The organism is Rhodanobacter aciditrophus (assembly GCF_042679525.1).
GTDB classification, from domain to species: Bacteria; Pseudomonadota; Gammaproteobacteria; order Pseudomonadales; family Marinomonadaceae; genus Marinomonas; species Marinomonas aciditrophus.
In genome coordinates this window covers 345,711-402,761 of the sequence record NZ_JBHTMN010000011.1, presented here as the reverse complement: position 1 = coordinate 402,761, position 57,051 = coordinate 345,711, and the positions used below count along the sequence as shown (strand labels likewise).

General features: G+C 45.3%; 55 protein-coding genes (1 of these 55 cut by a window edge). 38 read left to right on the top strand and 17 right to left on the bottom strand.

Annotated elements, in window-relative coordinates:
• Positions 1-305: 305 nt before the first annotated feature.
• Positions 306-1,433, bottom strand: a complete 1,128-nt coding sequence (locus ACFQ45_RS10885; RefSeq protein ID WP_377367563.1) for an App1 family protein — start codon at positions 1,431-1,433, stop codon at positions 306-308.
• Positions 1,434-1,636: 203 nt separating this feature from the next.
• On the opposite strand from ACFQ45_RS10885, the gene ACFQ45_RS10880 reads away from it, so the two are divergent.
• Positions 1,637-2,464: a hypothetical protein gene (locus ACFQ45_RS10880; protein ID WP_377367561.1), complete on the top strand. Its 828-nt coding sequence runs from the start codon at positions 1,637-1,639 to the stop codon at positions 2,462-2,464.
• A 100-nt stretch (positions 2,465-2,564) separates the two neighbouring features.
• Here the strand turns inward: ACFQ45_RS10880 and ACFQ45_RS10875 are convergent, their stop codons facing one another.
• Both ACFQ45_RS10875 and ACFQ45_RS10870 read right to left on the bottom strand, forming a co-directional pair.
• On the bottom strand, positions 2,565-4,523 hold the full coding sequence (locus tag ACFQ45_RS10875) for a BCCT family transporter (RefSeq protein WP_377367559.1): 1,959 nt from the start codon (positions 4,521-4,523) through the stop codon (positions 2,565-2,567).
• Between the two features lie 263 nt (positions 4,524-4,786).
• Entirely contained in the window at positions 4,787-5,986 is a 1,200-nt protein-coding gene (locus tag ACFQ45_RS10870; protein ID WP_377367557.1) for a multidrug effflux MFS transporter, read from the bottom strand.
• Positions 5,987-6,176: 190 nt separating this feature from the next.
• On the opposite strand from ACFQ45_RS10870, the gene ACFQ45_RS10865 reads away from it, so the two are divergent.
• Positions 6,177-6,557, top strand: coding sequence for an MAPEG family protein (locus ACFQ45_RS10865; protein ID WP_377367555.1), 381 nt, complete (start codon positions 6,177-6,179; stop codon positions 6,555-6,557).
• Positions 6,558-6,631: 74 nt separating this feature from the next.
• On the opposite strand, the gene ACFQ45_RS10860 is transcribed toward ACFQ45_RS10865, so the two are convergent.
• The 3 genes from ACFQ45_RS10860 to gvpU all read right to left on the bottom strand — a co-directional run bounded on the left by ACFQ45_RS10860 (position 6,632) and on the right by gvpU (position 9,766).
• Positions 6,632-7,558: a porin gene (locus ACFQ45_RS10860; RefSeq protein WP_377367553.1), complete on the bottom strand. Its 927-nt coding sequence runs from the start codon at positions 7,556-7,558 to the stop codon at positions 6,632-6,634.
• 116 nt (positions 7,559-7,674) lie between these two features.
• Positions 7,675-9,198, bottom strand: a complete 1,524-nt coding sequence (locus tag ACFQ45_RS10855; RefSeq protein WP_377367551.1) for a histidine-type phosphatase — start codon at positions 9,196-9,198, stop codon at positions 7,675-7,677.
• Between the two features lie 136 nt (positions 9,199-9,334).
• A complete protein-coding gene (gene gvpU / locus ACFQ45_RS10850; protein ID WP_377367549.1) occupies positions 9,335-9,766 on the bottom strand; it encodes a gas vesicle accessory protein GvpU in 432 nt (143 codons plus the stop codon).
• A 95-nt stretch (positions 9,767-9,861) separates the two neighbouring features.
• Between gvpU and ACFQ45_RS10845 the strand changes: the two genes are divergently transcribed.
• Both ACFQ45_RS10845 and ACFQ45_RS10840 read left to right on the top strand, forming a co-directional pair.
• Positions 9,862-10,398, top strand: coding sequence for a DUF924 family protein (locus ACFQ45_RS10845; RefSeq protein ID WP_377367547.1), 537 nt, complete (start codon positions 9,862-9,864; stop codon positions 10,396-10,398).
• A gap of 31 nt (positions 10,399-10,429) precedes the next feature.
• Positions 10,430-10,675 (top strand): hypothetical protein, encoded by a 246-nt coding sequence (locus ACFQ45_RS10840; protein WP_377367545.1) that lies wholly within the window; start codon positions 10,430-10,432, stop codon positions 10,673-10,675.
• A 10-nt stretch (positions 10,676-10,685) separates the two neighbouring features.
• Here the strand turns inward: ACFQ45_RS10840 and ACFQ45_RS10835 are convergent, their stop codons facing one another.
• The gene (locus ACFQ45_RS10835; RefSeq protein WP_377367543.1) at positions 10,686-11,558 is read right to left on the bottom strand and encodes a LysR family transcriptional regulator; all 873 of its coding nucleotides are present in this window, start codon (positions 11,556-11,558) and stop codon (positions 10,686-10,688) included.
• A gap of 92 nt (positions 11,559-11,650) precedes the next feature.
• Between ACFQ45_RS10835 and ACFQ45_RS10830 the strand changes: the two genes are divergently transcribed.
• Both ACFQ45_RS10830 and ACFQ45_RS10825 read left to right on the top strand, forming a co-directional pair.
• Complete coding sequence (locus ACFQ45_RS10830; protein ID WP_377367541.1) at positions 11,651-12,166, top strand: lactoylglutathione lyase family protein; 516 nt, start codon at positions 11,651-11,653, stop codon at positions 12,164-12,166.
• A 108-nt stretch (positions 12,167-12,274) separates the two neighbouring features.
• Positions 12,275-12,559 carry a putative quinol monooxygenase gene (locus tag ACFQ45_RS10825; protein ID WP_377367539.1) on the top strand — a complete coding sequence of 95 codons (285 nt, stop codon included), beginning with the start codon at positions 12,275-12,277 and terminating at the stop codon, positions 12,557-12,559.
• Positions 12,560-12,619: 60 nt separating this feature from the next.
• Here the strand turns inward: ACFQ45_RS10825 and ACFQ45_RS10820 are convergent, their stop codons facing one another.
• Positions 12,620-13,372, bottom strand: a complete 753-nt coding sequence (locus ACFQ45_RS10820; protein ID WP_377367537.1) for a sulfite exporter TauE/SafE family protein — start codon at positions 13,370-13,372, stop codon at positions 12,620-12,622.
• 495 nt (positions 13,373-13,867) lie between these two features.
• Here ACFQ45_RS10820 and ACFQ45_RS10815 point away from each other — a divergent pair, with 495 nt between their 5' ends.
• From ACFQ45_RS10815 to ACFQ45_RS10735, 17 genes are all read left to right on the top strand, one after another.
• Entirely contained in the window at positions 13,868-14,836 is a 969-nt protein-coding gene (locus tag ACFQ45_RS10815; protein WP_377367535.1) for a calcium/sodium antiporter, read from the top strand.
• 12 nt (positions 14,837-14,848) lie between these two features.
• Entirely contained in the window at positions 14,849-15,685 is an 837-nt protein-coding gene (locus ACFQ45_RS10810) for a mechanosensitive ion channel family protein (RefSeq protein ID WP_377367533.1), read from the top strand.
• Positions 15,686-15,961: 276 nt separating this feature from the next.
• Positions 15,962-16,492 carry a YqaA family protein gene (locus ACFQ45_RS10805; protein ID WP_377367531.1) on the top strand — a complete coding sequence of 177 codons (531 nt, stop codon included), beginning with the start codon at positions 15,962-15,964 and terminating at the stop codon, positions 16,490-16,492.
• Positions 16,493-16,653: 161 nt separating this feature from the next.
• Positions 16,654-17,154: a GNAT family N-acetyltransferase gene (locus ACFQ45_RS10800; RefSeq protein WP_377367530.1), complete on the top strand. Its 501-nt coding sequence runs from the start codon at positions 16,654-16,656 to the stop codon at positions 17,152-17,154.
• A gap of 23 nt (positions 17,155-17,177) precedes the next feature.
• Positions 17,178-17,537 carry a hypothetical protein gene (locus ACFQ45_RS10795; RefSeq protein ID WP_377367528.1) on the top strand — a complete coding sequence of 120 codons (360 nt, stop codon included), beginning with the start codon at positions 17,178-17,180 and terminating at the stop codon, positions 17,535-17,537.
• A gap of 42 nt (positions 17,538-17,579) precedes the next feature.
• Positions 17,580-18,083, top strand: a complete 504-nt coding sequence (locus tag ACFQ45_RS10790; protein WP_377367526.1) for a DUF411 domain-containing protein — start codon at positions 17,580-17,582, stop codon at positions 18,081-18,083.
• A gap of 84 nt (positions 18,084-18,167) precedes the next feature.
• Positions 18,168-18,566, top strand: coding sequence for a fosfomycin resistance glutathione transferase (gene fos / locus ACFQ45_RS10785; RefSeq protein WP_377367524.1), 399 nt, complete (start codon positions 18,168-18,170; stop codon positions 18,564-18,566).
• Positions 18,567-18,600: 34 nt separating this feature from the next.
• On the top strand, positions 18,601-18,951 hold the full coding sequence (locus ACFQ45_RS10780; RefSeq protein WP_377367522.1) for a hypothetical protein: 351 nt from the start codon (positions 18,601-18,603) through the stop codon (positions 18,949-18,951).
• A gap of 202 nt (positions 18,952-19,153) precedes the next feature.
• A complete protein-coding gene (gene hpf / locus ACFQ45_RS10775; protein WP_377367521.1) occupies positions 19,154-19,549 on the top strand; it encodes a ribosome hibernation-promoting factor, HPF/YfiA family in 396 nt (131 codons plus the stop codon).
• 403 nt (positions 19,550-19,952) lie between these two features.
• The gene (locus ACFQ45_RS10770; RefSeq protein ID WP_377367519.1) at positions 19,953-21,359 is read left to right on the top strand and encodes a CmpA/NrtA family ABC transporter substrate-binding protein; all 1,407 of its coding nucleotides are present in this window, start codon (positions 19,953-19,955) and stop codon (positions 21,357-21,359) included.
• Between the two features lie 67 nt (positions 21,360-21,426).
• Positions 21,427-22,398 carry an ABC transporter permease gene (locus ACFQ45_RS10765; RefSeq protein ID WP_377367517.1) on the top strand — a complete coding sequence of 324 codons (972 nt, stop codon included), beginning with the start codon at positions 21,427-21,429 and terminating at the stop codon, positions 22,396-22,398.
• 27 nt (positions 22,399-22,425) lie between these two features.
• Positions 22,426-23,268 carry an ABC transporter ATP-binding protein gene (locus tag ACFQ45_RS10760; RefSeq protein ID WP_377367515.1) on the top strand — a complete coding sequence of 281 codons (843 nt, stop codon included), beginning with the start codon at positions 22,426-22,428 and terminating at the stop codon, positions 23,266-23,268.
• Entirely contained in the window at positions 23,261-24,496 is a 1,236-nt protein-coding gene (locus tag ACFQ45_RS10755; protein ID WP_377367513.1) for an NAD(P)/FAD-dependent oxidoreductase, read from the top strand. The genes ACFQ45_RS10760 and ACFQ45_RS10755 overlap by 8 nt, the downstream gene beginning before the upstream one ends.
• A 58-nt stretch (positions 24,497-24,554) precedes the next feature.
• A complete protein-coding gene (gene nirB, locus ACFQ45_RS10750) occupies positions 24,555-27,101 on the top strand; it encodes a nitrite reductase large subunit NirB (protein WP_377367511.1) in 2,547 nt (848 codons plus the stop codon).
• Positions 27,102-27,112: 11 nt separating this feature from the next.
• The gene (gene nirD, locus ACFQ45_RS10745) at positions 27,113-27,442 is read left to right on the top strand and encodes a nitrite reductase small subunit NirD (protein ID WP_377367509.1); all 330 of its coding nucleotides are present in this window, start codon (positions 27,113-27,115) and stop codon (positions 27,440-27,442) included.
• Between the two features lie 298 nt (positions 27,443-27,740).
• Positions 27,741-30,413 (top strand): nitrate reductase, encoded by a 2,673-nt coding sequence (locus ACFQ45_RS10740; RefSeq protein WP_377367507.1) that lies wholly within the window; start codon positions 27,741-27,743, stop codon positions 30,411-30,413.
• Entirely contained in the window at positions 30,410-31,393 is a 984-nt protein-coding gene (locus tag ACFQ45_RS10735; protein WP_377367505.1) for a glycosyl transferase family protein, read from the top strand. Before ACFQ45_RS10740 ends, ACFQ45_RS10735 begins: the two co-directional genes overlap by 4 nt.
• 69 nt (positions 31,394-31,462) lie before the next feature.
• Here the strand turns inward: ACFQ45_RS10735 and acnB are convergent, their stop codons facing one another.
• Both acnB and ACFQ45_RS10725 read right to left on the bottom strand, forming a co-directional pair.
• Positions 31,463-34,063 carry a bifunctional aconitate hydratase 2/2-methylisocitrate dehydratase gene (acnB, locus tag ACFQ45_RS10730; protein WP_377367503.1) on the bottom strand — a complete coding sequence of 867 codons (2,601 nt, stop codon included), beginning with the start codon at positions 34,061-34,063 and terminating at the stop codon, positions 31,463-31,465.
• A 229-nt stretch (positions 34,064-34,292) separates the two neighbouring features.
• Complete coding sequence (locus ACFQ45_RS10725) at positions 34,293-36,029, bottom strand: SUMF1/EgtB/PvdO family nonheme iron enzyme (protein ID WP_377367500.1); 1,737 nt, start codon at positions 36,027-36,029, stop codon at positions 34,293-34,295.
• A gap of 95 nt (positions 36,030-36,124) precedes the next feature.
• On the opposite strand from ACFQ45_RS10725, the gene miaE reads away from it, so the two are divergent.
• Complete coding sequence (miaE, locus tag ACFQ45_RS10720) at positions 36,125-36,736, top strand: tRNA-(ms[2]io[6]A)-hydroxylase (protein ID WP_377367498.1); 612 nt, start codon at positions 36,125-36,127, stop codon at positions 36,734-36,736.
• Between the two features lie 118 nt (positions 36,737-36,854).
• Positions 36,855-37,166, top strand: coding sequence for a hypothetical protein (locus ACFQ45_RS10715; protein ID WP_377367497.1), 312 nt, complete (start codon positions 36,855-36,857; stop codon positions 37,164-37,166).
• Positions 37,167-37,213: 47 nt separating this feature from the next.
• Here ACFQ45_RS10715 and ACFQ45_RS10710 read toward each other — a convergent pair whose 3' ends face one another.
• The 4 genes from ACFQ45_RS10710 to queC form a co-directional block, all read right to left on the bottom strand.
• A complete protein-coding gene (locus ACFQ45_RS10710) occupies positions 37,214-37,993 on the bottom strand; it encodes a UDP-2,3-diacylglucosamine diphosphatase (RefSeq protein WP_377367495.1) in 780 nt (259 codons plus the stop codon).
• A gap of 3 nt (positions 37,994-37,996) precedes the next feature.
• A complete protein-coding gene (locus tag ACFQ45_RS10705; protein ID WP_377367493.1) occupies positions 37,997-38,494 on the bottom strand; it encodes a peptidylprolyl isomerase in 498 nt (165 codons plus the stop codon).
• Between the two features lie 37 nt (positions 38,495-38,531).
• Entirely contained in the window at positions 38,532-39,182 is a 651-nt protein-coding gene (queE, locus tag ACFQ45_RS10700; RefSeq protein ID WP_377367491.1) for a 7-carboxy-7-deazaguanine synthase, read from the bottom strand.
• Between the two features lie 101 nt (positions 39,183-39,283).
• The gene (gene queC / locus ACFQ45_RS10695; protein ID WP_377367489.1) at positions 39,284-39,949 is read right to left on the bottom strand and encodes a 7-cyano-7-deazaguanine synthase QueC; all 666 of its coding nucleotides are present in this window, start codon (positions 39,947-39,949) and stop codon (positions 39,284-39,286) included.
• Positions 39,950-40,095: 146 nt separating this feature from the next.
• On the opposite strand from queC, the gene ACFQ45_RS10690 reads away from it, so the two are divergent.
• The 5 genes from ACFQ45_RS10690 (at position 40,096) to cysS (ending at position 45,239) form a co-directional block, all read left to right on the top strand.
• On the top strand, positions 40,096-41,043 hold the full coding sequence (locus ACFQ45_RS10690; protein ID WP_377367487.1) for a GNAT family N-acetyltransferase: 948 nt from the start codon (positions 40,096-40,098) through the stop codon (positions 41,041-41,043).
• On the top strand, positions 41,040-41,759 hold the full coding sequence (locus tag ACFQ45_RS10685) for an AzlC family ABC transporter permease (RefSeq protein ID WP_377367485.1): 720 nt from the start codon (positions 41,040-41,042) through the stop codon (positions 41,757-41,759). Before ACFQ45_RS10690 ends, ACFQ45_RS10685 begins: the two co-directional genes overlap by 4 nt.
• Entirely contained in the window at positions 41,746-42,075 is a 330-nt protein-coding gene (locus tag ACFQ45_RS10680; protein WP_377367484.1) for an AzlD domain-containing protein, read from the top strand. The genes ACFQ45_RS10685 and ACFQ45_RS10680 overlap by 14 nt, the downstream gene beginning before the upstream one ends.
• A gap of 101 nt (positions 42,076-42,176) precedes the next feature.
• Positions 42,177-43,847, top strand: a complete 1,671-nt coding sequence (locus ACFQ45_RS10675; protein ID WP_377367482.1) for a glutamine--tRNA ligase/YqeY domain fusion protein — start codon at positions 42,177-42,179, stop codon at positions 43,845-43,847.
• Between the two features lie 9 nt (positions 43,848-43,856).
• Positions 43,857-45,239 carry a cysteine--tRNA ligase gene (gene cysS, locus ACFQ45_RS10670; RefSeq protein WP_377367480.1) on the top strand — a complete coding sequence of 461 codons (1,383 nt, stop codon included), beginning with the start codon at positions 43,857-43,859 and terminating at the stop codon, positions 45,237-45,239.
• Between the two features lie 55 nt (positions 45,240-45,294).
• On the opposite strand, the gene ACFQ45_RS10665 is transcribed toward cysS, so the two are convergent.
• Positions 45,295-45,741, bottom strand: a complete 447-nt coding sequence (locus ACFQ45_RS10665; protein WP_377367478.1) for a universal stress protein — start codon at positions 45,739-45,741, stop codon at positions 45,295-45,297.
• 57 nt (positions 45,742-45,798) lie between these two features.
• On the opposite strand from ACFQ45_RS10665, the gene ACFQ45_RS10660 reads away from it, so the two are divergent.
• A complete protein-coding gene (locus tag ACFQ45_RS10660; RefSeq protein ID WP_377367476.1) occupies positions 45,799-46,272 on the top strand; it encodes a hypothetical protein in 474 nt (157 codons plus the stop codon).
• Here ACFQ45_RS10660 and ACFQ45_RS10655 read toward each other — a convergent pair.
• The gene (locus ACFQ45_RS10655) at positions 46,244-47,032 is read right to left on the bottom strand and encodes a hypothetical protein (protein WP_377367474.1); all 789 of its coding nucleotides are present in this window, start codon (positions 47,030-47,032) and stop codon (positions 46,244-46,246) included. The two genes, ACFQ45_RS10660 and ACFQ45_RS10655, sit on opposite strands and share 29 nt — an antisense overlap.
• A 184-nt stretch (positions 47,033-47,216) precedes the next feature.
• Between ACFQ45_RS10655 and topA the strand changes: the two genes are divergently transcribed.
• The 3 genes from topA to ACFQ45_RS10640 are packed head-to-tail and all read left to right on the top strand — an operon-like array spanning position 47,217 to position 50,583.
• The gene (gene topA, locus ACFQ45_RS10650; protein WP_377367472.1) at positions 47,217-49,844 is read left to right on the top strand and encodes a type I DNA topoisomerase; all 2,628 of its coding nucleotides are present in this window, start codon (positions 47,217-47,219) and stop codon (positions 49,842-49,844) included.
• Positions 49,841-50,317 (top strand): DUF6586 family protein, encoded by a 477-nt coding sequence (locus tag ACFQ45_RS10645; protein ID WP_377367470.1) that lies wholly within the window; start codon positions 49,841-49,843, stop codon positions 50,315-50,317. Before topA ends, ACFQ45_RS10645 begins: the two co-directional genes overlap by 4 nt.
• A 2-nt stretch (positions 50,318-50,319) precedes the next feature.
• On the top strand, positions 50,320-50,583 hold the full coding sequence (locus ACFQ45_RS10640) for a hypothetical protein (protein ID WP_377367468.1): 264 nt from the start codon (positions 50,320-50,322) through the stop codon (positions 50,581-50,583).
• Between the two features lie 68 nt (positions 50,584-50,651).
• Here ACFQ45_RS10640 and lexA read toward each other — a convergent pair whose 3' ends face one another.
• Positions 50,652-51,275 carry a transcriptional repressor LexA gene (gene lexA, locus ACFQ45_RS10635; RefSeq protein WP_377367466.1) on the bottom strand — a complete coding sequence of 208 codons (624 nt, stop codon included), beginning with the start codon at positions 51,273-51,275 and terminating at the stop codon, positions 50,652-50,654.
• Between the two features lie 69 nt (positions 51,276-51,344).
• Between lexA and dinG the strand changes: the two genes are divergently transcribed.
• From dinG to ACFQ45_RS10615, 4 genes are all read left to right on the top strand, one after another.
• Positions 51,345-53,468 carry an ATP-dependent DNA helicase DinG gene (dinG, locus tag ACFQ45_RS10630; RefSeq protein ID WP_377367464.1) on the top strand — a complete coding sequence of 708 codons (2,124 nt, stop codon included), beginning with the start codon at positions 51,345-51,347 and terminating at the stop codon, positions 53,466-53,468.
• A gap of 88 nt (positions 53,469-53,556) precedes the next feature.
• Complete coding sequence (locus ACFQ45_RS10625) at positions 53,557-54,888, top strand: DEAD/DEAH box helicase (RefSeq protein WP_377367462.1); 1,332 nt, start codon at positions 53,557-53,559, stop codon at positions 54,886-54,888.
• A 9-nt stretch (positions 54,889-54,897) separates the two neighbouring features.
• On the top strand, positions 54,898-56,316 hold the full coding sequence (locus ACFQ45_RS10620) for a protein adenylyltransferase SelO (RefSeq protein WP_377367460.1): 1,419 nt from the start codon (positions 54,898-54,900) through the stop codon (positions 56,314-56,316).
• A gap of 22 nt (positions 56,317-56,338) precedes the next feature.
• Positions 56,339-57,051 carry the 5' portion of an NAD(P)H-dependent glycerol-3-phosphate dehydrogenase gene (locus ACFQ45_RS10615; RefSeq protein WP_377367459.1) on the top strand. The gene runs 319 nt beyond the window's last position, so 713 of the gene's 1,032 nt are visible here — the first part of the coding sequence; it begins with the start codon at positions 56,339-56,341; its stop codon lies off the right edge, out of view.

Genomic DNA, 57,051 nt, shown 5'->3' with positions numbered 1-57,051 from the left:
TAAGCGTGCAACTTTATTCTGTGACGTCTAGATAGCTTGCAACAGTCGGGCGGGTCCATATAAGCGAATTTCATTCGCGACAAGACTAGCAACCCAGATGCCAGCCAGAAGCACCAAACAGACTATCATTTGTAGGTCGAACTTTAGCTCGACAGAGTTGGTGCTCTGAGACTACTGTTGGTGGCGCTATCCCATGTACTTCAATTGGCTTGCGCCTGTCTCTTCTCGAGCCACGAATCAGACAATTACCAATTAAAAAGTGCGCCAACTAAACACATGGCACATCGCTATTTAGCCATCTAAGGCTAATTTCTGTCATTCTGCTGCTTCTGATCCTCTTCCGCATCCTGTTTAACTTTCTCAGCTGCTTCATGGGTCACTAGGTTAAGCGACCGAGCGTGTTCTACGGCATCTCCCGCATCTCGGATAAAAGCGAAGGGGACTTGGTAATCAGCATATTCAGACACCGCTGCCATCATTTTTTCAGAGCGGTTATCAGGTGTTAGGTCACGGATGTAGACGGCCAAGATACGGTCGGGGAAATCTTTTGCTACCTGAAGGTAGGCGTATACGTCTTTTTGCCCAGAGTCGCCAATCAACACCAGTTTGAGACTAGGGTAGGTCTTTAATATGGCTTCAATACGGCCTGTTTTGTAACTCTCGTGGCCGCTCTTGAACCAGCGATCTTCACGCAAACCAAAGTCTTTTAGTAGGACTGGGCCTTTGGGTAAACCATTTAGATGGATGAATTCGGCAATCAGGTCGTAGATGTTCCAAGGACTACTGGAGACATAATAAAAAGGGTTGTTCGCTTTCCCAGAGACACCTTTTTGAAGGGCTTTGTAGAACTCAGAAGTGCCGGGAAGCAAGACACGGCTGTGGGCATTGTTAAGTAATACGGTTTTGGCGTGACGCAGAAAGCTGGTTGCGCCGGTTTGCATGATAGTGTCGTCCACATCGCTGACAACACCAAATTCTACGTTGTCATTAGGTACGGACACTTCCGCAATGGTATAGGGTTGAGCTTTGGCGATTTCAGCATCCGTTGGCTGTAGCATCAGCTCCGTCCATGGCTGCTTGACGCTGTCTTTCGCTGGTCTTTTCCAATGGTAGTGGAAATAGCCGTGGGCATCGGTTTTCGCCGAATGTACTTCACCTTCAAGTGTGATATTGATCCGGGTGAAGGGGATTTCGCTACTGCGGTAGCGGCGCATCATGTGGAGGAAGTTTTTCCAGTTGCTGTCTTCGATGTGCCCTTGAATGCCTTTCGCTTCGAGGAGCCTGCCAGCTACCCAAAGTTCTTCAGAGGTGCCGTAGGTCATATAAGGCTGAACAGTCACAGGAGAATAACCACGCCAACGTTTGTAGCGATGTATGAGGGTGGCGCAACGTCTAAGGGAACGATACAGCAACCTTCGAGTCGTCTTTTGCATTGTGGGCCTTATATCAGTCTCAGTGCTATCTGAATGCTTAGTGCGGTCTGGAAAATGGGATTGTATCAGAGGCTTATAGGGTATTCTAACATCTCATCCCCGCGATTATTCTTTTGCTAAATATCATTGGAATGATGCATGACTTGTGCCGCCATGAAACAACCTTAGCTATAATTCAGAAAACCGCTTCAAGAGTAGGAATCATGGAACATAAAGCGCTAAATGATTTGATTGGCAAACATGTTATCGGTGTGCTGGGCACATATCAGGACAGTATGTTTGGAATGGATGTTTACATCTGTGGTGTGGAAATTCTTGATGATGTGCATCTAAAAGTGCGTTTCGCTAATGGTCATGCTTTATCGGTAGAGCAAGCGGTAACTCTTCATCTGGATAATCGCACAGGTGTTTCTGAATACGATGCTGATCTGTCGGTTTATCGTTCATCTTTTAAAGGAACTGTTCAGTCAGTGAGTGAACGAGAGGTAATCGTTAAGGCGTTGGATTATCAAGTCTATTACGGCGTCTCTGTTGTTAAGGAAATTACCGAGGACGGTTACCAATTTCCAGAAGATGACAGAGAGTTGAAGCCACTACCGATTTCTCCTCTGACTAAGGCGCCAGTTATGGATTTAGAAGAGCAGGAGAATAAGATCGGTGTTCTACTAACCTATGCTAATGGTCAGCCTCACTCTACGGTCATGGCTTTTTTATCCTCCGTAGACGACGATATCTTTTTCATAACTTTACCTAGTACATTTAAAGGGCAGTTACTGCAAAAGGATAATCGCTGTTATTTCGCGATAGACGGTCGCTCAACATTTACTTTTGAACATGCCATTGAATGGAATTACAGTATTGTGCGTGGTCAGGCGTATCAAATCCCCAAGCAGTCACCTGTATTCACCCAAATCCAAGAGTTGTTTATTGCTAAGAATCCGTGGGAGATGGGATTCTTTAGCCATCCAGAAATCGAGATGTATCACGTCAAAGCTGGACAGGTGGTGTGCCCGAAAAACGCTGAGCTTTAAACCACTAAGTGACTCTTTGACTTCCATGGAAGTCAGGCGAGCATTATTCAATGAAAAAGGGAGCCAAATATGGCTCCCTTTTGTTTTTCATTTGTATGTATTAGTCCGTTACCGTGTTCCAAGGCAATTGCCCTGGTGCGGCATCAACGAAATTGAAGTATTGCTCAAGCTGATCAATGAGGTCACGGATGACTTCATCTTTACTACAGCCAAACAACTCGTAGCCTAAGGCACCATTACGGATATAGACGTCTGCTTGCCAGTGAGTGTCATATTTAGAGTGATCACTGTGGGCTTCCGGTATTTCATGCTCGGTGGCAACGACCTGGTAGAAAAAGTCCAATTTCTCATCACGCTCAAGCTGAAAGGTCACGCCTTTTTCTTCTCGTGTGATATTGGCATTCCAGCCATGTACTGCCAGTTCCTTTTGTACTTCTTCCATAGCAGGCTCTACCACTTCCTTAATGAAGTGAGTGACCTTGGCTTCCCCTGGGAATTTAAACAAAGTGCTAAGACGCTTGCGCCAGTTACCGTCATTACTGAAGGCTCTGGCTGGTGTGGCAGCGGCTTCCACTGCAGCACCTCGGTGTCCTTCGATGACTAAAGCACGCCAAAGTCCAACCGCAGAAATCAGCATTATGATGGCAAATGGTAGGGCGGCAAGGATACTCATGGTCTGTAAGGCGCTTAAACCGCCAGCCAAAAGTAGGGTTGCAGCAATTGCACCTTCTAAAGATGCCCAAAATACTCGTTGCCACACTGGTGTTTCTAGAGCACCCCCTGAGGCCAAAGAATCCACGACCAAGGAACCTGAGTCCGATGAGGTAACAAAGAAAGTGATGATCAAGAACACTGTTACCACAGACAAGAAGCTTGACCAAGGTAGCAAATCATAAAACTGGAACAGGGCCACAGAATGGTCTGCTTGCACTTCGCCTATTAAGACATCTTTACCTTCCGACATGATGAGGTGTAAAGCAGTGTCACCAAAGATGGAGAACCATAAAAACGTAAAAATGGTCGGCACAGCCAAAACACCAAAGATAAATTGGCGAATAGTGCGACCACGGCTGATTTTAGCGATAAAAAGACCAACAAACGGTGCCCATGCAATGGTCCAAGCAAAGATAAATAGGGTCCAATTACCGATCCAATCACTTTGGGTATAGGCTTGTAAGTTGAATGTGCGCTCAACAATATTGCTTAAGTAAGAGCCTGTGTTTTGTACGAAGGCATCCAAGATATGAATACTTGGCCCGACTAAAAACACTATGGTCATGATGAAGACTGCTAACACCATGTTTAAGATGGATAGGTTTTTGACCCCTTTATCCATACCGGCAACGACTGAACCAATGGCTGCAATAGTGATTAGAACGATGGACGTTATCTGAACTGTGGTACTGATTGGTATGTCTTCCCACAAATAGTGTAAGCCAGCGTTGATCTGAGTAACGGATAGGCCAAGAGTGGTAGCCAAGCCAAAAAGGGTACCCAAGATGGCGAAAATATCCACAACATGGCCAATAGGGCCGTAAATGCGGTCACCAATAAGGGGATAAAGGGCTGAACGAACCGATAAGGGTAAACCATGACGGAAGGTGAAATAGGCCAGCACCAGCCCCATCAGTCCATAGATGCCCCAAATATGAAGCCCCCAATGGAAGTAGGCGATTTGCATGGCTTCCCGGGCAGCGCCAATGGTTTCTGGTACCGCATTAGGGGGTTGAGAGAAATGTAATACTGGTTCAGCGACGCCAAAGAAAAGTAAGGCGATGCCGTAACCGGCAGAAAACAGCATGGCAAACCAAGCAGGGAAGCTGTAGTCCGGGTCGGCGTGATCCGGCCCCAACCGGATGTTGCCCCAGCTACTAAAGCCGATACAAATTAGGAATACTAAGAATATGGCGGTTGCTAGCATGTAGAACCAACCAAAAGTATTCGTTATCCATGCGAGAGCACTTTGAAATGCTTGTCCAGCGAGTTCTGGATTACTTAGAGTTCCAATGATTAAAAGTAGTGTCACAATGGCCGTGGGAACAAATACTGGTAGTAGCATTGCCCCTATCCTTGCCTGCTTGAAATGGGTCATAAACGATCCTCCTTTTTGACATGACTGTCACAAAAGAACAGATAATTATCAAGCCCAAGACTGAGTAAATAATTAGATATCTAAGTAATTTTTGAAATAGTAGGGTATCTCAAATGAAAGGTAAGGGATTTGTAATCAGGGGGGAATCCATAGTGAGGTGACATGTTCTGGTGGCCGTGTTCTGTCCAATTGAGAGAACACGGCCTACCAAATACCTCGGAGAATTCTGCTTACTTAGCGGGGATGCCATCAGTGTTTACGTAAGGCTTGTTGATCTTTGCAATGAAAAACCAAGACAAAGCACCAAGGGCATAACATGTCAAAACGACGATAGACATAGAAATTAAACTGGTACCGTTAATCCCCGTTAAAGGAGATGAAACTCCACCAAAGGCGAACATTGTCGCCCCAAGGACAGCTGAACCCACCCCAGCGTTTTTGTGGAGTTTCTGCATGGCCTTGGAGTTGATGAGGGTTGCCAATGCGCTGGTAAAAGCAATGGTTACAAGCAGAACAGGCACAACCAATAACAAAGGGGAGTCAAGCAAACTCACAGCAAACAGACAGGCAGCACTTAATACAGCAAGAGAGATTGTGTAGTTAATGACAGACGTTTCCCCATGATGGCGTGCCAGTTTGGCGACGATACCTGCCGAAATGATCATACCAAAGCCATTTAATCCGAAGACATAACTATAGGCTTGAGGTGACAACTCAAACTGCTCTTGAAACACGTAGGACGATGCCGCAATGTAAGCGAACATGCCTGCAAACACAAAACCTTGGGCGAGGCTCATCCCAATAAAAGAACGGTTACTTAAAACTTCTTTTATCCCCTTAGCCATAGATTGCTGGCTGATATGCTCTGGTTTAAGAGTTTCTTTAAGGCCCACTGTAGATACGAGCGCAAGACCCCCTGCAATAACGGCTAGGCTAATAAATAATCCCTGCCATGGGGTGTACTCTAATTGAAAGCCACCAATGATAGGGGCGGCAATCGGAGCTAAGCCATTCACTGCCATGAGTAGTGCGAAAAAGCGTGTTAAATCTGCTCCTGAATACAAGTCCCGAGCGATGGCGCGTGATAATACTGCTCCTCCAGATCCTGCTAAACCTTGTATGAAGCGAGCAATAATCAGTTGCTGCATATCTGTTGCCAGAGCACACCAAATAGAAGCGCCAACAAACAGCAGTAGTGACATTAAAAGAGGGATTTTACGCCCAAATTTGTCACTTAATGGACCAAAGACTAATTGCCCGATACCCAGCCCAAAAAGGGCTGTCGTCAGAGTAAATTGCGAAGTCGCTGTGGTGCTGCCTAACTCAGAGGTGATATTGGGTAATGCTGGCAAGTAAAGGTCGGTACACAATGGACCTAAGCCTGCAAGTAGCCCGAGAAGTATGATTAAAAAGCCGTGATATTTGTTCATAGATGTCCGTTTTTAGTTAACTGGTTGATAAAGTCAACTATATATCCATTTTAAAGTCTATGTAAGCCATAACATGGGGAATAATCGTGGTTAATTCCAAACTTCGACTAGAAAACAGCACTATCAGCGAGTTGTGCAACAAAAGACCTAAGAGTAAGATTCAGATTACTTTTTAATCAAGGAAGATACTATGGTTACTCCTATCTATGCTGCATTGCTGGCATTGCTTTATATATTCTTGAGTCTTCGTGTAATTCGATTACGCATCGCATTTAAAGTAGGGATCGGTGATGGAGAGCAAAAGCAATTAACCCGGGCCATTCGTGTACAGGGAAATTTTGGTGAATACGTTCCATTTGCGCTTTTGTTGTTGTGGATGTATGAAACCATGAATGGCGCACCACTGTTGGTTCATATCCTCGGAGTTCTATTGTGTCTAGGTCGTGTACTTCACGCTTATGGCGTTAGTCAACGTAGAGAAACGCTGGCTTTTCGTCAAACAGGCATGGTAATGACTTTTTTAGTTATGCTCATCTGCTCAGCTTGTATCCTAATAAAATATTTTCTGTAGCCGTATAGGACTTATAGATAAAAAGGGGCTCGTAAAGAGCCCTTAAATTTATTAAAGGGTTCTCAAATGACAAATCAGAATTTAATGCGGGTTCCCATCATATAGCCCAATTCTGAATCGTCAGCATCTGAATTAGAAAGCTCCCCAAAGACTCTAACATTTTTAAATTTGCTGAATTCGTAGGTGACGTTGGCGTACCACTCATTGGTTTCTTTATCGTCAGTAGGCTTATTGTTAACAAAACCAATGGCCATGCGAGTTCGGTCTGCCACATCAAATAAGCTCACCACGTTATACACCTCGAGTTCGTCTTCTGCTTCAGAATAATCCGCTGCAAAGGTAGCAAACCCTGCATCAAAGGCTGCACTGATACCATAGGCGTGCTTTTCGTCACCATGCAGGGATTGCTCTCTTTTTTGGTAGGCAACGGCTAATTCAAAGACATCTGTTCCGTAGGAAGCAAACAGGTCAAATGACTGCTCGTCCTCACTGTCTTCCTCTTCTGCTCTGAGTTCTGTGGACAATACGATATTGAGGCGGTTTAGATCGATATCCAGCGCCAAGACATCATCGCCTTTAGTTTTCCCAAATGCGACGTCTTCAGATGACATTTCATAGTCTTCGGCAATACCAAAGTGGTCCGATGCATAATCCTGCTTACCAATGGTAGCGGTAGTGTTGTGGTACTTAAAACCTAAGAAGGCTTCATCAAGGTCTGAGGTTTTACCTTTTTTATCATTGGCTGAATCTTTAAAGTCAAATTTGATGCGACCTAAAGCCGTTAGGTGGTCATCAAGTTGGTAGGAGATTTTATTATCGAACTCTACATCATCAAAGTTAACGTATAGGTGTTTATCGTCACCGTTATCTTTTTGGAGTTGTACCTGCAAATCGCCATTTAACTCATATTTGAAGCCATCTTTTTCAGCGATGGTCGCCGCCGAAGCCGATGTACCCGTTAGCGCTGTCATGATACTCGAGGCAATAAGCGTCTTTTTCATATTAAAATTCCCTTTTCAATTTGAAGTTTGGCAAATCAGAATTTCCACATCCTATAGAAACTCTCTGGTTCGCTTTGCTTAGTTAGGTGATCTCTTTCAAGATCGATATTGTCCTTCTATGGAAGGGTCAATTCTTCGCTGTAGCACTGCTCTAATTCCGTCAGACTGTAATAAAACTGAGTGCCGGGGACCGGCTGACAATCACTTTTAAAGAGGGTCTCTTTTTCGTTGTAGAGCATTTTGACTAATGCTTGGCCACTTATGGGGTTGCGGTACAAATCCCATTGTATGTTGGCGGAATAAGGGGTGACCCAATCACCTCGCCATGGGTTGTTTTCTTGGCTGTAGAGCTCATCGGGGTGAGCGGGTTGTTGGCTGCCATTCACTTTTAGCAAGGCTGCTAGGGGCATGATTTGTTCCGCGTGGGCAAAGCGTAGTTTAGCGAGCTTTTTAGGTTGGCCTTCATTATCGAGTGCGCGCTTCATTTCACTAAACATGTCTGCAAGCAAAGGCTTGGCAATATTGAAAGTTACCCCGTTATTATCTGAAAAACTTGGGCCTTTTTCGTAAAAGTCTTCAGCATCAGAAAGGTAGGAAAACCATGCGGATTCTTCAGGTGTGATGAACTGCTCTAGATTCCAGATATTACCTTGCTGTTGAGCTTCACGTAGCATGCCTGGTCCAATGATAAACATGTTATAAAGCATGAGTGCGGCATCAACTTCGTGTTGCACGTATTTCCAATCATCTTCCGTTTCGCCGGGCATCCTAGTATTGGTCTTGAAGCAATTGTCGGCTTTAACATCACATTGCTTATCCTTCGATACCTGGTGCTCTAAAAAATCAACGTATTCCTTGGTGTAAAGGCGCTCAAGCATTTGCCGTGCTATGGCTTTGGTTTGTGGTAGTTGGTCCAGTTGATCCAGTACGTCATTTAGCTTGTCAGATTCTTGGAAGGCTTTATAAGCTTGATAGTTATCAGAATAGGCTTGGTATTTTGTGCTCTTTTGTGGGTCTGTTTTATGGGAATAGAGCTCAAATTTGTTTATCAGTTGGCTATCGATCTGGTTTGGGTTTGGTTGATTCTGATAACACTTTGCTGGGTCGTCGTTTACGAAGTCCACGTTATTAGCCAGTGCCGTCATAAAGTAGTGGGCAGTTTGGTTAGCACGTTCTTTACCGGATGTCTGGACTTGGATGCAGATAGGAGATTGGATGCCACTTTGAGTGAGTAAAGGTGACAATCGTTGAGCCATACGGTGTGCTATACCAGCGGTCTCTTCTTCTCCGATTTGAGTTAACAACCCATAACCTAGGGTGTTATTCGCTGCGATGACTTGATCAGTGATAGGGCCGAGTTTTTGACCTAATGGCGTCAATTGACCACGTTCTTGGGCAAGGTTCCAAACTTGTTTGGTGAGAATGTCATATTTAGGGCTGGAAAGTCCCCGGGCACCATGTCGTTGTACAAGTTGAGTATAGAAGGGCTCAAAACCATCTGGAGCAGCTTCGTAGCGGGCAGAGTTCTGTTCAGCTTTGTAGATGGCTTTGCTGCTATAGAAATACTCACTAGAGTGAGCGCGCTCAAGGTTGAGGCCCAAAACTGAAATGGCTGTAGTGAATAATATGGGGTAACGCATATATCTTCCTTGATATTAATGTAACGGACTCGGTAACTGCCCATTTTCAAGCAAGGAAGATTAGTGGGATAAGGTGACAGTCATATTACGATCAAGATGTTTTGTGCTTCCCTTGGTGTGTTTCAAAGGTTGTTCACTAGGGGCCATCGTTTATGAGAGCCCCCAGTGAAAAGCCTGAAACTTCAGAGATGCGGCCGCGCCACCATACGCCACGATTTTCAGGTACGGGGGTGCCAGAGGTATGGAAAAAGTGAGCGTTCTTAAGATGAATATAGCTAGGGGCGAGGGCGGGTTCGCTTTTGTTAGCATACACATCGCCGTTCTTTGAAAACGCCGCTTTAACCTTCTCAGCGGCTTCGCCTTTTAAGCCAAAAGAGAATTCTTCACCAAAACCTTGGAAGTATTCTTTGCCGCCAATTAATGTGCCAGAGACAAGAAATCCACCAACGGTTAGGGTGATATCGAAACTCATTTTACCGCTATTCGCTATTTCAATCAGATCCTGTAAAAACCAATCTTTATCATCTACGTTTACCACTTCGGTGACTGATGCTTTATTTTCGCTCATGTGATCCCTACATATTGATCTAACAAGGTTTAACGTTATGCTGTTTTTAAATTTAGTCTATTTGGCAAAAAGTACAAAGAAGGAAAGGCGTTCCTATGTGGCAAGAAGTATTAGATTTTTGGTTTAACGAAATCACTCCTAAGCAGTGGTTTGAAAAGGATGACGCCTTCGACAAATTGATTACATTCCGTTTTACAGAGCTTCTCGCTCAGGCAAAAGCCGGTGAGTTGGCCCCATGGCGTAGCGAAGCCAAGGGAGCATTGGCAGAAATAATTCTGCTGGATCAGTTTTCTCGTAATGTTTATCGAGATCAGCCGGAATCTTTTGCAGCGGATCCTATGGCGTTAGCTTTGGCGCAATGTGCTATTGAAAAAGGGCAGGATCTTGAACTGTCAGAAATTGAGCGAAGCTTTCTCTATATGCCGTTTATGCATTCTGAGTCATTAGTGATACATGAACAGGCAGTAGGGCTATTTGAATCCCTCGGTTTAGATAACTCTCTGGAGTTTGAAAAACGTCATAAGGCAATCATAGAAAGATTTGGTCGATATCCCCATCGTAATGAGATTCTGGGCCGTGTTTCTACTGACGAAGAATTGGAATTTTTAAAACAGCCTAACTCTGGGTTTTAATCTAGTATCAAGGCGACTTAAGGAACCTTTTATGTTCACAAATACAATGCTTGCTGAAGAGGTCATCAAGCAACAATTTTTAGTGGTTGAGCGTCTAGAAAAGACACTTAGCCAAGTAAAAGAACACGTTTCAGAAGATGAATACAGAGATTACCGATTGCAAATTGGTAAAGTCATTTTCGAGATTTGGGAAAACATTATTAATCCGTTATTTGAGCAGCACCCTACACTAGATCGTGAAAACCTTACCGCTCAGGTAGCAAACTCTAATATCTAGTTATTAACCTTTATGAGAGCACTTCCTTAATAGCCTTCTTAACAGTATTCACCGCTTTAGTGTAGGGCTGATGTTTACCTTGGCATATGAATAGGGGTTCCCAAATAGGGTGGGTCAAAGTGTGTTGCCTAATCTTTTCTGCTGGACTGAAGGCGGATACCGCGTGGGCAGGCAGAACAGTGAACCCTAATCCTCTACTAACGGGTTCTAAAATTAATCCTATCTGATTAGAAAACCCTCGATTGGGCAATTGATTCACGTGCTGAAATTCAGGGTAGTTTGCCCCCAATAGGAGGTTTCCATGATACGCGCCATCTGGGTGATGGATGAATCCGATCGTGCTCAATGCGTCCCAGCTAGGTGCTGTGATGAACTCTGGGGTCACTAATAGTAGGGGTTCCGATGCAAGGGGGTCATAGGTTAAAACATGTTGATCCACCTGTTCACTGGTAAGGCCAATGTCAATCTGTTTTGTTTTCACTGCTTCTGCAATGTCTTTGTTTGGGGCAAATCGATACTCAATCACTAATTCGGGATGTGATTGCTGCAAGGTCAATAAAACTGGATATAGTTTTAAGCCCACACTTCCAGGGGACATGATTTTAACTGTCCCGCGATAAGGTTCGTCTTCTCTAATTTGCTCTGGAAGCTCAGTGAGGCACCCTAATATGTGCTGGGCTTGCTCCAATAAACGTTCACCTGCAGGCGTTAATTCAAAACGCTTTGCGTGCCGATGAATCAGTTCAACATTGAGTTGAGATTCCAGTTTTTTAATATGCTGGCTCAATCCGGATTGGGTCATATGACATTGCTCCGCAGCGAGGGTAAAGTGCTTTGTCTCGCATAGTGTCACGAAGCTCTTCAATAAATTCGGATTAATCATTAGCTAGATTACTCAACTTTATTATTAATGATAATTTCACGAGATGATGCCACAGAGGTACGCTTTCTCCAATACATAAACGAGGAGGCATTATGTCTAATACGACCACACAGTCATCATACCCAAGAAGCTTTTCCCATATTGGCATTTCTGTACCGGATTTAGAGAATGCAGTTCACTTCTATACGGAAGTACTGGGCTGGTACCTAATTATGAAACCTTCCGAAATTATCGAAGATGACAGTGCTATTGGTGAAATGTGTACTGACGTTTTTGGCGTTGGATGGAAACGTTTTCGAATAGCTCATTTGTCTACCGGAGATCGTATCGGGGTAGAACTGTTTGAATTTGATAACCAAGAAAACCCAGAGAATAATTTTGAATACTGGAAGACAGGGGTATTTCATTTTTGTGTGCAGGACCCAAATCTAGAAGAGTTAGCTGATAAAATCGTCGCTGCAGGGGGCAAAAAACGTATGAAGGAGCCCCGTTACTATTACCCAGGGGAAAAGCCTTATCGAATGATTTATATGGAAGATCCTTTTGGCAATATTCTTGAAATTTACAGTCATAGTTATGAGTTGACCTACAGTGCAGGGGCATACTAAAGCTACCCAATTGTCTTATAGGTCTGTCTTGTCCAAAAATCAAAAGGACTGGTGTGTCTGGTGAGGATGATTTAACGTGATGATATTCTTGTTTCAATAAGGAAGCTGATGATGTACAAATTTTTAATCACTATTGAATTACAACCAAATACACTGGATAAGATTCTTGAGGTGGCCCCTAAAGCTCAGGCCGCCACTCGAGCAGAAGAAGGCTGTTTAGCCTATGACTTTTTTACCTGTACCGATGACCCGAATAAGCTTGTGTTCATAGAATGCTTTACTTCTAAAGCAGCCCATGATGCCCATATGGAAGAGGCCCATACGAAAGAGTTCATTGCCTTTCATGAGCAGTTCCACAAGTCATTGACCTTTGAGGTCATTGAAGAAAGTTAAGCCTGTATCGACTGATTAAAAAGGCCCCTTGTAAGATCAAGGGGCCTTTTTTTATGTCTTTTAAAAATGTGATAGTAGTTCTTGACCACCACGGAATAACAAAAGAATGGAAAGGATGAACAGCAAGATCTGTATGACTTTTATGTAGGTTTGATCTTTTAGTTTTGAAGTTAACCATCGGCCAAAGAAAGTACCTAATATCCCTGTACCGGCGAGGATACTGACTAGCCCCCAATTCAAACCATCTAATTGACCAATAGCAAAATAGGCTGGGATCTTCACCACATTACCAATGGCAAAAGAGATGGCGATAGTACCTGCGAATTCTAACTTTGGGAGTTTCTGAGGCAATAAATAAGCTTGTGCTGGTGGCGCGCCAGAGTGGGTGATAAAGCTAGCAATACCAGTCAAAGTGCCCCAAAAAATACCTGGGGCAATGTGCGCTGGTTGAGGTGAACTATCGCCGGATCTATTCCCAAGCCAAGATTTAATTCCGTACCAGAGACCAATGGCACCGGTGAAAATGAGTAGGGCATATTCTGGTGTGTAGGGGGTAATCAAGGTTGCAATCCCAACACCCAGTAAGATCGATGGGGTGAGTATCAGTACATTGCGTAGAGAAAAATTATGGCGATAGAGCCAGACACCAATCCAGTCTGTGACGATGTAGACGGGTAATAAAATCGCTGCCGCTTTAACTGGATTCATAAACAACGCTAGCATTGGCACGGCAATGGCGGCAGCAGAAGACAAGCCACCCTTTGAAACCCCTACAATGAGGGCTGCTAGGATAAGTAATACTGTATCTGACATGAAAACTCCTTTTCTTAACGGCGTTTACCTATCACTTTGTCAACACCAAAATTAAATAAATATTCCGTAATGCTATATCGTGGAATATTTTATTCCCATTCTTATGTGGCGTATTTTGTCACTGTCCATAGAATTTCCTTTGTGTTGAATTCAAAACCTACAAAATACCTATCCTTGTAATGCCATTAGAATCTCTTATCAGTTACCTGTGGTGTTTATGGTTAGGATTGTTTAGACTCAAGCCTGTTTAGGGGAGTAGCCTTCTTTGGGAAACCGAAGAGTAAACGCCAACAGTCTCCGAGCCTACGCTCGTGGTGTTTACGTACTAAGTGTATTGGCAAGACTTAAGCAATATTCGCGTGCGGACAGGACGTGGGTGTTGCTTAGGAATCAAGCCTGTCCGCTAACAAGAGTACTTATCGTGAAAACCTACCTATCATCGGCTGACGCCTATTTTGCTTCGCCTTCCGTACTTTACGTACAAGGAGGTGTCTTATGATCCTACCTATTATTGCCATCATTGTTGGTTTTTTCTTACTGATAAAAAGTGCTGACAAGTTTGTCGAAGGGGCTTCATCCGTTGCTCAATACAGTGGCATGCCGCCTTTGTTAATCGGTATGTTGGTGGTGGGTTTTGGTACCTCTGCCCCTGAAATGGTGGTATCGGCCATGGCTGCGATTGATGGAAATCCTGCCTTAGCTCTTGGTAATGCCATAGGCTCTAACATCGTTAACATCAGCTTGATCTTGGGGGTGACGGCGGTTATCGCTCCGATTGCTGTGCATTCCACCATTGTTCGTAAAGAGCTACCCATTCTACTGCTGATCTCTTTTATTCTTGGTGCCATGTTATGGGATTTTGAAGTAAGCACCTTAGAGGCTGTTGGCTTATTAGTGGTGTTTTTCTTGGTGTTCGGCTGGCAGATTTATGCTGCTTTGAACGGCAAGGGGGATGCGTTAGAAGCGGATATGGAAGCAGACCTACCGGAAAAAGAGTCCTCATTAACTAAATCCATTATTACATTAGTTCTTGGTCTAGTGGTGTTGGTCATCAGTTCACGAATGCTGGTTTGGGGCTCTGTAGAAATCGCCTCTCTATTAGGTGTCAGTGATCTTATTATCGGTCTAACGATTGTGGCGCTGGGTACTTCTCTACCAGAGTTGGCGGCCTCCATCGCTGCGGTTCGTAAAGGTGAACACGATCTCGCCATTGGTAACGTGGTCGGTTCTAATATGTTTAACACTCTCGCCGTTGTCGGTATTGCTGGGGCGATTGAGCCAATCGCAAATATCGGTTCTGAGGTCTTCTGGCGTGATTGGATGGCTATGATTGGCCTAACGGTTTTACTCTTGTTGGTATCTGTACGTTTACGTCAGACTCGCGTAATCAACCGTTACGAGGGTGGCTTATTGTTACTCTGCTATGTGGGGTATAACGCTTATCTTGTGTCAGGCAGTTTATAAAAGGAGCAAGTCGTGGAAAGTTTGATGTCATTTTATCAAACCTATGAGAGCCAAATTTTTGATATGGGACGCAATGCACTATTGACCCTGGTTATTCTGGTTGCTGCATCTATTTTATCTAAAGTGGTGCGCAAGGGGGTCTTCGCCAGTGCTTCGCGCATGAGCAAGAATGACGAGATCGTTTCTAATCTATTGTCAAAGGTTGCGGCATATACTGTTTATTTAGTGGCCTTGGTGATCATACTAGACTTGTTTGGTGTGAACACTGCGAGTCTGGTTGCTCTGGTGGGTGCGGCGGGCTTAGCCGTAGGTTTAGCACTTAAAGATACCCTAAGTAATATTGCTGCGGGTATTATGATCTTGTTTCTAAAGCCTATTAAAAAGGGCGAGTTTGTCGAATTTAGTGGCATTATGGGCACGGTGAAAGACATCGGCTTGTTTACGTCCATTTTTGAAACGGCAGATGGTCTCTACATTTCTAGCCCCAATAGCGTGGTGTGGGGTTCTACGATCAAGAACTTTACTCGCAATAGCCGTCGCCGTATGGATATTACGGTAGGGATTTCTTATGAAGATTCTATTGATGTAGGTATGAAAGCGTTACTAGATCTGGCGGCTGAATACGAGGTTCTACTTAAAGATCCTGCGCCACAAGTGATCGTTCATATGCTGGCTGACAGTTCTGTCAATTTGCAGTTGCGTGCTTGGGCACCGACTGACAAGTACTGGGACGCCTATTGGGCGATTCAAAAAGACGCCAAGCTACGTATAGAAGCGGCAGGCCTTACTATTCCATTCCCGCAACGGGATTTGCATGTGTACAACCATGCACCAAAGAACGTGGCTTAATTGCCCAGTTTTATGTCTCTAAAGGCCTCCTAGGAGGCCTTTTTTCATGTCCTGTCATATGGATTATTCGATCAATTGGAAGATACATAGACTATAAGAAAGGTGTAGGATCTGTGGTAAGAATGATCAAAATAACAGGTTAGCCTTTTAAGTCATTCGTTCGCCCTTTAACCTCTAAGTTACATATTGAATTTGTGACAATAAAGGGCATGCGCATTGATAAAAATAGTGAAAAAACTAGAGCATAGCACTCAAAAAATGGTGGATTCGAAGCGCATGTTGCCAGCAATTATGGTGGCATCGTTTTTAGAATCGACTGTGGTGCCCATTCCTTTAGAAGCTGTGATGGTACCACTGATGCAAGCTAGTCGAGAAAAGCTATGGCTGATTGCATTGATGGCTACTTTAGGCTGTCTTATTGGCGCATTGGCAGGTTATGGCTTAGGCTATTTTTTATTTGATTTGGTGGGAGATTGGGTCATCGAAACCTTTTCTAATCCAGAGCAATTTGAAATGGTTAAGAGCAAAATGGAAAGCCAAGGTTTCTGGTTTGTTTTAACGCTAGGAATAGTACCCATACCTTTTCAAATTGCTATGTTAGCTGCCGGTGCGACACAGTATTCGATCATAGGTTTTCTTGCCGCAACAGTCATTGCGCGGTCTATCCGATATTTTGGTTTGGCGTCAGTGGTGTACTTTGCTGGTAACAAAGCAGAAGATTTGATTAAGCAACACAAAACAAAATCCATGGTGATGCTAACCCTATTAGTACTAGGGGCTTGGGCTGCATCCGTCCTGTTGAAATGAGTCTACGTAGTGAGTTGTAATGACCAGTGTTCAGGGCGAACTTTAGAGTGCAATTACGTTAGTTTATATCTCTAAAACGGGGCATTGGCCCCGTTTTGTATTTTAAAACCATGAAGAATCTGCTGTCATAGGGAGTACTGCTTAACCGAGATGAGGTGTCTATGATAATTCGTGATGTGCATGATTTAGATATCGAAGGGATCACAGCTCTGTACAACCATTATGTGATTCACACGAGTATTTCCTTCGAAGAAGAGCCGGTGACACCTTCGCAAATGGCACAACGTGTGTCAGAAGTCTTAGAGAAAGGGTTGCCTTGGCTGATTGCAGAGAAACATGGAAAAGTCCTTGGTTACGCTTATGCCAGTCCTTGGAAATCGAGATCCGCCTATCGCTTTACGGTTGAGCCTTCTGTTTACGTTTCGAAGGATGCAGTCGGTGAGGGGGTTGGGTCTAAGCTATATCGGACGCTACTTTCCGGCTTGAAAGAGCAAGGTTTCCAGCATGCTATTGGGGTTATAGCCTTACCTAACGAAGCAAGTCTTAAGCTGCACCAATCATTTGGATTCAAGGAAGCCGGTGTGTTCCGAGATATTGGTGTCAAATTTGGTCAGAAATGGTCGGTGGCATATTGGCAATTATCATTACAAGAATGGAACTAGAAGAGATTATTGGAATCCATGTAATGTCCAATATGAACAACATCATAAACCAATTCATGAAACGAACGCCGCTTATCTCTATTTTTATTCTGATGCTGTCTTTTGCGCTCTTAGTAAATGGTGCAAAAGCGGTTGAGATTATGACTGCAAGTCAACCTGCTACGGTCTTCAGTATGGGGATGGACATGTCTATCCATGATAAAGAGGATTGTTGTGTGACCGAAGCTCATGACAATGACTGTGGATGTTCCGTGTTTGGTGCTGTGTTGTCACTGTTCAAACCTCCGTCGTTCCCTAGGCATTCTATGGCGCACTGGCTGCCATATTCCAAACCCTTGAATCGTATTGAGCCACTAGAGCGCCCTCCAAAGCAGAGGATTTAACCCTTTTGTTAAATCTTTTTATAATCAATTTGGAGAAAAGCTATGAAATCAATGACATCGTTGGCGTTTGTCGCTGTAGTTACGTTACAAGGTTCTTTGTTTACTGGATCAGTCCACGCCACGGACTCATCAGAGGTATTTACGAAAGGTGAAATGCTGCTGGTGCACAAGAGTCCTACATGCGGTTGTTGCAGTGGTTGGGTTGAACATATGCAAATGCATGGGGCTCAAACCAAAGTGAGTCATCCTGCTAACCTTAATCTATTGAAGTCTGAGTTAGGAATTCCAGGGAATGCACGCTCTTGCCATACGGCTGTGTCAAAGGATGGGTATGTATTTGAAGGTCATATTCCAGCTAAGTTTATTCAGCAATATTTGGCTAACCCAACGCCTAAGACAAAAGGGCTGGTTGTGCCCGCCATGCCAGTGGGCTCTCCTGGAATGGAATATAACGGTCAATTCATGCCTTATGCGGTGCATCTTTTGCACGACGATGGCAGCCTCAGTGAGTATGCTAACGTCATGTCACCGGAAGATCAGGTCTAATTTATTTAAGTTTTAGATCGTTTTATAAAAGGCAACGTCAGATCGACGTTGCCTTTTTTGACTGAATTATTTGGGATACATGTTTTGATTACAGGCATCAATCACATCACCTTGGCAGTGAGCGATTTGGAACGCTCCTTAGGGTTTTATATTGAGTTATTGGGGTTTAAAGGTCATGTGGCATGGGATGGTGGAGCGTATCTGTCAGCTGGAGACCTTTGGCTGTGTTTATCTTTGGATTCTCCTGTTCCAAGTGAAGACTACACACATTTAGCATTTGACGTTTCTGAAACCAATTTTCAGTCATTTTGTGAACGATTATGTCAGTCAGGAGTCTCTATCTGGAAGGACAACCGTAGTGAAGGCCAATCTTTGTATCTTTTGGATCCAGACGGGCACAAACTTGAAATTCACGTAGGCTCCCTTGAGACACGTTTAAGCGCGTTAAAGTCCAAACCCTACAAAGGTCTAAAATGGCTATAAGCCACAGCATTTAAATTACTGAAGGAGAAAGGTGATGAAAGGTTTTTTTGCTGGCTTGTTGATGTTAATGCTCGTCCCAGTGGCTAATGCCAGTTATTTAGTGACAGACAGCTATGTTCTAACCATTAAGAAAAAATGTGGGGAAGGACATGTGACATGTGATAAGGCCCTATTGGTGATGAAATCTAAATCATCTGGCAATACATTGCTCATGCGCGGTCAAACGTTGCATCGAATGTGCGCAGATGGTATCACCCCCTGTCAATTCGTTGGCTTTCGATTTCAACATGCGGGTGTAACCTACACGGTATTTGAGCCGGGTACTTTAATGATTACCCAGGCAAACGAAACCTTATTGGAGGAACGTGGTCACTGGTATCGCTAACCGGTTGACTTTGTTAACTTAATTGCTGTTTTTGTTTGTTATTTAGACAGTAATATGTGTTCTGATCAATTACTTCAAAAATATGTCGGTGTTTTTACATATCTCCTGTTGAAAAAGCCTTACATCACCCCTAGGTTTATTAGTGTGACAATGAAACGCTAAACGTCCCCGAGCAAAGGGGATAGGAAGAAGGAAACAAAATATGTACACACTAGATATCAGCGGTCACCATGTTCACACTACTGAAGAAGTTCAGGCGATTATCAAAGAGGGAATGGATTATTTAGCTGAAATCAACAGCCATATTACTTCAATAAAAGTTATCGTTAACTCAGAGAACCATCACAACAAAAGCGAGCTTATTGTAGAAGCTCGAGTACATATACCTGGTCACGATTTATTTGCGACCGTCACCACAGACAAACAATTGAGCCTTGCGGTTGATATGCTAGCCGAAAAGCTTGAAAAGCAATTACTCAAACATAAATCAAAACATGAAGGGCGCAAGCATCACCCTGATGCCCGTGATGTTGAATCAGTCGAAGAGCGAGAAGAGCAGGAAGAATTTAATGAGCTCGAACGCCGTGATGCTATCTAATAGCATCCACGATAATAGTACCTACTAAAAAGAAACCCGCTAAGGCGGGTTTTTTTATGATCGGGAATTAAGAAATAGGGCATTTATGATCGGATCACTTATGGCTTTTTTGGAGCACAGCATGCGCACTGATAGTGCAAAAAAAGATCACACTCCTTCGGTGTGATTAATCTTAAATTCTATATTATTGAAATAAAAGGGTTTTATTGTTTTGGCACGGAGTGTGCTTACTATTAGATGATTAAAAATTGATAGATGTGGTGCCAACGTAGGCATGACATCAATGTCTTTAAGCATTCAAAGTAGAATGTTAACGACTGGCAAAGGCGCCTGAGAAACCACCTAAGTGGCATTCTCAGGCGCCTTTTTTTTGCTTTTAAAACACCGAAAACGGAGTTTGACCATGACGTTAAATGCCTTGAAAACTGTTCTACCTACTTCTAATTATCGAACAATGAATAAACTTAGCGCGGCAATCATTGTCGGCGCTGGGTTGTTGTCTGGTGTGGCGCAAGCTGAACTAGGCTACCCAGAAAAAGAAGAACTGAAGTTTGGCTTCATTAAATTAACAGACATGGCGCCATTAGCGGTGGCATATGAGAAAGGCTACTTCGAAGATGAAGGCCTATACGTAACTCTTGAAGCGCAAGCCAACTGGAAAGTGCTTTTGGACCGAGTCATTGACGGTCAGCTTGATGGCGCGCACATGTTGGCGGGTCAACCTTTAGGTGCAACCATCGGCTATGGTACCCAAGCACACATCATCACAGCTTTTAGCATGGACTTAAATGGTAACGGTATTACCGTATCCAATGATGTTTGGGATGAAATGAAGAAAAACATTCCAAATGGACCGGATGGAAAACCTGTTCACCCAATCAGTGCCAGTGCATTGAAGCCAGTGATTGATCAATACAAATCTCAAGGTAAGCCATTTAACATGGGCATGGTATTCCCAGTATCGACCCATAACTATGAACTGCGCTACTGGTTGGCGGCGGGCGGTATTAACCCAGGCTTTTATGCGCCAGCAAAAGGCGATACTAGTGGTCAAATCAATGCAGAAGCTTTCCTATCTGTCACACCTCCACCACAAATGCCAGCGACTATGGAAGCCGGAACCATCTATGGTTACTGCGTAGGTGAGCCTTGGAACCAGCAAGCCGTATTCAAAGGGATCGGTGTACCAGTCATCACGGACTATGAAATCTGGCGTAATAACCCTGAGAAAGTATTTGGCGTGAGCGGTGACTGGGCAGAAGAGAACCCAATTACCCACATCCGTGTTGTAAAAGCCATGATTCGTGCAGCGAAATGGTTGGACGAAAACAACAACGCAAACCGTCCTGAAGCGGTAGAGATCTTGTCCCGTAGTGAATACGTTGGTGCAGATTACGATGTCATCGCTAACAGTATGACGGGTACCTTTGAATACGAAAAAGGTGACAAGCGTGAAATCCCTGACTTCAACGTATTCTTCCGTCACAACGCAACCTACCCGTACTACAGCGATGCTATCTGGTACCTAACGCAAATGCGTCGTTGGGGGCAAATTTCAGAAGGCAAGTCTGATCAGTGGTACATGGACACAGCGAAATCTGTTTACCGCCCAGACATTTATGCTGAAGCAGCGAAATCCTTGATTGAAGAGGGTGTGATGATGGCGTCTGAATTCCCTGATTTCGAAACAGAAACTGGCTTCAAACCACCTCAAACCGGTTTCATCGATGGCAAAGTCTACGATGGTACGCGTCCTAATGAATACCTAGGTAAATTTGAGATCGGTCTAAAAGGCGACGAGCAGATTTAAACCTCTGGGGCTTGGGTCTTGCCATAGGCCCAAGCTCAAGTTGCACGTTATTTAGAGAGAGAATGACATGACCTTATCAATGTTTTCAAAATCGTCTATCAAAGACTGGTTAACAGGAATTTCACTTAAGAAAGCCCTGTTTCCAGTTATAGGTATCTTAGTCTTTTTAGTGCTGTGGCAGGCTGGCGCTAGTCGAGTTGATACGTCTCTGGGTACTTTTCCTGGGCCTGTAAAAGTATATGAACAGTGGAACAGCCTCGTAGATGACCATCAGCGAGAACGAGTAAAAGAGTCGTCCTTTTACGAGCGTCAAGAAAAACGTATTGCTGATCGCCAAGCAAAAGATCCAAGTTATGTGGGCAAAATTCGTGCTTACACAGGTAAGCCTACATTTTTTGATCAGATCTTTACCAGCCTCTACACGGTACTAGCAGGCTTTGGTTTGGCTACTTTGATCGCGATCCCAGTGGGGATTTTGATTGGGTTAAATAGCTCTGTTTACAGCGCGCTAAATCCTGTGATTCAGGTGTTTAAACCCGTATCTCCACTCGCTTGGTTGCCCCTTGTGACCATGGTGGTAAGTGCGTCCTATGTGTCGGATGATCCAATGTTTTCTAAGTCGTTTTTGACTTCTATGTTCACCGTAACGCTTTGCTGTATGTGGCCAACTTTGATCAATACTGCTGTTGGTGTGGCCGCGGTGGAAAAAGATCTTCTAAACGTTTCTAAAGTACTGCGTTTAGGTTGGATGACTCATGTAATCAAGATTGTTATCCCTTCTGCTATCCCACTGATGTTTACGGGTTTGCGTTTGTCATTAGGGATTGCGTGGATGGTGTTGATCGCGGCAGAAATGCTGGCTCAGAACCCGGGGCTAGGCAAATTTGTATGGGACGAATTCCAAAATGGTAGTTCAGATTCTTTAGGTCGCATTATGGTGGCAGTACTGATGATCGGTTTCATTGGTTTCTTGTTAGACCGTGCAATGCTGATGCTACAACGCTATGTGTCTTGGGACAAAACCCAAGTACTACGTTAATCACATGGCATATACGAGGAAAAAATTATGACAACGCATTTAGACATCAGCCAAGTTTCCATTGAGTTTCCAACCCCTAAAGGCCCCTTTAAAGCCCTTGATGGTGTGAACCTAAAAATTGAGAAAGGTGAGTTTGTCTCCCTGATTGGCCACTCAGGCTGTGGTAAATCCACAGTATTAAATATCGTTGCAGGGCTTTATGACGCCACGTCTGGTGGGGTGTTATTGGATGGTAAAGAAGTCCGCGGCCCTGGCCCAGAGCGTGCGGTAGTGTTCCAAAACCATTCTTTACTGCCTTGGTTGACGTCCTATGAAAACGTGGAGTTGGCGGTTAAGCAGGTGTTTCGTAAAACCAAGTCCAAAAAGGAAATGCATGATTGGATCATGCACAACCTTGAGTTGGTGCATATGACCCATGCAGCGGATAAACGCCCTGATGAAATTTCTGGTGGTATGAAGCAGCGTGTGGGCATTGCCCGAGCCTTGGCGATGGAGCCGAGTGTACTGCTGATGGATGAGCCATTTGGTGCTTTGGACGCTTTGACCCGTGCCCATTTACAAGACTCATTGATGGAAATTCAAAAAGATCTTAACAACACAGTGATCATGATCACTCACGATGTAGATGAAGCGGTATTGTTGTCTGACCGTATTGTAATGATGACTAATGGTCCAGCGGCGACTGTGGGTGAGGTGCTACATGTAGATCTTGAGCGTCCACGAGATCGACTTGCTCTAGCAAATGACCCTAAGTATGTGGATTACCGTGCGCAAGTGCTGACATTCCTATATGAGAAGCAGCGTAAGGTAGAGCCTATCGCAGCGGCTTCTAATAGCAAAAAAGCAAAGGCAAAAGTAGTCAATGGTTAGTTTAGTGGCTGTTGAGTCATTGCCTCGTCTTATCATCATTGGTGGTGGTATGGCGGGTAGTCGTTTGGCCCATGATCTTATGGCAACGGAGGCGGGTTATCAGGTTACCTTGATCAGTGAAGAAGCCCAAGTTGGCTATAACCGCATCATGTTGTCTGCACTGCTGGCTAAAGAGATTGACGCCAAAGACATGCCTTTGGTGGATATTCAGGGCATGCGTGAAAAAGGCCTAGAAGTGGTTGCTGGGGATGCGGCTGCCAATATTGATACTCATAGGCGCTTAGTTGTTTTAGCAAGCGGGCGTGAGCTTCAGTATGACAAACTTGTTTTTGCTACGGGTTCTAGGGCCAGTATTTTGCCAATTGATGGCAGCAAAGCTTCAAACGTGATTGGTTTTCGTAATTGGCAGGACACACAAGTTCTGTCGGAGTTACCGAGCACAGCACACGTTTCTGTGATTGGTGGGGGGCTTTTGGGCTTAGAAGCGGCAGTGGGATTGGCAAAAAAAGGTCACCCTGTCACTGTTTATCACCGCTCTGGATGGATCTTAAACCGCCAGTTGGATGAGGCGGCAGCTAAGATGCTGCAAGCACAGCTAGAAAAGTATGGCGTTACGTTCCGACTAGGGCAGACACCAGAAAAATTTAAGTGTAACGCTGTGGGTAAGGTGATTGCCATCCTTGGCAAAGATCATATTCAGCCAGCGGATTTAGTTGTAATGGCTGCTGGTATTACCCCAGAAATTGAGCTCGCTAAAGCGGCAGGAATAACTACGAATAAGGCGATCATTGTAGACGCCCAGCTTCGTACGTCCCACGACGATGTGTATGCCATTGGTGAATGTTGTGAGTTTGAATCTCAAACCTTTGGCTTGGTTGCTCCCATTTGGGATCAATTGAAGGTCTTGCTAAAGACACTGGGGAAGACCCCTTCAGTTTTTACCATCGAAGCTGTACCTACAAAACTGAAGGTATCGGGTGTCAATGTGTTTTCGGTAGGTCGCATTGTGGCAGACGAAGAAGACCAAGAAATTTGCTACACCGACGTAGCAACTGATCATTATCGCAAACTACTGATCAATGGTGATCAGCTAGTGGGCGCAATTCTTTACGGCAATGTCGCCGATGGTAGTTGGTATTTCCAACTGATTCAAAACAAAACGAATGTCTCAAGCATGCTTGATACGTTGATCTTTGGTGAGGCTTATTGCCCCCAAGACGTCGCGTAATAGAACAGAGGCTTCTTATAGCCATCGCTTTGACAGCACCTAAGGTGAGGTAAACATAATGACGACTTCTACTAAAAAATTGAATCTTGTAGTGGTAGGTAATGGCATGGTTGGCCACCACTTCATTGAAAGCCTAATTGAGCAGGGCGGCCACGAGCAATTCAGTATTACTGTGTTTGGTGAAGAACCACATTTAGCATACGACCGTGTGCATCTGAGCGAATATTTCCAAGGTAAAGGCGCTGCAGATCTTGCTATGACCGATGGCAGCCTCTACGACGATAATGGCGTGAAATACGTTACTGATTGTCTTGTGACGGGGATTGACCGTGAAGCCAAAAAGGTGGTTTTAAAGGACGGTACAGAAGTGGCTTATGACAAGCTGGTATTGTCCACTGGCTCATTTCCATTTGTTCCGCCTATTCCTGGCCATGACCGCGCCAACACATTTGTTTACCGTACTTTGGAAGACTTGGATGCGATCCGCGATTGCGCAGCTAACGTTAAGACAGGCACCGTTGTCGGGGGTGGCCTGCTGGGTCTTGAAGCAGCTAATGCCCTACAAAATTTGGGTCTAACCACTCATGTGGTGGAGTTTGCGCCACGCTTAATGCCGGTTCAATTAGACGAACAGGGTGGTGAAGTTCTAAAAGGCATGATTGAGGGACTTGGGGTTGCCGTACATACCGCAACAGCGACCAATGAAATTGTCGATGGAGAGCAAGCGTTCCACCGAATGAACTTCGCAGACGGCTCACATCTTGAAACCGATCTTATCCTATTTTCGGCGGGCATTCGTCCTCAGGACGCTCTGGCTAAACAATCAGGCCTAGAAGTTGGGGAGCGTGGCGGTATCGTCATTAACAACGACTGCCAAACATCAGACGAAAATATCTATGCCATTGGTGAATGTGCCCTTTGGAACAATCGACTTTATGGTTTGGTTGCCCCGGGTTACACCATGGCAAAAGCGGCAGCAGCAAATCTGCTAGGCCAAAGTGACAAAGCCTTTATGGGTGCGGACATGAGCACCAAGCTTAAATTGCTAGGTTGTGATGTGGGTTCTGTGGGGGATGCCCACGCCGCCACTCAAGGCAGCAAAGTTTTTGTTTATCAAGATCAGTTAAGTAATGCTTACCGCAAAATGGTCGTATCCGAAGATGGTAAGAAGCTCTTGGGAGCAGTGCTGGTGGGTGATAACAGTTATTACGACACCTTGTTGCAGTATTACTTGAATGGTATTGATCTTCCTGAGCAAGCTCAGTCACTGATTCTTCCTGCTGGCTCTGGTGCGCCTGCAGCCTTGGGAGTGGATGCTTTGCCTGCGACAGCGTCCATCTGTAGCTGTCATAACGTGACCAAGCAAGACATCTCTGATGCCGTATGTGGTGGGGCATTAAGCCTTGGTGATGTGAAAGGCGCCACTAAGGCAGCGACTGGTTGTGGTGGCTGTGCTGCCTTGCTTAAAAAGTGTGTTGATCATGAGCTCCTTGCTCTTGGGGTTGAAGTCAGCACGGATATTTGTGAGCACTTTGCCTACACCCGCCAAGATCTATACAACTTGGTCAAGGTAGAAGGCATCAAGAGTTTCCAAGAGCTTTTAGACAAACATGGCAAAGGGCACGGTTGTGAAATTTGTAAACCAGCTGTTGGCTCTATCCTAGCCAGTGTTTGGAATGACTATGTATTGAAAGATAATCACATTGCCCTGCAGGACACTAATGATCGTTTCTTAGCAAACATGCAGAAAGACGGAACCTACTCCATCGTTCCTCGTGTACCGGGTGGCGAAATCACCGCGGAGAAGCTCATCGCCTTAGGTGAAGTTGCAAAAGAATATGGCTTATACACAAAGATCACCGGTGGACAACGTATCGATTTGTTTGGGGCAACGGTGAGCCAACTGCCAGAGATTTGGGGCAAATTAATCGACGCAGGCTTTGAAACGGGCCAAGCCTACGGTAAGTCTCTACGTACAGTGAAGTCATGTGTGGGGAGTACTTGGTGTCGATACGGGGTTAATGACAGTTTGTCCATGGCCATTGCATTGGAGAATCGCTACAAAGGTCTGCGCGCTCCTCACAAAATCAAGTTTGCCGTGTCTGGCTGTACTCGTGAGTGTGCGGAAGCACAAAGTAAAGACATTGGTGTCATTGCTACAGAAGGCGGCTGGAACCTCTATGTATGTGGTAACGGTGGTATGAAGCCACGTCATGGGGATTTGTTTGCTAAAGACTTAGACGACGACACGCTTATTCAATACATAGATCGCATCTTAATGTTCTATGTGAAAACAGCGGATCGTTTACAGCGTACCTCTGTTTGGATGGACAACCTAGAAGGTGGTTTGGATTATCTAAAAGATGTGGTTATCAACGACAAACTGGGTCTGTGTGAAGAATTAGAAGCACAAATGACGCATGTGGTTGATACCTTCCAGTGTGAATGGAAAACCACTTTGGAAGATAAAGAAGCCCTTAAAAACTTCCGTCAGTTCGTTAACTTAGATGCCAAAGACGAAAACGTTGTATTTGTTCAAGAGCGAGACCAAATACGCCCAGCAACGGCCGAAGAAAAAGCCCAATTGATTGCGAAAGCAGTATAGGAGACATCATTATGCAGTGGACTAAAGTCTGTGAAAAAAGTGACCTTATTGCGGGTGCAGGCGTTGCGGCACTGGTTCAAGGTAATCAATTAGCGTTGTTTTACGTGCCACAAAGTGAGCAGCAAGTCTTTGCGTTATCTAACTGGGATCCAGCGGGTAAGGCTAATGTGTTGTCTCGTGGCATCGTTGGTCATTTGGGTGGCCAATGGGTGGTAGCGAGCCCGCTTTATAAGCAACATTTTGCGTTAGAAACAGGCCTTTGTATGGAAGAGTCTCTGAATGTTTCGACTTGGCAGACAAAGGTAGAGGACGATGGCATCTATGTTGGTGTGATGAATTAAAGTGGTGCGAGGTGCCATAAACCTGTGCAAATTGGTGCAAATAGGAGGGGCGCTCCACGTTAATCTCATTAAGTGTTACCCGAAATCTCAAGAAATAGGGTGTTTCAAAGAAGATTTCAAAGTTGGCCTGCGGATTGCATTAATAAAAATAACTGTCGCACCGTAGGCCGATGAAGGTTTACACATAAAGCATACAGATACTACAAAAGGCAACGGAGCCCGATATCTTCCTAGAAGGTGTCGGGCTTTTTTATGCCTAACGTTTTAGTTTTTAATCGTGAGTGTGAGGAGAAAGCCTATGTCTGCTTCTGCCGTCAAGACCACCTGTCCCTATTGCGGTGTAGGTTGTGGAGTCAACTTATCGAGCCGAGCATCAAATAGAGTTGTCCCTCCTGTCTCTGGTGATAAATCTCATCCAGCTAATTTTGGTCGCTTGTGTGTGAAGGGCAGTAGCTTGGCGGAAACCATCACGCCAAAAGGTCGTTTGTTACAGCCTATGATCAACAACAAAACGGTCACTTGGGAGGCTGCTACGGATGCAATCAGTGCAAAGATTAAACAGGTTACTGAAGAGTTTGGTCCCGATGCTTTTGCGTTTTATCTATCCGGTCAAATCCTGACAGAAGATTACTATGTGGCGAATAAGCTGGCGAAAGGATTCATCGGCACGGCAAATGTCGATACAAACTCTCGTTTATGCATGGCTTCAGCCGTTGTCGGTTATAAACGAGCCTTTGGCTCTGATACGGTGCCATGTTCTTACGAAGATCTAGAGCTTTGTGATCTATTGATCATGGTTGGCTCTAATGCTGCTTGGACACATCCGGTGTTGTTCCAACGTATTAGTGCTGCTAAGGCGAAACGCCCAGATATGAAAATCGTGGTGATTGATCCAAGAAGGACGGCCACTTGCGACATTGCGGATCTTCATTTGTCATTAAAACCCGGTACCGATGCCGCAATATTCTCTTATTTACTGCAAGACAGTGCCCATGAGCACCTGTTAGATGCTGAGTTTGTTTGCACCCATACCGAAGGCTTTGATCAGGCCTTAGCCCAAGCAGAACAGTCAACACCAACACTGGAGGCAACCGCTGATTTCTGTGGTTTAGCAGCGGATTCACTTCTTCAGTTACGTGACTGGTGGCGTAGCACCCCTAAAACAGTCACTTTCTACTCCCAAGGCGTTAATCAATCTTCTTCAGGAGTAGATAAGTGTAATGCCATTATTAACTGTCATCTGGCCACTGGGCGCCTTGGTAAAGTCGGAGCAGGACCATTTTCCATTACTGGTCAACCTAACGCTATGGGGGGCCGCGAGGTGGGTGGGTTAGCAAATCAATTGGCTGCCCACATGGATTTTGCGACGCCTGGTGCAATTGATTTAGTGCAACGATTTTGGCAAGCGCCTAATATGGCAACGGAAAACGGTTTGAAGGCCGTTGATATGTTCAATGCCATAGAAGCTGGGGATATAAAAGTCCTCTGGATTATGGCCACTAATCCCATGGTCAGTTTGCCGAATACAGCACAAGTTAAGCGAGCGCTGGAAAAGTGTGAGCTCGTAATCGTTAGTGATTACAAAATGGGGACAGACACTTCGGCGTTTGCGGATATTTTACTGCCAGCAACGGGATGGAGTGAGAAAGACGGCACGGTGACAAACTCGGAACGCCGACTGTCACGTCAACGGGGCTTACTTCCGCCTGCGGGTGAAGCTAAGCATGACTGGCAGGCCATTTGTGACGTCGCGACTAAGTTAGGTTTTGGGGAGGCGTTTAACTTCAAAGGCCCCCACGAGATTTTTGCAGAACATGCGGCCTTGTCTGGGTTTGAGAATGACGGAAAGCGTGACTTTGATATCAGTGCTTTTGAATCCATTACTAAGCAAGAATACGATGCGTTAGTACCCGTACAGTGGCCAGTAAACAAGGCTAACCCTCAGGGAACAGCGCGCATGTTTACCGACAAGCGTTTCTTTACGCCCTCTGGCAAAGCTCGATTCGTGCCGATTACCCCTGCGCTGCCTAAACAGCTTCCAAATGATGAATACCCATTTACCCTGAATACCGGGCGAGTACGTGACCAATGGCACACCATGACACGTACGGGAGATGCGGCCTCATTAAGTCGTCATCTGGCTCAACCCTTTATCGAGATACATCCAGAGGATGCGCAATCTCAAGGAATAAAAGACAAAACCCTGGTTAAAGTGTTTTCACCTTATGGCCGAGCTTTGCTGAAGGCTAAAGTGACGGATGCTGTTGCAAAAGGCTCCGTATTCGTTCCTATTCATTGGACTCAGCAGTTTTCTAATGCATCCATTGTCTCTGCTTTGATTCCAAGTGAAGTGGATCCTTTGTCTGGTCAACCTGAATCAAAGCACGCAAGAGTCACGTTAGAGCCATTTAAACAGGTGAAGTACGGATCAATTGTCTCAGAGGTGCCATTAGATTTGTCTGACTGTCTGTACTGGTGTGCTGTGACCAGCGACCATGGATATCGCTATGAAGTGGTATGGCCCACTGAAATGCCCATAAAAGCATTCAAAGATCGATTCGCTCGATTATTGCCTAAAACAGCACAATGGGTGGAATACACTAATCCCCACAATCAGCAAATTCGTTTGGCTGGCGTCACAAAAGACCGCTTAAAACTGGTGGTTTACATTAGTGATAATCCCATGGTGGCGACGACAGATTGGCTAACGTCTATGTTGGCACCAAAGCAAACCTTAACTGAGATGGATCGCATGGCGCTGTTAGTGGGCACGCCAGCTAATGTAGAGGATAAAGGCGAAATCGTATGTGCTTGCTTCCAAGTGGGGACTAAGCAAATAAATCAAGCCGTAGAGGGCGGTGCTCGTTCCCCTGAAGCTTTAGGTAAAACCCTTAAATGTGGCACGAATTGTGGTTCCTGTATTCCAGAGCTTAAAACACTGATTGCTAGTAATAAGGAGACGGCAGTATGAGTAGAGGATTCACCCCCTACATTCAAACCCTTGGTCGCGGTAAAAAAGGGGCCCGTCCTTTAACCACTGATGAAGCATATACCGCCATGACCATGATGCTTAATGGGGATGTGGCGCCAGAGCAAGAAGGAGCGTTTTGGATGCTCATCCGTATTCGTGAAGAAACCGCTGACGAAACCGTTGGATTTACCAAAGCGGTACGTGAATACTTAGGGGCAACTTCTGGGGCAGATTGTGTGGATCTAGATTGGCCAGCCTATGCGGGTAAACGTAATGAGTTGCCTTGGTTTCTGTTAGCTGCATTGGCTTTGGCTGATTCTGGGATTCGCGTTTTGATGCATGGACACTCTTTTGAAGGGGAAGACCGGCTCTACGTTGATGAAGTGATTTCATCCCTTGGTCTGCCAGTTTGTTTAACCAAAAGTTCCGCCTCTAGGGCATTACAAGAACGTCAGTTTGCCTACATGCCATTAGCCAGTATTAGTCAAAAATTGGCGCAGATGATGGATCTTAAATACATTCTAGGACTGCGTTCCCCGGTCAATACAGTGGTACGAATGATGAATCCGTTCCAAGCCCCCCACAGTGTTCATGGGGTATTTCATAAAGGCTATGACGAATTGCATATCGAAGCCTGCGAAAAGCTAGGTGATCCGTCTGTATTGGTATTCCGTGGCGGTAATGGTGAAGTGGAAGTCAATCCTGAGCGTGACGTGGTATTAGGTAAGCGCCAAAGTGGGGAAACTTCATGGTCCACTTGGGAAAAAGCAGAACAGCAACACAAACGCATGAAAGGTAACCTAGATTTAGGTCGCCTGATTAGCCACTGGCGAGGGGACGCAATTGACCCCTTTGGCGAACAGGCTGTTCGTCAGACTTTGGCTTCGGTAGTGGGGTTAATACATCACCGAACAGATCATCAAGAATGCTTAGATCTTGCAGACCAAATTTGGCGTAGCCGACAGCTAGATAAATTGTGATCTGCGGGAGTTATCTATAAAAAAGCCCACCTAGTCTTCTAGGTGGGCTTTTTGTGTATTGGGCACCTGTTAGGCTGTGGCATCTGTTGCAATAACAGATGAAGCCTTTTTGACATAGTCGCCCATTTGGTCGAAGTTCAAGTAATCATAAATCTCTGCAGACATGCTGTTAATCTTACTTGCGTATTCTAGGTACTCTTCAGGGGTAGGGAGCTTACCTAATAAAGAGGACACCGCTGCTAATTCCGCAGAAGCAAGATATACGTCAGCACCATTACCCAAACGGTTTGGGAAGTTACGGGTAGAAGTGGACACCACAGTGGCTTTGTCCGCTACGCGGGCTTGGTTACCCATACATAATGAACAGCCCGGCATTTCCACCCGTGCACCGGCTTTACCAAAGATACTGTAATAGCCTTCAGCCGTGAGTTGTTGTTGGTCCATCTTGGTTGGTGGTACTACCCATAGACGGGTTGGTACAGTTTGCCCAGCCGCATCTAACAGTTTGCCCGCTGCACGGAAATGTCCGATGTTGGTCATACAGGAGCCAATAAATACCTCATCAATACTTGCCCCTTGTACTTCTGACAGTAGGCGAGCATCGTCTGGATCATTTGGCGCACACAAGACAGGTTCCTTAATGGTATCCAAATCAATCTCGATAACGGCAGCGTATTCTGCATCCGCATCAGCGCGCATCAAGCTTGGGTTGGCTAGCCATTCCTCCATGGCTTTTGCTCGACGTTCTAAGGTACGAGGGTCCCCATAACCTTCAGAAATCATCCAGCGCAACATGACGATGTTGGATCTTAGGTATTCTGCTACGGATTCTTCCGATAGGTTAATGGTACAACCTGCCGCAGAACGCTCAGCAGAAGCGTCGGAAAGCTCAAAGGCCTGTTCAGCAGTAAGGTGTTCTAGGCCTTCAATTTCTAGAATACGACCAGAGAAGACGTTTTTCTTACCTTTCTTTTCAACAGTAAGATGACCTTCTTTGATGGCTTGAAGGGGGATGGCATGAACCAAATCACGTAGGGTGATTCCGGGCTGCATGGTGCCTTTGAAGCGCACTAAGACAGACTCAGGCATGTCTAATGGCATCACACCTGTGGCAGCAGCAAAGGCCACCAAACCTGACCCCGCTGGAAATGATATGCCTAAAGGGAAACGGGTATGAGAATCGCCACCCGTGCCGACCGTGTCAGGCAGGAGCATCCGATTTAGCCAAGAATGGATAATGCCATCACCGGGGCGTAAAGACACACCGCCACGGTTCATAATAAAGTCAGGCAATGTGTGATGGGTGTTCACATCCACAGGTTTTGGATAGGCTGCAGTATGACAGAAGGACTGCATCACAAGATCTGAGGTGAAGCCAAGGCAGGCCAAGTCTTTTAACTCGTCACGGGTCATTGGGCCGGTAGTATCTTGGGAGCCTACTGTGGTCATTTTCGGTTCACAGTAAGTGTTTGGGCGAACGCCCGGTAAACCACAGGCTTTACCTACCATTTTCTGAGCAAGGGTGAACCCTTTACCGGAATCTTCAATGTCACCTGGTTTCAAGAATAGATCAGAGGCTCCTAATCCTAGTGACTCGCGAGCTTTGGTTGTAAGACCGCGACCCACTATTAACGGAATCCGACCGCCTGCACGCACTTCATCAAGAAGCACTTGGGTTTTTAATGAAAATTTAGCGATCACTTCGTCTGTGTCATGCTTCTTAACAACCCCTTCATATGGGTAAATATCAATCACATCACCCATTTCCATGTTATCTACGTCCATTTCGATGGGGAGTGCACCAGCATCTTCCATGGTGTTAAAGAAGATGGGAGCTATTTTGCCACCGATACAAATACCACCAGAACGTTTGTTTGGAATAAACGGAATGTCTTCACCCATATGCCATAACACAGAGTTGGTGGCAGATTTACGGCTAGAGCCTGTGCCCACAACGTCACCCACATACGCAAGTGGGAAGCCTTTTTCTTTTAATTTTTTGATCTCTGTAATTGGGCCGATTTCACCATCTTTGTCTGGCACTATGCCATCACGTGACATTTTGAGCATGGCGTTAGCATGGAGCGGAATGTCTGGGCGAGACCATGCATCCGGTGCGGGTGATAGGTCATCAGTGTTGGTCTCACCTGGTACTTTAAATACCGTAACCGTGATCTTTTCTTCAAGTTTCGGCTTTTTGGTGAACCATTCGCCATCCGCCCAAGACTGAATAATCTGTTTGGCAAAGCCATTACCAGCATTTGCTTTTTCTTCTACATCATGAAAAGCATCAAAGATAAGAAGGGTGTGGGAGAGGGCGCTTGCAGCAATGGGGGCGATCTCTTCATCATCTAAACATTCGATAAGTGGTTGAATGTTATAACCCCCTAGCATGGTTCCTAGGATTTCAGTGGCTTGTTGTTTATCAATGAGTGGAGAAGAAGCGTCACCTTTGGTGATGGCCGCAAGGAAACCGGCTTTGACATAAGCGGCTTCATCAACACCCGCTGGAATACGATTTTTAAGCAGATCAAGAATAAATTCCTCTTCACCTGCGGGTGGGTTCTTAAGAAGTTCAACGAGGGCTGCGGTTTGTTCTGCGTCTAGAGGTGTCGCGGGTATTCCTTCCAAGGCGCGTTCTTCGACATGTTTACGATATGCTTCTAACACAATAGATCCCCTTATTTTGACATCAGTCTATTTAACCGATGTTGTTTAAGCGTTAGCTCAACAACCTTACTGACTCGGATAAAAGTGAGTAAGTTGAGCCTAGCACTGGCAGAAATATTCGTAGTTACATTCTATATAAAAATTTATAGCGCAGGGTTTGACCTGCCATACAAATTTAGAATGAGTGATATTTACCTTACTTATTACATGGTAATTAGGTAAGGGGAACTCATCCATTTATCAAGCGAACAACGCGAAAACCCCAATTACTTGCACGAAGTGTGGGCTCTGCACGATAGCGAGTAGCGCTACGCCCCACCGCAGGAATGTCGAACCAAGAACCTCCTCGCAGTACGCGTCCGGTGCATTGGTCTGAGAGCCAGACTTGGTTTGTGGTGGGGGCACCTTCGTAGTTAGGGTGATAGCAATCCTCGACCCATTCGGCCACATTACCATGCATATCAAACAAACCGAGTGGGTTGCTGGCTTGAGAGCCAACTGGGCCAGTGGAGACACCGTCCCATTGGCTTCCACAGCTTTCACATACGCTGTAACCTGGGCGTACTTCGTTGCCATACCAGAAGGCAGTATCTGAGTTCGCTCTAGCGGAGTATTCCCACTCTATCTCTGTAGGTAATCGGTATTCACTGCCTGTTTGATCGGATAGCCATGCGGTATAGGCTTTTGCATCGTACCAGCTGACATTTATGACAGGGCGGTTGCCTCGCCCCCAGCCATTGTCAGGAGGTAAAACTCTTCCTGTGGCTTTGGCAAAACGGTCATACTGAGCAAAGGTGACTTCAAATTTACTGAAATAGAATCCCGTCGGAATGTCCACTTCTCGCACAGGGGATTCGTTGTCATCACCAACACCATTAATATCCCCCATTTGAAATTTAGCAGGTTCGAGTTTTTCTACCTTAGGTGCGGTGCCGCCATCTTTTAAAGGCTCTTCCAGTATTTGGGGGAGCGCATCAAAAGATCGAGTAGTCGAAGGTGTGGTATTAGGGGCTTCTGCGACACTTGCCTCCGGTGTTGGCCAAAACATATAAGAACCAAGTGCGACGACCGCTATCGCCGAACCAACGCTAGAGGCCAGTATCTTTGTCGGTAAGCCAAAAGTCCGATGCGGGATAGGGGCAGGAATTCTCGCTTTACGTTCCACATTAGGAGAAGCACTTGCCACAAATAGATCAGCACGCAGCAGGCGCATCACCTCCACTAAAGATTTAGGACGGTGGCGCTCGGCGGGTTTAAGCCATTGTTTAATTTTGCTCCAGGTGGCATCGCTTAGGGATTCAATGCTGGTAGGAAGTTTTGCCATGTTACTGGAATCGAGCCAGGATTCTCCAATTAAGGTCGCTACTAGCAAGCGCATAAACATATAGTTGTCAGATAGAGGTGTACTGCTTGAACGGCGCTTTTTGTACTCTGGAGGAATAAACCTTTCATCCATGTCTGTGGCAGTGATTTTTTCCAACCAATGGTGTGATCCAAACCCCGTCAACACGCCAGCACCATTTACAATATGAACACCGTTAAGGTCCATATGCCCATGAACGAAACCCCGTTCATGCACTTGATCCAAGGCTTTAGCAATCGGATCAAAAATACTCAGCACGGTTTTCAAAGGGGCGCCTTCAGGATATTTGCCTAAATAACTGTACAGCCGTTCACCACCACAGAGTGCAGAACTAGAGAAAACCCATAAATCAGAATAAAAAGGAGGGTAATTAGGCGTGATTGCTGAATGCTTAATCTTGGCGTATTTGCGAGCTAAGCTCAAAAATTCATTAACATCGCCTCTTTCTGGCTGATAAAAGCGCAGCACAAAAGACCGGCCTCCTTGGTCAGCCACCCAGACACTTTTATCTTGGCTAAGGGGATAGTTAAGAACGTAGGGATCAACTTCCACTCCGACATGCTGTCCAATAGCAAGTTTGGTAACGTCGTAATACTGATTCATCGGTTAATTGGCATCCAAATCAATGCGTTGCTTATGCTGATTATGTATCTTATCCAGAGTATAATCCGATTTTTGCGATAAAAAAGGTAGACTTGATGTTAACTGATTACCCTGAATTGGTAGAGTTTTTACCCTGTGAGTCCCCAAAAGAGTGGGTAAACTGGGCATTAGAGAACGAAACCATACTATTAACTGATCATGCTCATTGCGAAAAAAAGGCTGCTTCCACAGCCATGAGTCTTATGTATCGTTATGTGGATAGGGAAAATCTGCTTCATAAGATGTCGCGTCTCGCCCGAGAAGAGCTGCTGCATTTTGAACAAGTCTTAAAAATTATGCGCAATCGTGGCATTCAATATGAGCATATGACTGCCGCTCGATATGCGGATGGTATGCGTAAGCACATCCGTACCCATGAGCCTGCACGCTTGGTGGATACATTGATTATTGGTGCTTTTGTAGAGGCTCGTTCTTGTGAGCGTTTTGCCGTACTCATTCCTCACTTAGATGAGGAATTGGCCAAGTTTTACCATTCATTGTTGAAATCTGAAGCTCGGCATTTTAAAGATTACCTAACCTTAGCGGAAGAGTACGCTGGCCACCCCATTGATGACCGTATTCAGTTTTTCCGTGAGCTGGAACATAAACTGATCACTGAGCCAGATGTTGAGTTCCGAGTACACAGCGGACCACCACAAGCGGCCTAGTAGCCTACTGGTACATTTGTTTACCTTTTAAAACAAACATTTGTGTGATTTCTTCTTCACAAACCCATTTACGGTGCTACACTCGAAAGAACTGCTCTAACAAGAGGAGGGCGTGAAGATGAGCACTCAAATGAATGATTTGCTGCCTGATGTTACCTATTGGCTAACATTGCAGATTGCGAAAAGCGATCCAGGTATTGATCTTGAACAAGTGTACCAAGGAACGGTTGAACTGGATTATCTTTATCAGGTATTGACCAGCAAGGCTCAACAACATTGGTGGACCCGTTACGGCGTTGAACTAAGTCCTGTGACCATCAATAACGCCTTCTTCCGAGCTATCGCCGTACTGCACGATCGCAATCTCGAATACAAGCGATCAAGAGTTCGTACGGAGACGGATTGGGTGCGAGAACTTCTGCATTTATAATGAAAAAGAGCAGCTTTAGCTGCTCTTTTTTTGTCTCAAATTTGCTATTAGTTAAAAGCAAATGTGTGCTCAGTTAACCACTGAGAATAGGGTGTTTGCTCAGCCAAATACTCTGTTGTTTCTATGCAAGATTGAATCAATCGCCCATTGCTTAACTGGGCTAGCCAGATCTTTTTGTCCCAATCCCCAAGTACCAATCTTGGCACGGCTTCATCCTCGTGCAATGCGGGACGATGGGTGTGCCCATGGATCAGTAAGTGAGTGCCCTTAGAGACGGTCTGTACGATGGCCTGTTGATTGACATCCATAATGTCTTGGGATTTATCCGCGGACATGGTTTTAGAGTCGTCTCTAAGCTTCTGTGCTAACGCCACCCTTTGCTCTAAGGGCATGCCCAATACTTGTTGTTGCCAAGCGGGCTGGCGAACCATAGCTCGAAACTCTTGGTACGCTTTGTCATCCACACAGAATTCATCCCCATGGGTTAAGACCAGTTGGGATTCATTATGAGCTAATAGATGTTGCTCGTTTAACTCAATAATGCCGGTACGATCAAACCATTCTTGGCCAACCAAAAAGTCTCTGTTACCAGCAATAAAGTAGGTGGTAATGCCTGCTTCAGTGAGTTGCTTTAACTGATTATCTAGGGTGAGAATCCATTCAGGTTGATAATCATCACCGATATAGGCTTCAAAGAAATCACCTAAAATATAGAGTTCACAGGGCGTATTCTTGGCTAAGATCTCATCTGTTAAACACACAAACGCCCGGATAAGATCCGGGCGTTTGTCACTCAAATGTAGATCTGAGATGAAGAATTGCTGCATGCCTTATTCTTTAACTAGCTCAGCAGATTCGATAACGATGTCTTCTACAGGTACGTCTTGGTGACCTGCTTTGATCGTTGTTGGCGCTTCTTTCATCTTGTTCACAACGTCCATACCAGCGGTTACTTTACCGAATACAGCGTAGCCCCAGCCGTCTGGCGTTTTGCTACGGTGGTTCAAGAAGCTGTTGTCAGCAACGTTGATGAAGAACTGTGCTGAAGCAGAGTGTGGGTCCATAGTACGAGCCATAGCCAAAGTGCCTACTTTGTTTTCTAGGCCGTTGTCCGCTTCGTTTTCAATTGGAGCACGAGTTTCTTTTTGCTTCATGCCTGGCTCAAAGCCACCGCCTTGTACCATGAAACCATTGATAACACGGTGGAAGATAACGCCGTCGTAGTGACCAGAAGTTACATATTCTTCGAAGTTTTTAGCGGATTTAGGGGCTTTTTCGTAATCTAGTTCGATTGTGATATCACCGAAGTTTGTGTGAAAAACGATCATGTAACTTTCCTTTAAAATGGTTTGGTTTAGCTCGATTCTAATCGATACCGAGCATTTTATGTGTTTGTAAACTTAGACGCCACTGCGGATTCTGCAAACAGTATCGAAGTGTCTGCGCTTGGGGAGAATCCACACGTTGCTGATCATTCGGTAAAGCGGCTTGATCCATAGCTTGTAAGTAAAAGTGATCAAACGCTAGATGCTCAAAATCCGATGGTGGTAAATGGGATTGTGGGAATACCAGCTTTAATTCATTTCCTTGGTTAACCACCAAAGGTTTGCTGGTTTTAGGGCTGACACAGATCCAATCGATGCCTTTAGGTAAGGGCAGAGTCCCATTGGTTTCTATGGCTAGGGTGTATCCCCTTTTTTTGGCTTCCAGTATCAAAGCCTCATCCAGCTGTAATGCAGGTTCGCCCCCTGTGAAAACGATGTATTTGTGAGATTTGTTGGTTGGCCATAGGGTATCAAGGTGTTTTAGCAAGTCTGAGGCGGTTTTAAAACGCCCACCATTCTGGCCATCGGTACCCACAAAATCTGTGTCACAAAAGGTGCATTCTGCAGTGCTGCGATGCTGTTCTTTGCCGCTCCATAAGTTGCAGCCAGTAAAGCGGCAAAATAAGGCAGGGCGGCCAGCGTGCGCGCCTTCTCCCTGGAGGGAATAAAACGCTTCTTTAATATTGTACATATCTATTCCTACAATCATCCGAATACAGTCGGAGATAACAGTGAATGTTGCATCAGTCGTCCGCAGATTGCTTGGCAAAAGCCGACGAAATAGGTTTTTAATTAGACTTCGTAAGCCAGTGGGTCTTGGGTGTTTTGTTCTGCAAAGGCTTCAAGGCGCTCATTACAGGCTCCGCATTTACCGCAGGCTTTCTCTCGACCGTTATAACAAGTCCAAGTTTGATTGTAGTCTAAGTTCATCCCTAGACCCGCTGCTAGAATCTCCCCTTTGCTGCTGTTTAAAAACGGCGTAACGATCTCGACCGCTTGATAATTAGCTATTTGCGAGACTGCGTTCATAGCGTGTACGAACTCAGGACGGCAATCTGGGTAAATATGATGATCACCAGCGTGTGCGCCGTAATGCACCTCAGGAGCTTCTAAGGAAACAGCGTAGGCAATGGCCATAGAGAGCAGGACCATATTGCGATTAGGCACCACGGTATTCTTCATGCTTTCTTCTGCGTAATGGCCCTCAGGAATGTCCACGTCACTGGTGAGGGAAGACCCCGCCATAAGCTGGTTGATGGCAGAGATGTCGACGATCTTGTGTGGCACATTTAGAGATTTACACACTTCTGCTGCGACCAAAAGCTCTTTGCTATGACGCTGACCGTAGTTAAACGACAGAGCATAAACCTCTCGACCTTCTGCAATGGCACGGTGCAGTACCGTGTAAGAATCCATGCCGCCTGAATAGACCACGACGGCTTTAATTTTGTTAGACATAAGTTCTCCTCAGATTTGCGGTGGCGGAGTATAGCAAATCGATGGGATTGTGCGTGATTTGTTTAGAGGGGGATTGTTTTTATTTGAGAATGAATTAATATCCGTAACCAGTTACGCATATTCTATTTTATGTTGGAATCATCCCTATGGAACAGTTTGGTGTGCTGTCTTTGGGCAGCCGATTGAAGCGCCTAAGTGATCATTTATATAACGAAGTGCAAAGTGTTTATTTGTCTGAGTCCTTGGTCATCTCCTCTACTTATTTTCCCATTCTTCGACTTTTACAGCAGTGTGGTGAATTGTCGGTAGTGGAGATGGCTGAGCGCCTTGGTTTATCTCATCCCGCCGTAAGTAAGCAAGTTTCTAAGATGATTAAAGAGACATTACTGATCAAACGCAGTGATCCACATGATCAGCGTCGTTCTGTGCTGGCTTTATCTGAGCTGTGTGCTCAGCAAATGGCTTTGGTTGAGCCTGTTTTGGAAGTTATCGGTGATGAGTTAGAAAACTACCTAAATCAAGTTGAGGGAAGTTTTTTAGAGCAGCTAGGACAGTTAGAGAAATCATTATTAAACGCTCCTTATTCTGATCGCGTTGTGCTAAGGCTACACCCAGAAAGACTTAGGTTTGAACCTGTTTCAGAGGCGACCGCGCCAAGTTTTAAGGCTCTTAACCTTGCTTGGCTCACAAAGTTCTTTCCTGACGATATTTACCCCCAGGACATGACAACCCTTAATGATCCAATTGGCAAAATACAACAGTACGGAGGCCAAGCCATCTGCGCTTTGTATAAGGACAAAGTGCTTGGTACCTACATTATGACGCCGTCTGACGTGGGGGAATTGGAGTTGAGTAAGCTGTGTGTTGATCCCGCTTACACTGGGTTAGGTATTGGCGAGCGATTGATGGCTCATGGGTTAGATTACGCAGAAAAGCAGGGGGTTCAGCAGGTAATGCTGGAGTCTCACACATGCTTAACTCCTGCCTTAGGTTTATATCGAAAGCTGGGATTCAGTGTATGTAAGCAAGATAAGCCTTATTCAGTGCCACGTGCCAACATTCGTTTGGTGAAAACGTTGGAGGCTGATTCATGAGAGAAGCATTGAATAATGCGAAACGAGGCGCCGTGGCCTCCATTCCGATGATTGTCGGTGGGCTGCCATTTGGTTTGTTGTTTGGCTCTCTTGCATCGGCAAATGATCTGAGTATTTGGTTTGCTATTGCCATGTCCAGCATTGTTTTCGCTGGGTCTGCCCAGTTTGTTGCGATTGGCCTGATCGCGGCAGGTGCCCCCATTTGGATCATAGTTGTTACGACCTTTGTGGTGAATCTTCGTCATATTCTATATGCCGCAGATATGGTGAGATTTATTAAGCATTTGCCCCTTAAGCTTCGGGCTCTGATGGCGTTTGGCTTGATCGATGAGACCTATGCAGCAGTTCGTCCTATGTATGATCATGGCTCGGCCACCAGAGAAACAGGTCATCAGGTCTACATTGGTTCGTTCGTGAGCTTTTATTTAATGTGGAACGCCAGCACCATCATTGGTGTTCTAGCTGGGGAATATATCCCGGGTATCAGTGAATGGGGATTGGAGTTTGCGATGGTGGCCACTTTTATAGGTATCGTGACTCCTTACTTAACGTCTGTTCCATATTGGGGAGCATTCATTGTGGCGATTGTTGCTTCTGTGGCATTCAGAGATTTGCCTAATAACCTAGGTTTAATGGTTGCGACGCTCTGTGCGGTTTTGACTGGAATGTTATTAGAGAGGGCGAAATTGCGGGAGGTACAGCATGTCCAATCTTAGTTTGGTATTAATTGTATTGGGAATGTTTGTGGTGACCTTTTCCATTCGGTTTGTGCTGTTTGCATCCGCACAAAAGGCGGCTATGCCCTTATGGTTGGAAAGTGGTCTCAAATATGTGCCCGTATCTGTACTGACAGGGATCATTGCGCCTATGTCATTAACGGATAATGTAGGACTCAATATTTCCCTCACAAATCCTTGGTTTGTCGGCGCCTTGGTCTCCTTAGTGGTGGGTGTGTTATTGAAACGTCAGTTACTGACTATCAGTATTGGTGTTGCTGCATTTTTTCTGGCGAAATTACTGGTAAGTCCATAGAAATCTTCTAAGGGCGTACCAATCACTTCTGAAAATCAGATATACTTGATCGTTAATTTTTCTAACCGTTACACGAACACCAATCGGGATTCACATATAACATGTCAGAAGCGTCAAAAACTGGGAACTTCATTACCCAAATCATTGATAAAGATAACGAAACTGGCAAGCACGGCGGCAAGGTGCTGACGCGCTTTCCACCTGAGCCAAATGGTTATCTTCACATCGGTCACGCCAAATCTATTTGCTTAAATTTTGGCATTGCAGAGCGTTACCAAGGGCAATGTAACCTGCGCTTTGATGATACGAACCCTGAAAAGGAAAACGTTGAGTTCATCGACTCGATTAAAAAAGATGTCGAATGGCTTGGTTTTGAGTGGGCGGACCAGCCTAAGTATGCTTCCGATTACTTCGATCAATTGTTTGCCTACGCTTGCAAAATGATTGAAGAGGGCACGGCTTACGTTTGTGAGCTAAATGCAGAACAAATGCGTGAGTACCGTGGCACACTTAAAGAGCCAGGTAAAAACAGCCCTTACCGTGACCGTACACCAGAAGAAAACATGGCGTTGTTTTTAGACATGCGCGATGGCAAGTACGCGGATGGAGAAAAAGTACTGCGCGCCAAGATTGATATGGCGAGCCCTAACATCAACCTGCGCGACCCTATCATCTACCGTATTCGCCATGTACACCATCATCAAACAGGTGATAAGTGGTGTGTATACCCTATGTATGACTTCACCCATTCATTGTCCGATGCCATTGAAGGGGTAACACACTCGATTTGTACTCTTGAGTTCCAAGATCACCGTCCTTTATATGACTGGACTTTGGATACCTTGGGCACATTCCACCCACAGCAGATTGAATTTGCGCGTTTAAATCTGAATTACACAGTAACCAGCAAACGTAAGCTTAAGCAACTTGTTGATGAAGGCCATGTTGAGGCGTGGGATGATCCACGTATGCCAACTATTTCGGGTATGCGTCGTCGAGGCTTTACTCCAGCGGCTATTCGTAATTTCTGTGAGCGTATTGGTGTGACCAAGTCTGACAGTATTGTTGACTTTGGTATGCTGGAACACGCCATCCGTGAAGATTTGGATGCTAAAGCTAACCGTGCTATGGCAGTGCTAAATCCCATTAAGGTGACATTGACCAATTACCCAGAGGATAAAGAAGAAATCTTCACGTTGGGTAATCACCCTAAAAATGAAGAAGCGGGTACCCGTGAGGTGCCTTTCAGTAAATACCTTTACATTGATGCGGCGGACTTCGAAGAAGTGCCACCTCGCAAGTGGAAGCGTTTGAGTTTAGGTACTGCTGTTCGCCTTCGCGGTGGCTATGTTATTACCTGTGATGAAGCCATCAAAGACGCAGATGGTAACGTTGTTGAACTATTGTGTTCCTACGATGAAAACACCTTGGGTGTTAACCCAGAGGGTTATAAGCCTAAAGGCGTGATCCATTGGGTAAGTGCTAAGCATGCAGTGGATGCAAATGTACGTTTGTACGATCGTTTGTTCAGTCACGAAGCGCCTGATGCCAAACACGAGGACAAAACCTTCCTTGATTTCATTAACCCAGAGTCTATGACAGTGGCGTCTAACGCTAAGGTTGAGCCTTCCCTCGCCCAAGCTGAACCCGGAGTGGGTTATCAGTTTGAGCGAGAAGGCTACTTCTGTCGCGACCTAAAAGAAGACGGCATGGTATTTAACCGTACCGTAACACTACGTGATTCTTGGGCGAAAATTGAAGCGAAAAGCTAAAGGCATAGCATGTTAAAACTGTTTAATACTCTGACAGGTAAAAAAGAAGTCTTTAAACCTATCGAGGAAGGGAAAGTAAAAATGTATGTATGTGGCATTACAGTCTATGACTACTGCCACATAGGTCACGCCCGTGCGATGATTTCATTTGATGTGATTACGCGCTTCCTGCGTCACATTGGATACGATCTGACATTTGTGCGTAACATCACAGATGTAGACGATAAGATTATCAAGCGTGCAGAAGAAAACGGTGAAGCTCCCTCAGCATTGACTGAGCGTATGATCGCAGCCATGCATGAAGACGAGCTTGCCCTGGGTAATAAGCTACCTGATCAGGAGCCTAAAGCGACTGAGTTCATGCAACAGATCATTGATATGATTCAAGTGTTGGTGGACAAAGGTTTTGCTTATCAAGGCGAAAGTGGTGATGTTTATTACCGCGCCAGCAAATTTGAAGACTATGGTAAGTTGAATAACCGTAAGTTAGAAGAAATGCTTGCTGGTGCTCGTATTGAAGTAGAAGCCGCTAAAGAGCATCCAGCAGACTTTGTGTTATGGAAACCAGCAAAAGCCGGTGAGGTTTCTTGGGAGTCCCCTTGGGGGAATGGTCGTCCAGGTTGGCACATTGAATGTTCTGCCATGTCAACACACTGCCTAGGTAATCATTTTGACATTCATGGTGGCGGTCCTGATCTTAAGTTTCCTCACCATGAGAATGAAATTGCTCAGTCTGAAGCAGCAACAGGTGAACAGTACGTTAATTACTGGATGCACTGTGGCGCCGTTCGCGTGAATAACGAGAAGATGTCTAAGTCCTTAGGCAACTTCTTTACTATTCGTGAAGTATTGGAAAAATTCAATCCTGAAGTAGTCCGTTACTTGATGGTTTCAAGTCAGTACCGCAGCAGCATTGATTACTCTGATGCTAGCCTGAAGGAAGCTAAGACCGCTCTAGAGCGTCTATATACCGCTTTGCGAGGTCAAGAGGTTGCGGACAGCTACCAAGCAACTGACTACACAGCGCGATTTGAAGAAGCTATGCATGATGACTTCAATACGCCGGTTGCTCTGTCTGTGTTGTTTGAGCTGGTTCGCGAATTGAATAAAGCCCGAGCTGAGGGTGCTGACAACGCTGCCTCATTAGCGGCAGAGCTGAAAGCGCTAGCAGACTTGGTGGGCCTACTGTCTCAAGATCCTGAGTACTTTCTACAAAACAGTACTCTAAGTGATGGTTTGTCGGCTGAGGACATTGAGGCTTATATAGCTGAGCGCGCTCAGGCACGAAAAGATAAGAACTTTGCTCGCAGTGACGAAATTCGTAATTTGCTGGATGAGCAAGGGATTACTTTGCTGGACAGTCGTGAAGGCACAACTTGGACCCGTGGTTAATCCCTAAGGTCCAATAAAAAAGGGAGGCTTGGCCTCCCTTTTTAGTGAGCGTTTCTTATTCCGGTTTATCAGACTTGTGTACGCGAACGGCCAAAACGTCACATGGAGCTCCATGAAGAACGCCATTTGCTGTTGAGCCAAGTAATAGGGCTAACCCATGGCGACCATGACTACCTACGACAATCAGGTCTGAGTTGTTTTCTTCGGCAATGCGATGGATTTCGCTTTCGATTCCGCCTTGGGTGATGATGGTTTCTTGTACAGGAATGTCTAATTGGTCAGCTAAAACAGACATGCGTTCTTTCGCTGTGGTTTCTAGCTGTTCTTGAATATCGCTAACATCGATGGGCACATCGCCACCGTAGGCGTAGTTAAGGGATTCTATGACATGGACAATAGTTAGGTTGCCACCAAAGGCTTTGCAAATTGCTGCAGCTTTATTGGCTACCAAGATGCTGTAATCAGTTAAATCAACAGCTAAAACAATATGTTGGTATGACATGGGATACCTCCACTTCAGGGTTCCATTTATTTATATTAATACACCAAGAGTAAAACAATGACAGCGCTAATTGTAGTTTTTATTGTGGTTTCCTTGATGGGATCGGCCTTGTGGGTCATGCCATCAAAGCGTGAACGGGAGAAAATGGAGCTTCGCATGCTGGCTCGAAAATTGGGGATCACTGTTAAGTTAACCTCTGTTAATTTGCCCGATAAATGGGACAAGGTAACAGAGCCCAAAAAAGTCTGTGCGTACCATCTGTACCGCGAAAAACCCCTTAAAGAGTTCACTGAAATTAACATATACCCTTACGAAGTATGGAAACACCCAGAATTGTGTAAAGGTTGGGTTAGTAGCAAAACTATTGATCTAAGTAGGGAAGTACAAGCAAAGCTGGAGAAACACCATGGTGTATGGGTTGCCCTAGAGGTAACTTCAGATCGTGTTAGCTTATTTTGGAATGAAAAAGGTGATGCAAGCGCCGTTCATGACGCTTGCGAGGTCATGGCTGATCTTTTAGCTCTTCGCTAATGGCTGCAGCGACAGCGTCAGGGGTCTTTGCCTCCAGCATCAGGTCGGCAAGGGCTTCTTCAGGGTTTTCAGACTCCTGAATGGCCGCTATCTGAGGGGCAATGATTTCCTTGATGCGCATGTCCACGTATTTTTCGAGCTCTTTTTTTTCAGGGCGGTCGATGTTGTTGGATTTCAAGTGCGAATTAATGACACCAAATAAAGTGGATGCCACACGTGTTTGGCCACTATGAAAGTGTTTGTTGGCTTGCACTAGTTGTCGATTTAGCTGAATCCAAAGGTTTAGCCAGCGTAAATAGGTGTAGCAAAGCTTGTAATGGGTGTTGCTAATTCGTCCTTTGCGACGCAAGTAGAGCAGCATTTTTGCCGCTTTGGTTAGGCGTTCCTTGTATTTGGTCTTTTCGGGAAAGCTCATTTCCCCTGGTTCTAAATTTAAGGGAGCGGGCTCTTGTTCTCGATCTTGCTCTGCTCTAGCAATTCGAGCTTCGACTTTTTCAGGGTCGTCAGTGTAAGACAATAGCTCTCGTAGGTTTTCTAAATAAAAATCGTAAAATGCGTCACTAACAATAGTGTCGGTGTGAAGGTCTTTTAGGCCAATAATGTGTTGCTCCATTCGATCAGCACGATTTTGTAACTGAAGGAATTTAAAACGTCTTTCTTTTATTTCACGTTCTTTTTGATGGGCGCGTGAGCCGATCACTACTGAAGCCAGTACGATTATGAAAAGAATGACTATAGTTAGTATCTGTAACGTGGCCATGATTGTCCTTTGTATGTGATTTCAGTATGTTAAAGGGCAAATACATGGCTCGGCAATAGGAATGTTGCGAATCTGCTTAGGGATAGCTTGTCATATATATGTGGTTTGCTTAATATCTGCGCCCCATACAACACTCTTATTCTCAAGCTCATCAAAAATTAAGTATTAAGGCTCAAACAACTCAATGGCTAAATCTCTGGTAATCGTGGAATCGCCAGCCAAGGCGAAAACTATTAACAAATATCTCGGTAACGACTATGTCGTAAAATCGAGTGTTGGTCATATCCGAGATCTGCCGACTGGCACCACATCGACGACGACACCAAAGGAACGTGCGCAGCAGGCGGCTTTAACTCGTAAGATGAGCCCAGAAGAGAAGGCTGAATACAAGCGTACTAAGTCCCGCAAGCAGCTTATTAATAGAATGGGCGTGGATCCAGAAAATAATTGGAGCGCCCATTACGAAATCTTGCCCGGTAAAGAAAAGGTGGTAGATGAATTAAAGCGCCTTGCTAAGAATGCCGACACCATCTATCTCGCAACCGATTTGGATAGAGAGGGAGAGGCCATCGCTTGGCATCTTCGTGAAGCCATTGGTGGGGACGACTCACGCTATAAGCGCGTGGTGTTTAATGAAATCACCAAGAATGCCATCAAGTCTGCCTTTGATACGCCTTCAGAATTAGACATGGCTCGGGTCAATGCCCAGCAGGCACGTCGTTTCTTGGATCGGGTTGTTGGCTTTATGGTGTCACCTTTGCTTTGGGCAAAGGTTGCTCGAGGCTTATCTGCAGGCCGAGTTCAATCCGTAGCGGTTCGCCTTATTGTTGAGCGTGAAAAAGAAATTCGTGCCTTTATCCCAGACGAATTTTGGGAATTGGATGCCAATTTAGCGACTCAGGACAAGACTAATATCACCTTTGCTACGGTTAAGTACCAAGGTAATGAGTACCGACCGACCTCTAAAGCAGAGTCCGATGAGCATGTTAAACGTATCGAGTCACACCCCTTTAAGGTAATAAACCGAGAAGATAAGCCTACTCGCTCTAAACCTTCTGCACCTTTTATTACATCTACTTTGCAACAGGCCGCAAGTACTCGTTTAGGTTTCGGTGTGAAAAAGACCATGATGCTTGCCCAGCGCTTATATGAGGCGGGTTACATTACCTATATGCGTACCGACTCTACTAACTTGAGCCAAGAAGCCGTTGAGTCTGTTCGAGAGTACATTCAGAGCAACTTTGGGGATGCCTACCTACCCAAGGAGCCGTTACGTTATTCAAGTAAAGAGGGCGCTCAGGAAGCCCACGAAGCAATTCGTCCCTCTGATGTCACAGTTACGCAAAATGTACTACAGGGCATGGACAAAGATGCCCATCGTCTTTATGACCTCATCCGCGCGCAATTCATGGCCTGTCAAATGACGCCAGCCGAATACACTTCAACAACAGTGTTTGTGGCTGCGGGCGATTATGAACTTCGTGCCAAAGGCCGAATTTTGCGTTTTGATGGTTACACTCGCGTGATGAGTGCATTGGGTAAAAAATCCGAAGACACTATTTTGCCTGATGTACAAACCGGTGACCTGCTTACTCTTAACGAACTTCTTCCGGAGCAGCACTTTACTAAGCCACCTGCTCGATACAGTGAAGCTAGCCTGGTTAAAGAACTTGAAAAGCGTGGTATTGGCCGTCCATCTACTTATGCTTCGATCATTTCTACGATCCAAGACCGTGGTTACGTCCGTGTTGAGAATCGTCGCTTTTACGCGGAAAAGATGGGCGACATTGTCACAGATCGCTTGGTGCAAAGCTTCAGCAGTTTAATGAACTATAGTTTTACCGCTGAGATGGAAGAGCAGCTGGATGACATTGCTGAAGGCGATAAGGACTGGATTAAGACCTTAAATGACTTCTACAGCAGCTTTAGCGACACATTAAATAAGGCAGAAGCTGACGAGGGTGGCATGGCTCCTAATGAGCCGACACCAACGAATATCGAATGCCCGACCTGTGGTCGTCCGATGCAAATTCGAACGGCAAGTACTGGGGTGTTTTTATCCTGTTCTGGCTATGCATTGCCACCAAAAGAGCGCTGTAAAGCGACCATAAACTTGGTGAGTGGTGATGAGGCCGTTGCTGTTGATGACGAAGAAGGCGAATCTAAAGCTCTTATCAATAAGCGTCGTTGCTCTATTTGTGGTTCAGCCATGGATAGCTATTTAGTGGATGAACACCGCAAGCTGCACGTATGTGGTAATAACCCATCCTGCCCTGGTTACGAGGTTGAGGAAGGGGTGTTTAAGCTTAAAGGTTACGATGGCCCGGTTATTGAATGTGATAAGTGTGGCTCTGAAATGCAGCTTAAAACGGGGCGTTTCGGTAAATACTTTGGCTGTACCAATGAGGCTTGTAAAAATACCCGTAAGCTTCTTAAAAATGGCGAAGTGGCACCGCCAAAAATGGACCCTGTGTCTATGCCGGATCTTCCTTGTCAAAAGGTTGAGGATCACTATGTGCTCCGTGACGGAGCAACGGGTCTGTTCTTGGCTGCGAGTCAGTTCCCTCGTAAGCGTGAGACTCGTCCGCCTTTGGTGAAAGAGCTTAAGCCTTACATGGATCAGATTGATCCTAAGTATCATTACTTTGATAAAGCTCCCCTTCAGGATGAAGAGGGAAATCCTACTGTTATTCGTTACAGTCGCAAAACGAAAGAGCAGTACATTATGACTGAAGTAGAAGGCAAGCCTACGGGCTGGAAAGCTTTCTATGTCAATGGTAAATGGGATGTTCAACCAGGGAAGAAAAAATGAGTGGATCCAGCTTAGCAAGTTCAACGAATCAACGTCTTGATGCCGCGAGGCGTCTATTGAGCCAAAGCCAGCAAGGGGAAGACAGTTGGCTTGCTTCTAGCTTTGAAAACTCTGCCTTATTTCAGCTTCGCAGTGCCCTGAATGGCTTACTTCAGGAAATTCAATCTGTGTATAGCTTGAAGGGCGAGTTGTCTGTGACAGCCATGGTCCAGCTTGCGGCGACTAAAGGTGTTATCGTGCCAGCTCTACAAGAGCTACAGCTGCTACAAGAAAATCGTCAGTCATGGCTGTCTCAGCTTTACTCTGGCTATGTGGCTGCCCTTGAGTGTACCCCGAATGTGGGTGCCGTATCGGCTAATTCTGGATCTGACCTGATTGGTAAGGGGTCAGACTCTGGTGCAGCGACAAAACACATCCTCAATTCACTGGTGGACATTGTACTGCGGTTTCGTGAAGATTCCGCAGAATATTAAGAATGAAAGATACGTATTTAGAAATTGTTGAATTAGAAAATGGAGACATTGTGCTCCGTCCTGCAAGCGAGGATGAGGACGATAAGACGCCCCTTGCAACCCTTAAAATCTCAGATGACACCAAGGCATTCTTAAAAGATCGTTATTTTGAATTGGCTAAGTGTATGTTCCATGCGGGCATTGACTACGTGTATTCAGAGGATTTCGATTCAGGAGAAGGGCATGATGCCCATGATGAAGAGTTTATGCCTCGTATTCTTCACTGATGTTCTGTGTTGTCTATCTAAAACAAAAATGGTTGCTTAAATAAAGCAACCTTTTTTGCTTTTGGGGACTAGATCCCACGTCGAATAACACCCACTGATAGACCTTCAATGACAAATTCTTCGCTTTCAAGATCAACGACTATGTCATTAAATGCTTCATTTTCGGGCTGAAGTCTGACTTCGCTGCCCTTTTGTTGGAAGCGTTTTACTGTTACTTCGTCACCGATTCGAGCGACAACAATTTGACCATTACGCACAGTGGTGGTTTTGTGCACAGCGAGTAGGTCGCCATCATAAATGCCAACATCTTTCATGCTCATGCCATTTACCGAAAGCAGGTAGTCGGCTTTAGGAGAAAACATGTCGGAGGGGACCTTGATGCGTGAATCAATATTCTCTTGTGCCAGAATAGGGTATCCTGCTGCCACTTGACCAACGATGGGTAGAGTGCCGTCTTCATCGTTTGCACTTTCGGCAGGTTGTTCAATTAAGCGAATGCCACGTGAAGCACCAGATAGCATTTCAATAGCGCCTTTTTTACTTAGGGCTTTTAAATGTTCTTCGGCTGCATTGGGTGACTTAAAGCCAAGTCGTGCTGCGATTTCAGCTCGAGTTGGCGGAAAGCCAGTTTCATTAATGAATTCGCGAATCGTCTCTAGGACATCAGACTGTCTTTTTGTTAATTTAATCATATGGCATCTGTTTGTTTATACAGTTACTGTTATTATATACAGCTAATCATCTATAGCTCAACTAATTAAATGCTTTCAGACAAGATAAAGAATCAAATTCAGCAAGCCTACCGAGATTATCTAGAGGCAAAAGGCCACAAGGCCCGTGTGGGACAGCGTCATATGATCGCGACCATTGCTCGGACCCTTGGCAATATAAAACAGGGCACCGAAGGTGAGCGGCTAGGTGAAAAGCATGTGGCTGTGGTCGAGGCTGGCACCGGTACAGGTAAGACCTTGTCTTACTGTCTTTCAACGATTCCGATTGTGAAGGATAAGGGTCTTAAGCTAATTATCTCTACTGCGACAGTTGCCTTACAGGAGCAAATCTTACATAAAGAGCTGCCAAGTCTTCTTGAGCATACGGATTATAGTTTCCGATATACCCTCGCTAAAGGTCGTGGTCGTTACCTGTGCTTAAACAACCTTGAGAGCTTTCTGGGTGCTGAAGAGCAATCCACAGAGGATATGTTCGCAGGCCTGTTTGAACAACATCTGGCGGCGGATGATGTCAATATCACCCTGTATCAGGAAATGGATGATAAGCTTCGCGACGGTGAGTGGGATGGAGACAAAGATAATTGGGAAGGCATCATTCGTGAGAATGATTGGCGTCGTCTCACCACTGATCATCAACAATGTACAAATCGTAATTGTGCTAACTTCTCCGCCTGTCCATTTTTTAAGGCCCGAGGTGAACTAGAAATTGCAGATGTCATAGTGGCTAACCATGATTTGGTGTTAGCGGATTTATCATTGGGTGGCGGTGCCATTCTTTCAGACCCCAAAGAAACCATCTATGTATTTGATGAAGGACATCATCTACCTGACAAGGCCATAGGTCACTTTAGACATGAAGTGCGTCTGCAACAAAGTATCAGTTGGCTTAAGCAGCTAGACAAAAACCTTATAAATTTCCGTCAGGAACTAACGGACGAAGTCAGTTTGTCGGGGCAGATCTTATTAAAAATCCCCCAGCAAATACAAAGCACGATCAACTTTGTACAGTACGTGCAGCAGGGGATCGCACCCTTTATCCAAGGGTTGGGATTGGACGAAGATACGCGTCAGCACCGTTTTGAATTTGGTGTTATCCCTGATGAATTACGCCAGCTGGCATACAGCCTTACTATGTCTTACCAAAAGCTCTACAAGCAGATTGAAACCATTCAGGATGAATGTAAAAAGGTAAAGCAAAATGAAGGCATGGGGATCACGGAGGAAACCGCTGAAAATTGGCTGCCAATCTTAGGTGTCATCTTAGGGCGTCTTGAAGCCTGTGTGGAGCTTTGGAAGCTCTATTCCGCTATTGATGATCAGACCTATCCCCCTAATGCCCGATGGCTTGTTTTAGTGGGCCAAGGCCTTGAACAAGATGTAGAGCTGGGTGGTTCCCCCATCTTAGCCGCCCATACGCTGCGTATGCAGCTCTGGGACAAGTGCTTTGGTGCGGTTGTTACCTCAGCCACATTGACGGCACTGAATGAGTTTCATCGTTTCAACATGCGCTCGGGGGTACCACGGGAAAGTGAGTATCTAAGGGTTATCAGTCCATTTGATTTTGCCAATAAAGGAACCTTGGTCGTCCCGAGTATGGACGCTGAGCCAAATCATGCGGAGGCACATACTAAAGAGTTGGTGAAGTATTTTAATGATCACATCGAAAAAGACCTTGGCTCTTTAGTGCTGTTTTCCTCCCGCCGTCAAATGGAAGAGGTGGCTGCTGGTTTAAAAGATGACCTCAAAGAATTGCTGTTAATACAAGGTGAGCAATCGAAACGGATTATCCTAGACGCACACAAGGATGCCATTGATGCTGGTAAAGGTAGCTTGCTATTTGGCCTTGCAAGCTTTGCAGAAGGGGTGGATTTGCCCGGTAAATACCTTACCCGAGTTTATATCGCAAAAATTCCGTTTGCTGTACCCGATGACCCTGTTGAAGCAACCTTAGCAGAGTGGATTCAAAAGCGGGGCGGGAATCCTTTTATGGAAATAACCATTCCTGATGCCTCTTTGAGATTGGTTCAGGCAACTGGCCGATTGTTGCGAAGTGAGACAGATGAAGGGGAAATCCATATATTGGATAAACGACTTCGTACTAAACGATACGGGGGACAATTAATCGCTAGTTTGCCTCCATATCGACAGATTTAGTAAGTTAAAGATGATAAAACTGGGGCATTTAGGTACACTCGGTGCCACGTTATTAAACTACCAATGAAAAGAGACGAAAGACTCCCACATGGATAAACAGCAAGAAGCCACACGCCCAACCTCTAAGGGCCCAAAACGTCAGCGTAGACCCCGTCGTAAACACAACAAAAATAGTGGAAGCGATAACCAAGCAAACGTTCAGGCTAACAAAGACGCAAAAAGTGGTGAGCTTTGGTCCGTTGATCAGTTCAAAGTAGATCCAGTAGAGGGTAAGTCACGTTTTCATGACTTCAACTTGCCTGATCGTGTCTTGAAATCCATTCAAGAAATGGGATTTGAGTACTGCAGTGAAATTCAAGCTGCGACCTTGCCAGCTACCTTGCAAGGTTACGATTTAATTGGTCAAGCGCAAACGGGTACCGGTAAAACTGCTGCGTTCCTGATTGCTATGGTCAGTGATTTCTTGGATTACCCTGCAGACGAGGATCGTCCTAATAATTTCCCTCGCGGTTTGATTATTGCTCCGACTCGAGAGTTGGCTTTGCAAATCGCAGATGAAGCAGAAAAACTCACTAAAAATACAAACTTGAATGTAGTGTCTTTAGTGGGTGGCATGAATTACGACAAACAGCGCTCTCAATTGGAAACCGAGTTCGTTGACCTAGTGGTTGCGACGCCGGGCCGTTTGTTGGATTTTGCGCGTAATAAGAAAGTAATGCTCAATAAAGTTGAGTGTGTTGTGCTGGACGAAGCGGACCGCATGCTTTCCATGGGCTTTATTCCGGATGTTAAAAGCATTATTCGCATGACGCCTCACAAAGAGCGACGTCAAACTATGTTGTTCAGTGCGACCTTCCCGAAAGATATCCAAGCACTTGCTCGTCAGTGGACTTTCCATCCAAAAGAAGTCTCTGTAGTACCAAAAGAGACGACCAACAAAAACATTGATCAGGTTATTTACACGGTCGAAGCGGAACAGAAATGGCCGGTACTAAAATCTTTGATTGAAGGTAATGATGGCCAGCGTACGATTATTTTTGCGAACCGCCGTGACGAAACCAGAGATTTATATGAAAAGCTGAAAGGCGCCAAGATCAACTGTGCGATTTTATCCGGTGAAGTGAGCCAGGATAAACGTGTGAAAACATTGGCTAAGTTCAAAGACGGCTCAATTCAAGTGTTGGTGGCAACGGATGTGGCTGGTCGAGGAATCCACGTAGACAACATCGAGCTAGTGGTGAACTATACTTTACCGGAAGACCCTGAAGATTATGTGCACCGTATTGGCCGTACCGGTCGCGGCGGCGAAATGGGTAAATCCGTCAGCTTTGCCAGCGAAGATGACGCTTTCATGATTCCTGAAATAGAAGCCACTATCGGTGCTTCTATTCGTTGTGAATACATGATCGAGCAAAAATAACGAGGTTTCATGAAGCTTTACCATCACTATGCGCAACTAGGCGCTGAATTTTCAGCTCATACTAAGATTCAGCCTTTAATTGAACAGCGCATAGTGGAGGTAAACAAGGACTTGGCAACAAGTCTTGGAATTGACCTAAGTGACAAAGACACTCAAGCCAAGCTTAACGGTGAGGTGCCCGTAGCGGATTCCTTAAGCATGGTCTATGCCGGTCACCAATTTGGTGGCTTTTCCCCTCAACTCGGCGACGGTCGAGGCGTACTGCTTGGGGAAGTAAAAGATTCAAACGGTCAGCTGCACGATATTCATGTGAAGGGGGCAGGGCAAACTCCTTTCAGTCGTCGTGGCGATGGCCGTGCTGTTCTGCGATCTTCCATTCGTGAATACTTGGCAGGTGAGGCCATGCACGCTCTGGGTGTGCCGTCCTCTCGCTCTCTAGCGCTATTCGACAGCCAACAGGCCGTGTACCGTGAGCAACCCGAACCTGGCGCTTTGCTGGTTCGTACGGCTCGCACTCACATTCGCTTTGGTCATTTTGAATATTTCTTTGCTCATAAGAAAACAGAGCAGCTACAGCAACTCATTGATTACACCCTAGAGCACTACTTTCCTGATGCCCTGAAATCAGAGCAACCTATCATTTCCATGCTTAAAGACGTGGTAAGTCGTACTGCGAAAATGGTGGCAAAATGGCAAAGCATCGGTTTTCAGCATGGAGTAATGAATACGGATAACTTTTCTATCCTTGGTGAAACGATCGATTATGGTCCTTATGGATTTATGGAAGATTATGATGATCGTTGGATCTGCAACCATTCGGATTATGAAGGCCGCTATCGTTTTGATCGACAGCCGGGAATTGGGCTTTGGAATCTAAATTGTCTTATGCGTTGCTTTTCTGGTCACTTGTCACGAGAGCAATTGATTGAAATATTGCAGGGCTACGAGCCTGTACTTCAACGCCACTATGATGAGCTGATGAGAGCCAAACTGGGTCTTAGCTCAGAGGTTGACATAGAGCCTCTGGTTCAGCAGCTTTTCTCTATTCTTCGTAAAGAGAAATTTGACTACACTATATTTTTTAGGTTGCTCAGCTCGGTGACCCCAGAAACGCCGGAAATTCTTCTTGACGAAGTGGTTGATCGGGAGTCCATGGGAGGCTGGTTGAAGGGTTACTGGACATGCCGCTTAGATAGCCGAGACCAGCATGACGTTTCAGCTCAAATGAAACAAGTTAACCCCAAATTTGTGTTGCGCAACTATTTAGCCCATGAAGCCATTCAAGCGGCAGAGGCGGGAAACTACCTGCCATTTAGAGAGCTTTTAAACGTATTAAAAAATCCCTTTGATGAGCATGCGGCCAGCGAAGCTCTGGCTATGCGCGCCCCAGACTGGGGGCGTGACTTAGAAGTTAGCTGCTCGTCGTAACCATAAGGTAAGCCTATATATTATGGACAAGCAATCAGTTTGTGTTTTGGGGGGCGGTAGTTTTGGTACTGCTCTTGCCAATATTATGGCTCAAAATGGCCATCAAGTTAGCCAATGGATGCGTAATGAGGAGCAGGTTGAAGAGATCAATCTAACGGGCCTTAACAGCCGCTATTTACCCAATGCTCCTTTGCATAGAGAGTTGCTGGCGACTAGTAATTTAGAAGAAGCCATTCGTGCTAGTAATACAATTTTTGTTTCTATTCCTTCTAAATCTTTTGAGCAAGTGGTCGAACGCATTCGCCCTTTGCTCACACCTGAAAAAATCCTTATCAGCACCACCAAAGGTTTCAACCCCAATCGCTTCGAATTAATGAGTGACATCCTCAAGCGTAATGGTGTGACAGAGCGAATTGGTGTCCTCAGTGGGCCTAACTTAGCCAAAGAAATTGCTGCAGGACAGCTGACTGGCTCTGTTATTGCCAGCGACGATGCTCCTCTTCGAGGTACTGTGATAGAGTTATTAAAGTCTCGGACTTTCCGCGTTTATGAGAACCAAGACAGTACTGGGGTTGAGCTGGCAGGTGCGTTAAAGAATATTTATGCCATAGTGTGTGGTCTTGCTAAGGCTGTGAAAGTAGGTGAGAACACCATGGCAATGATCATGACCCGTAGCTTAGCGGAGATGAGCCGGTTTGCCGTGCACTTCGGTGCAAACCCAATGACATTTTTAGG

What these genes read in the sequence shown, in the direction of transcription:
- ACFQ45_RS10620 (WP_377367460.1), top strand. Translation starts at nt 54,898, where the DNA reads ATGAAGCTTTACCATCACTATGCGCAACTAGGCGCTGAATTTTCAGCT.
- ACFQ45_RS10860 (WP_377367553.1), bottom strand. Translation starts at nt 7,558, where the DNA reads ATGAAAAAGACGCTTATTGCCTCGAGTATCATGACAGCGCTAACGGGT.
- ACFQ45_RS10705 (WP_377367493.1), bottom strand. Translation starts at nt 38,494, where the DNA reads ATGATCGTTTTTCACACAAACTTCGGTGATATCACAATCGAACTAGAT.
- ACFQ45_RS10645 (WP_377367470.1), top strand. Translation starts at nt 49,841, where the DNA reads ATGAGTGGATCCAGCTTAGCAAGTTCAACGAATCAACGTCTTGATGCC.
- ACFQ45_RS10865 (WP_377367555.1), top strand. Translation starts at nt 6,177, where the DNA reads ATGGTTACTCCTATCTATGCTGCATTGCTGGCATTGCTTTATATATTC.
- ACFQ45_RS10885 (WP_377367563.1), bottom strand. Translation starts at nt 1,433, where the DNA reads ATGCAAAAGACGACTCGAAGGTTGCTGTATCGTTCCCTTAGACGTTGC.
- ACFQ45_RS10740 (WP_377367507.1), top strand. Translation starts at nt 27,741, where the DNA reads ATGTCTGCTTCTGCCGTCAAGACCACCTGTCCCTATTGCGGTGTAGGT.
- ACFQ45_RS10800 (WP_377367530.1), top strand. Translation starts at nt 16,654, where the DNA reads ATGATAATTCGTGATGTGCATGATTTAGATATCGAAGGGATCACAGCT.
- ACFQ45_RS10770 (WP_377367519.1), top strand. Translation starts at nt 19,953, where the DNA reads ATGACGTTAAATGCCTTGAAAACTGTTCTACCTACTTCTAATTATCGA.
- ACFQ45_RS10880 (WP_377367561.1), top strand. Translation starts at nt 1,637, where the DNA reads ATGGAACATAAAGCGCTAAATGATTTGATTGGCAAACATGTTATCGGT.
- queC (WP_377367489.1), bottom strand. Translation starts at nt 39,949, where the DNA reads ATGTCTAACAAAATTAAAGCCGTCGTGGTCTATTCAGGCGGCATGGAT.
- ACFQ45_RS10680 (WP_377367484.1), top strand. Translation starts at nt 41,746, where the DNA reads ATGTCCAATCTTAGTTTGGTATTAATTGTATTGGGAATGTTTGTGGTG.
- ACFQ45_RS10870 (WP_377367557.1), bottom strand. Translation starts at nt 5,986, where the DNA reads ATGAACAAATATCACGGCTTTTTAATCATACTTCTCGGGCTACTTGCA.
- ACFQ45_RS10825 (WP_377367539.1), top strand. Translation starts at nt 12,275, where the DNA reads ATGATGTACAAATTTTTAATCACTATTGAATTACAACCAAATACACTG.
- ACFQ45_RS10840 (WP_377367545.1), top strand. Translation starts at nt 10,430, where the DNA reads ATGTTCACAAATACAATGCTTGCTGAAGAGGTCATCAAGCAACAATTT.
- ACFQ45_RS10845 (WP_377367547.1), top strand. Translation starts at nt 9,862, where the DNA reads ATGTGGCAAGAAGTATTAGATTTTTGGTTTAACGAAATCACTCCTAAG.
- ACFQ45_RS10790 (WP_377367526.1), top strand. Translation starts at nt 17,580, where the DNA reads ATGAAATCAATGACATCGTTGGCGTTTGTCGCTGTAGTTACGTTACAA.
- miaE (WP_377367498.1), top strand. Translation starts at nt 36,125, where the DNA reads ATGTTAACTGATTACCCTGAATTGGTAGAGTTTTTACCCTGTGAGTCC.
- ACFQ45_RS10735 (WP_377367505.1), top strand. Translation starts at nt 30,410, where the DNA reads ATGAGTAGAGGATTCACCCCCTACATTCAAACCCTTGGTCGCGGTAAA.
- queE (WP_377367491.1), bottom strand. Translation starts at nt 39,182, where the DNA reads ATGTACAATATTAAAGAAGCGTTTTATTCCCTCCAGGGAGAAGGCGCG.
- nirD (WP_377367509.1), top strand. Translation starts at nt 27,113, where the DNA reads ATGCAGTGGACTAAAGTCTGTGAAAAAAGTGACCTTATTGCGGGTGCA.
- ACFQ45_RS10675 (WP_377367482.1), top strand. Translation starts at nt 42,177, where the DNA reads ATGTCAGAAGCGTCAAAAACTGGGAACTTCATTACCCAAATCATTGAT.
- gvpU (WP_377367549.1), bottom strand. Translation starts at nt 9,766, where the DNA reads ATGAGCGAAAATAAAGCATCAGTCACCGAAGTGGTAAACGTAGATGAT.
- hpf (WP_377367521.1), top strand. Translation starts at nt 19,154, where the DNA reads ATGTACACACTAGATATCAGCGGTCACCATGTTCACACTACTGAAGAA.
- ACFQ45_RS10875 (WP_377367559.1), bottom strand. Translation starts at nt 4,523, where the DNA reads ATGCTACTACCAGTATTTGTTCCCACGGCCATTGTGACACTACTTTTA.
- dinG (WP_377367464.1), top strand. Translation starts at nt 51,345, where the DNA reads ATGCTTTCAGACAAGATAAAGAATCAAATTCAGCAAGCCTACCGAGAT.
- ACFQ45_RS10755 (WP_377367513.1), top strand. Translation starts at nt 23,261, where the DNA reads ATGGTTAGTTTAGTGGCTGTTGAGTCATTGCCTCGTCTTATCATCATT.
- ACFQ45_RS10625 (WP_377367462.1), top strand. Translation starts at nt 53,557, where the DNA reads ATGGATAAACAGCAAGAAGCCACACGCCCAACCTCTAAGGGCCCAAAA.
- ACFQ45_RS10815 (WP_377367535.1), top strand. Translation starts at nt 13,868, where the DNA reads ATGATCCTACCTATTATTGCCATCATTGTTGGTTTTTTCTTACTGATA.
- nirB (WP_377367511.1), top strand. Translation starts at nt 24,555, where the DNA reads ATGACGACTTCTACTAAAAAATTGAATCTTGTAGTGGTAGGTAATGGC.
- ACFQ45_RS10640 (WP_377367468.1), top strand. Translation starts at nt 50,320, where the DNA reads ATGAAAGATACGTATTTAGAAATTGTTGAATTAGAAAATGGAGACATT.
- ACFQ45_RS10715 (WP_377367497.1), top strand. Translation starts at nt 36,855, where the DNA reads ATGAGCACTCAAATGAATGATTTGCTGCCTGATGTTACCTATTGGCTA.
- ACFQ45_RS10665 (WP_377367478.1), bottom strand. Translation starts at nt 45,741, where the DNA reads ATGTCATACCAACATATTGTTTTAGCTGTTGATTTAACTGATTACAGC.
- ACFQ45_RS10820 (WP_377367537.1), bottom strand. Translation starts at nt 13,372, where the DNA reads ATGTCAGATACAGTATTACTTATCCTAGCAGCCCTCATTGTAGGGGTT.
- ACFQ45_RS10690 (WP_377367487.1), top strand. Translation starts at nt 40,096, where the DNA reads ATGGAACAGTTTGGTGTGCTGTCTTTGGGCAGCCGATTGAAGCGCCTA.
- ACFQ45_RS10795 (WP_377367528.1), top strand. Translation starts at nt 17,178, where the DNA reads ATGTCCAATATGAACAACATCATAAACCAATTCATGAAACGAACGCCG.
- ACFQ45_RS10765 (WP_377367517.1), top strand. Translation starts at nt 21,427, where the DNA reads ATGACCTTATCAATGTTTTCAAAATCGTCTATCAAAGACTGGTTAACA.
- ACFQ45_RS10855 (WP_377367551.1), bottom strand. Translation starts at nt 9,198, where the DNA reads ATGCGTTACCCCATATTATTCACTACAGCCATTTCAGTTTTGGGCCTC.
- ACFQ45_RS10710 (WP_377367495.1), bottom strand. Translation starts at nt 37,993, where the DNA reads ATGCAGCAATTCTTCATCTCAGATCTACATTTGAGTGACAAACGCCCG.
- lexA (WP_377367466.1), bottom strand. Translation starts at nt 51,275, where the DNA reads ATGATTAAATTAACAAAAAGACAGTCTGATGTCCTAGAGACGATTCGC.
- ACFQ45_RS10725 (WP_377367500.1), bottom strand. Translation starts at nt 36,029, where the DNA reads ATGAATCAGTATTACGACGTTACCAAACTTGCTATTGGACAGCATGTC.
- topA (WP_377367472.1), top strand. Translation starts at nt 47,217, where the DNA reads ATGGCTAAATCTCTGGTAATCGTGGAATCGCCAGCCAAGGCGAAAACT.
- ACFQ45_RS10805 (WP_377367531.1), top strand. Translation starts at nt 15,962, where the DNA reads ATGTTGCCAGCAATTATGGTGGCATCGTTTTTAGAATCGACTGTGGTG.
- ACFQ45_RS10685 (WP_377367485.1), top strand. Translation starts at nt 41,040, where the DNA reads ATGAGAGAAGCATTGAATAATGCGAAACGAGGCGCCGTGGCCTCCATT.
- ACFQ45_RS10830 (WP_377367541.1), top strand. Translation starts at nt 11,651, where the DNA reads ATGTCTAATACGACCACACAGTCATCATACCCAAGAAGCTTTTCCCAT.
- ACFQ45_RS10660 (WP_377367476.1), top strand. Translation starts at nt 45,799, where the DNA reads ATGACAGCGCTAATTGTAGTTTTTATTGTGGTTTCCTTGATGGGATCG.
- ACFQ45_RS10655 (WP_377367474.1), bottom strand. Translation starts at nt 47,032, where the DNA reads ATGGCCACGTTACAGATACTAACTATAGTCATTCTTTTCATAATCGTA.
- ACFQ45_RS10760 (WP_377367515.1), top strand. Translation starts at nt 22,426, where the DNA reads ATGACAACGCATTTAGACATCAGCCAAGTTTCCATTGAGTTTCCAACC.
- ACFQ45_RS10780 (WP_377367522.1), top strand. Translation starts at nt 18,601, where the DNA reads ATGAAAGGTTTTTTTGCTGGCTTGTTGATGTTAATGCTCGTCCCAGTG.
- ACFQ45_RS10835 (WP_377367543.1), bottom strand. Translation starts at nt 11,558, where the DNA reads ATGATTAATCCGAATTTATTGAAGAGCTTCGTGACACTATGCGAGACA.
- cysS (WP_377367480.1), top strand. Translation starts at nt 43,857, where the DNA reads ATGTTAAAACTGTTTAATACTCTGACAGGTAAAAAAGAAGTCTTTAAA.